At 41.1% G+C, this 57,671-nt stretch carries 59 protein-coding genes (2 of these 59 cut by a window edge); 30 read left to right on the top strand and 29 right to left on the bottom strand.

From position 1 onward, the window contains the following. The 4 genes from G7B18_RS16850 to G7B18_RS16865 form a co-directional block, all read right to left on the bottom strand. Positions 1-1,330 carry the beginning of a SusC/RagA family TonB-linked outer membrane protein gene (locus G7B18_RS16850; RefSeq protein ID WP_164123541.1) on the bottom strand. Its footprint begins 2,063 nt before the window's first position, so 1,330 of the gene's 3,393 nt are visible here — the first part of the coding sequence; its start codon is at positions 1,328-1,330; the stop codon falls past the left edge of the window. Positions 1,331-1,334: 4 nt separating this feature from the next. Beyond that, complete coding sequence (locus G7B18_RS16855) at positions 1,335-2,297, bottom strand: FecR family protein (protein WP_164123543.1); 963 nt, start codon at positions 2,295-2,297, stop codon at positions 1,335-1,337. A gap of 59 nt (positions 2,298-2,356) precedes the next feature. Continuing rightward, on the bottom strand, positions 2,357-2,926 hold the full coding sequence (locus tag G7B18_RS16860; protein WP_164112826.1) for an RNA polymerase sigma-70 factor: 570 nt from the start codon (positions 2,924-2,926) through the stop codon (positions 2,357-2,359). A gap of 101 nt (positions 2,927-3,027) precedes the next feature. After that, positions 3,028-4,200 carry a hypothetical protein gene (locus tag G7B18_RS16865; RefSeq protein WP_164123544.1) on the bottom strand — a complete coding sequence of 391 codons (1,173 nt, stop codon included), beginning with the start codon at positions 4,198-4,200 and terminating at the stop codon, positions 3,028-3,030. Positions 4,201-4,329: 129 nt separating this feature from the next. Here G7B18_RS16865 and G7B18_RS16870 point away from each other — a divergent pair, with 129 nt between their 5' ends. Further along, the gene (locus tag G7B18_RS16870; protein ID WP_164123546.1) at positions 4,330-6,795 is read left to right on the top strand and encodes a phosphocholine-specific phospholipase C; all 2,466 of its coding nucleotides are present in this window, start codon (positions 4,330-4,332) and stop codon (positions 6,793-6,795) included. A gap of 7 nt (positions 6,796-6,802) precedes the next feature. Here G7B18_RS16870 and G7B18_RS16875 read toward each other — a convergent pair whose 3' ends face one another. Together G7B18_RS16875 and G7B18_RS16880 are read right to left on the bottom strand one after the other, a co-directional pair. Beyond that, positions 6,803-7,897 carry a hypothetical protein gene (locus G7B18_RS16875; protein ID WP_164123548.1) on the bottom strand — a complete coding sequence of 365 codons (1,095 nt, stop codon included), beginning with the start codon at positions 7,895-7,897 and terminating at the stop codon, positions 6,803-6,805. Between the two features lie 2 nt (positions 7,898-7,899). Next, positions 7,900-8,700 carry a sigma factor-like helix-turn-helix DNA-binding protein gene (locus G7B18_RS16880; RefSeq protein WP_164112822.1) on the bottom strand — a complete coding sequence of 267 codons (801 nt, stop codon included), beginning with the start codon at positions 8,698-8,700 and terminating at the stop codon, positions 7,900-7,902. A 680-nt stretch (positions 8,701-9,380) separates the two neighbouring features. On the opposite strand from G7B18_RS16880, the gene G7B18_RS16885 reads away from it, so the two are divergent. From G7B18_RS16885 to G7B18_RS16910, 6 genes are all read left to right on the top strand, one after another. Continuing rightward, positions 9,381-9,656 (top strand): GIY-YIG nuclease family protein, encoded by a 276-nt coding sequence (locus tag G7B18_RS16885; protein ID WP_240452891.1) that lies wholly within the window; start codon positions 9,381-9,383, stop codon positions 9,654-9,656. Positions 9,657-10,736: 1,080 nt separating this feature from the next. After that, positions 10,737-11,189: a helix-turn-helix transcriptional regulator gene (locus G7B18_RS16890; protein ID WP_164112821.1), complete on the top strand. Its 453-nt coding sequence runs from the start codon at positions 10,737-10,739 to the stop codon at positions 11,187-11,189. Between the two features lie 82 nt (positions 11,190-11,271). Further along, the gene (locus G7B18_RS16895; protein ID WP_164123552.1) at positions 11,272-12,507 is read left to right on the top strand and encodes a hypothetical protein; all 1,236 of its coding nucleotides are present in this window, start codon (positions 11,272-11,274) and stop codon (positions 12,505-12,507) included. 100 nt (positions 12,508-12,607) lie between these two features. Continuing rightward, positions 12,608-12,997, top strand: coding sequence for a VanZ family protein (locus tag G7B18_RS16900; protein ID WP_164112819.1), 390 nt, complete (start codon positions 12,608-12,610; stop codon positions 12,995-12,997). 192 nt (positions 12,998-13,189) lie between these two features. Next, entirely contained in the window at positions 13,190-13,675 is a 486-nt protein-coding gene (locus tag G7B18_RS16905) for a CPBP family intramembrane glutamic endopeptidase (protein ID WP_164123554.1), read from the top strand. 56 nt (positions 13,676-13,731) lie between these two features. After that, positions 13,732-14,217, top strand: coding sequence for a hypothetical protein (locus tag G7B18_RS16910; protein WP_164112817.1), 486 nt, complete (start codon positions 13,732-13,734; stop codon positions 14,215-14,217). Between the two features lie 301 nt (positions 14,218-14,518). Here the strand turns inward: G7B18_RS16910 and G7B18_RS16915 are convergent, their stop codons facing one another. The 12 genes from G7B18_RS16915 to G7B18_RS16970 form a co-directional block, all read right to left on the bottom strand. Further along, positions 14,519-15,016, bottom strand: a complete 498-nt coding sequence (locus G7B18_RS16915) for a CPBP family intramembrane glutamic endopeptidase (protein ID WP_164123556.1) — start codon at positions 15,014-15,016, stop codon at positions 14,519-14,521. Positions 15,017-15,025: 9 nt separating this feature from the next. Further along, positions 15,026-15,226 carry a hypothetical protein gene (locus tag G7B18_RS16920; RefSeq protein WP_164112815.1) on the bottom strand — a complete coding sequence of 67 codons (201 nt, stop codon included), beginning with the start codon at positions 15,224-15,226 and terminating at the stop codon, positions 15,026-15,028. Positions 15,227-15,423: 197 nt separating this feature from the next. Beyond that, entirely contained in the window at positions 15,424-16,518 is a 1,095-nt protein-coding gene (locus G7B18_RS16925) for a carboxypeptidase-like regulatory domain-containing protein (RefSeq protein ID WP_164123559.1), read from the bottom strand. A 165-nt stretch (positions 16,519-16,683) separates the two neighbouring features. Next, positions 16,684-16,899, bottom strand: coding sequence for a hypothetical protein (locus tag G7B18_RS16930; RefSeq protein ID WP_164123561.1), 216 nt, complete (start codon positions 16,897-16,899; stop codon positions 16,684-16,686). Positions 16,900-17,427: 528 nt separating this feature from the next. Beyond that, positions 17,428-17,622, bottom strand: coding sequence for a hypothetical protein (locus G7B18_RS16935; RefSeq protein ID WP_164123563.1), 195 nt, complete (start codon positions 17,620-17,622; stop codon positions 17,428-17,430). A gap of 117 nt (positions 17,623-17,739) precedes the next feature. Next, positions 17,740-17,877 carry a class IIb bacteriocin, lactobin A/cerein 7B family gene (locus G7B18_RS19450; RefSeq protein ID WP_164123565.1) on the bottom strand — a complete coding sequence of 46 codons (138 nt, stop codon included), beginning with the start codon at positions 17,875-17,877 and terminating at the stop codon, positions 17,740-17,742. Positions 17,878-18,603: 726 nt separating this feature from the next. After that, on the bottom strand, positions 18,604-18,777 hold the full coding sequence (locus tag G7B18_RS16945) for a hypothetical protein (protein WP_164123567.1): 174 nt from the start codon (positions 18,775-18,777) through the stop codon (positions 18,604-18,606). A 39-nt stretch (positions 18,778-18,816) separates the two neighbouring features. Next, on the bottom strand, positions 18,817-18,945 hold the full coding sequence (locus G7B18_RS19255) for a lactobin A/cerein 7B family class IIb bacteriocin (protein WP_164112809.1): 129 nt from the start codon (positions 18,943-18,945) through the stop codon (positions 18,817-18,819). A gap of 302 nt (positions 18,946-19,247) precedes the next feature. After that, the gene (locus G7B18_RS16955) at positions 19,248-19,415 is read right to left on the bottom strand and encodes a bacteriocin (RefSeq protein WP_164112808.1); all 168 of its coding nucleotides are present in this window, start codon (positions 19,413-19,415) and stop codon (positions 19,248-19,250) included. A 137-nt stretch (positions 19,416-19,552) separates the two neighbouring features. Continuing rightward, positions 19,553-19,735, bottom strand: coding sequence for a class IIb bacteriocin, lactobin A/cerein 7B family (locus G7B18_RS16960; RefSeq protein ID WP_164112807.1), 183 nt, complete (start codon positions 19,733-19,735; stop codon positions 19,553-19,555). A gap of 93 nt (positions 19,736-19,828) precedes the next feature. After that, positions 19,829-20,146 carry a DNA-binding protein gene (locus tag G7B18_RS16965; protein WP_164123569.1) on the bottom strand — a complete coding sequence of 106 codons (318 nt, stop codon included), beginning with the start codon at positions 20,144-20,146 and terminating at the stop codon, positions 19,829-19,831. Positions 20,147-20,160: 14 nt separating this feature from the next. Then, complete coding sequence (locus G7B18_RS16970; protein ID WP_164112805.1) at positions 20,161-21,258, bottom strand: HlyD family secretion protein; 1,098 nt, start codon at positions 21,256-21,258, stop codon at positions 20,161-20,163. Between the two features lie 66 nt (positions 21,259-21,324). On the opposite strand from G7B18_RS16970, the gene G7B18_RS16975 reads away from it, so the two are divergent. Then, positions 21,325-22,017 carry a rhomboid family intramembrane serine protease gene (locus G7B18_RS16975; protein ID WP_240452892.1) on the top strand — a complete coding sequence of 231 codons (693 nt, stop codon included), beginning with the start codon at positions 21,325-21,327 and terminating at the stop codon, positions 22,015-22,017. Here G7B18_RS16975 and G7B18_RS16980 read toward each other — a convergent pair. Then, on the bottom strand, positions 22,007-22,153 hold the full coding sequence (locus G7B18_RS16980; protein ID WP_164112804.1) for a hypothetical protein: 147 nt from the start codon (positions 22,151-22,153) through the stop codon (positions 22,007-22,009). The two genes, G7B18_RS16975 and G7B18_RS16980, sit on opposite strands and share 11 nt — an antisense overlap. A gap of 162 nt (positions 22,154-22,315) precedes the next feature. On the opposite strand from G7B18_RS16980, the gene G7B18_RS16985 reads away from it, so the two are divergent. The 6 genes from G7B18_RS16985 (at position 22,316) to G7B18_RS17010 (ending at position 27,231) form a co-directional block, all read left to right on the top strand. Continuing rightward, positions 22,316-22,606 carry a helix-turn-helix domain-containing protein gene (locus tag G7B18_RS16985; RefSeq protein ID WP_240452893.1) on the top strand — a complete coding sequence of 97 codons (291 nt, stop codon included), beginning with the start codon at positions 22,316-22,318 and terminating at the stop codon, positions 22,604-22,606. A 367-nt stretch (positions 22,607-22,973) separates the two neighbouring features. Then, positions 22,974-23,957 carry a helix-turn-helix domain-containing protein gene (locus G7B18_RS16990; RefSeq protein ID WP_164112803.1) on the top strand — a complete coding sequence of 328 codons (984 nt, stop codon included), beginning with the start codon at positions 22,974-22,976 and terminating at the stop codon, positions 23,955-23,957. Positions 23,958-24,556: 599 nt separating this feature from the next. After that, positions 24,557-25,165, top strand: coding sequence for a hypothetical protein (locus G7B18_RS16995; RefSeq protein WP_164112802.1), 609 nt, complete (start codon positions 24,557-24,559; stop codon positions 25,163-25,165). Positions 25,166-25,224: 59 nt separating this feature from the next. Further along, positions 25,225-25,905, top strand: a complete 681-nt coding sequence (locus G7B18_RS17000) for a hypothetical protein (RefSeq protein WP_164112801.1) — start codon at positions 25,225-25,227, stop codon at positions 25,903-25,905. A 155-nt stretch (positions 25,906-26,060) separates the two neighbouring features. Then, positions 26,061-26,477, top strand: coding sequence for a hypothetical protein (locus G7B18_RS17005; RefSeq protein WP_164112873.1), 417 nt, complete (start codon positions 26,061-26,063; stop codon positions 26,475-26,477). Positions 26,478-26,607: 130 nt separating this feature from the next. Beyond that, on the top strand, positions 26,608-27,231 hold the full coding sequence (locus G7B18_RS17010; protein ID WP_164112800.1) for an outer membrane beta-barrel protein: 624 nt from the start codon (positions 26,608-26,610) through the stop codon (positions 27,229-27,231). 35 nt (positions 27,232-27,266) lie between these two features. Here G7B18_RS17010 and G7B18_RS17015 read toward each other — a convergent pair whose 3' ends face one another. From G7B18_RS17015 to G7B18_RS17030, 4 genes are all read right to left on the bottom strand, one after another. After that, complete coding sequence (locus tag G7B18_RS17015) at positions 27,267-28,643, bottom strand: nucleoside permease (protein WP_164112799.1); 1,377 nt, start codon at positions 28,641-28,643, stop codon at positions 27,267-27,269. 9 nt (positions 28,644-28,652) lie between these two features. After that, a complete protein-coding gene (locus G7B18_RS17020) occupies positions 28,653-29,291 on the bottom strand; it encodes a bifunctional nuclease family protein (protein WP_164112798.1) in 639 nt (212 codons plus the stop codon). A 118-nt stretch (positions 29,292-29,409) separates the two neighbouring features. Beyond that, positions 29,410-30,384, bottom strand: a complete 975-nt coding sequence (locus G7B18_RS17025) for an electron transfer flavoprotein subunit alpha/FixB family protein (RefSeq protein WP_164112797.1) — start codon at positions 30,382-30,384, stop codon at positions 29,410-29,412. 35 nt (positions 30,385-30,419) lie between these two features. Beyond that, a complete protein-coding gene (locus G7B18_RS17030) occupies positions 30,420-31,157 on the bottom strand; it encodes an electron transfer flavoprotein subunit beta/FixA family protein (RefSeq protein WP_164112796.1) in 738 nt (245 codons plus the stop codon). Between the two features lie 578 nt (positions 31,158-31,735). Here G7B18_RS17030 and G7B18_RS17035 point away from each other — a divergent pair. Both G7B18_RS17035 and G7B18_RS17040 read left to right on the top strand, forming a co-directional pair. Continuing rightward, positions 31,736-32,068 carry a tetratricopeptide repeat protein gene (locus G7B18_RS17035; protein WP_164112795.1) on the top strand — a complete coding sequence of 111 codons (333 nt, stop codon included), beginning with the start codon at positions 31,736-31,738 and terminating at the stop codon, positions 32,066-32,068. A gap of 29 nt (positions 32,069-32,097) precedes the next feature. After that, the gene (locus G7B18_RS17040; protein ID WP_164123571.1) at positions 32,098-32,553 is read left to right on the top strand and encodes a copper resistance protein NlpE; all 456 of its coding nucleotides are present in this window, start codon (positions 32,098-32,100) and stop codon (positions 32,551-32,553) included. Positions 32,554-32,583: 30 nt separating this feature from the next. Here the strand turns inward: G7B18_RS17040 and G7B18_RS17045 are convergent, their stop codons facing one another. The 4 genes from G7B18_RS17045 to rsmI all read right to left on the bottom strand — a co-directional run bounded on the left by G7B18_RS17045 (position 32,584) and on the right by rsmI (position 37,073). Then, a complete protein-coding gene (locus G7B18_RS17045; RefSeq protein WP_164112793.1) occupies positions 32,584-33,717 on the bottom strand; it encodes a cysteine desulfurase family protein in 1,134 nt (377 codons plus the stop codon). Positions 33,718-33,940: 223 nt separating this feature from the next. After that, on the bottom strand, positions 33,941-35,563 hold the full coding sequence (gene lnt / locus G7B18_RS17050; RefSeq protein WP_164123573.1) for an apolipoprotein N-acyltransferase: 1,623 nt from the start codon (positions 35,561-35,563) through the stop codon (positions 33,941-33,943). A gap of 8 nt (positions 35,564-35,571) precedes the next feature. Next, positions 35,572-36,291, bottom strand: a complete 720-nt coding sequence (locus G7B18_RS17055; RefSeq protein ID WP_164123575.1) for a PH domain-containing protein — start codon at positions 36,289-36,291, stop codon at positions 35,572-35,574. A gap of 116 nt (positions 36,292-36,407) precedes the next feature. Continuing rightward, the gene (rsmI, locus tag G7B18_RS17060) at positions 36,408-37,073 is read right to left on the bottom strand and encodes a 16S rRNA (cytidine(1402)-2'-O)-methyltransferase (protein WP_164112790.1); all 666 of its coding nucleotides are present in this window, start codon (positions 37,071-37,073) and stop codon (positions 36,408-36,410) included. A 102-nt stretch (positions 37,074-37,175) separates the two neighbouring features. Between rsmI and serS the strand changes: the two genes are divergently transcribed. After that, positions 37,176-38,447 (top strand): serine--tRNA ligase, encoded by a 1,272-nt coding sequence (serS, locus tag G7B18_RS17065; RefSeq protein WP_164112789.1) that lies wholly within the window; start codon positions 37,176-37,178, stop codon positions 38,445-38,447. Positions 38,448-38,481: 34 nt separating this feature from the next. On the opposite strand, the gene G7B18_RS17070 is transcribed toward serS, so the two are convergent. Both G7B18_RS17070 and aspS read right to left on the bottom strand, forming a co-directional pair. Beyond that, positions 38,482-39,867: a LutB/LldF family L-lactate oxidation iron-sulfur protein gene (locus G7B18_RS17070; protein ID WP_164123577.1), complete on the bottom strand. Its 1,386-nt coding sequence runs from the start codon at positions 39,865-39,867 to the stop codon at positions 38,482-38,484. Between the two features lie 159 nt (positions 39,868-40,026). Beyond that, the gene (gene aspS, locus G7B18_RS17075; protein ID WP_164123580.1) at positions 40,027-41,781 is read right to left on the bottom strand and encodes an aspartate--tRNA ligase; all 1,755 of its coding nucleotides are present in this window, start codon (positions 41,779-41,781) and stop codon (positions 40,027-40,029) included. A 410-nt stretch (positions 41,782-42,191) separates the two neighbouring features. Between aspS and mraZ the strand changes: the two genes are divergently transcribed. The 13 genes from mraZ to ftsZ form a co-directional block, all read left to right on the top strand. Continuing rightward, positions 42,192-42,662, top strand: coding sequence for a division/cell wall cluster transcriptional repressor MraZ (mraZ, locus tag G7B18_RS17080; protein WP_164112786.1), 471 nt, complete (start codon positions 42,192-42,194; stop codon positions 42,660-42,662). Next, positions 42,655-43,584, top strand: coding sequence for a 16S rRNA (cytosine(1402)-N(4))-methyltransferase RsmH (gene rsmH, locus G7B18_RS17085; protein ID WP_164112785.1), 930 nt, complete (start codon positions 42,655-42,657; stop codon positions 43,582-43,584). The genes mraZ and rsmH overlap by 8 nt, the downstream gene beginning before the upstream one ends. A gap of 67 nt (positions 43,585-43,651) precedes the next feature. Next, a complete protein-coding gene (locus tag G7B18_RS17090) occupies positions 43,652-44,062 on the top strand; it encodes an FtsL-like putative cell division protein (RefSeq protein ID WP_164112784.1) in 411 nt (136 codons plus the stop codon). Positions 44,063-44,080: 18 nt separating this feature from the next. Then, the gene (locus G7B18_RS17095) at positions 44,081-46,198 is read left to right on the top strand and encodes a penicillin-binding protein (protein WP_164123582.1); all 2,118 of its coding nucleotides are present in this window, start codon (positions 44,081-44,083) and stop codon (positions 46,196-46,198) included. A 2-nt stretch (positions 46,199-46,200) separates the two neighbouring features. Beyond that, positions 46,201-47,655, top strand: a complete 1,455-nt coding sequence (locus G7B18_RS17100; RefSeq protein WP_164123584.1) for a UDP-N-acetylmuramoyl-L-alanyl-D-glutamate--2,6-diaminopimelate ligase — start codon at positions 46,201-46,203, stop codon at positions 47,653-47,655. A gap of 9 nt (positions 47,656-47,664) precedes the next feature. Further along, positions 47,665-48,909, top strand: a complete 1,245-nt coding sequence (gene mraY, locus G7B18_RS17105) for a phospho-N-acetylmuramoyl-pentapeptide-transferase (RefSeq protein WP_164112781.1) — start codon at positions 47,665-47,667, stop codon at positions 48,907-48,909. Between the two features lies 1 nt (position 48,910). Beyond that, positions 48,911-50,284 (top strand): UDP-N-acetylmuramoyl-L-alanine--D-glutamate ligase, encoded by a 1,374-nt coding sequence (gene murD, locus G7B18_RS17110; RefSeq protein WP_164112780.1) that lies wholly within the window; start codon positions 48,911-48,913, stop codon positions 50,282-50,284. A 100-nt stretch (positions 50,285-50,384) separates the two neighbouring features. Continuing rightward, positions 50,385-51,578 (top strand): FtsW/RodA/SpoVE family cell cycle protein, encoded by a 1,194-nt coding sequence (locus G7B18_RS17115; RefSeq protein ID WP_164112779.1) that lies wholly within the window; start codon positions 50,385-50,387, stop codon positions 51,576-51,578. A gap of 102 nt (positions 51,579-51,680) precedes the next feature. After that, positions 51,681-52,778 carry an undecaprenyldiphospho-muramoylpentapeptide beta-N-acetylglucosaminyltransferase gene (gene murG / locus G7B18_RS17120; protein WP_164112778.1) on the top strand — a complete coding sequence of 366 codons (1,098 nt, stop codon included), beginning with the start codon at positions 51,681-51,683 and terminating at the stop codon, positions 52,776-52,778. Between the two features lie 4 nt (positions 52,779-52,782). Next, positions 52,783-54,135: a UDP-N-acetylmuramate--L-alanine ligase gene (gene murC / locus G7B18_RS17125; RefSeq protein ID WP_164112777.1), complete on the top strand. Its 1,353-nt coding sequence runs from the start codon at positions 52,783-52,785 to the stop codon at positions 54,133-54,135. A gap of 1 nt (position 54,136) precedes the next feature. Further along, positions 54,137-54,955 (top strand): cell division protein FtsQ/DivIB, encoded by an 819-nt coding sequence (locus G7B18_RS17130; RefSeq protein ID WP_164112776.1) that lies wholly within the window; start codon positions 54,137-54,139, stop codon positions 54,953-54,955. Between the two features lie 22 nt (positions 54,956-54,977). Further along, the gene (gene ftsA, locus G7B18_RS17135) at positions 54,978-56,342 is read left to right on the top strand and encodes a cell division protein FtsA (protein ID WP_079644398.1); all 1,365 of its coding nucleotides are present in this window, start codon (positions 54,978-54,980) and stop codon (positions 56,340-56,342) included. A gap of 134 nt (positions 56,343-56,476) precedes the next feature. After that, positions 56,477-57,671, top strand: partial view of a cell division protein FtsZ gene (ftsZ, locus tag G7B18_RS17140; protein ID WP_164112775.1) — the 5' portion only. 512 nt of this gene lie beyond the right edge of the window; only the first 1,195 of its 1,707 coding nucleotides appear in the window; its start codon is at positions 56,477-56,479; the stop codon falls past the right edge of the window.

Below are 57,671 nucleotides of genomic sequence, written 5' to 3' on the forward strand. Positions count from 1 at the left end.
TATAGTTCAGGTTATTGAAAGCACCGTCTTGGTAGTAATATCCGATGGAGGAGAAGTAGTTTATTTTTTCACTTCCTCCATTGATACTGAGATCATGTTTGGTATATACCGGGTCATGCCAAGCGCCCTCAAACCAATCGTAGTTCGTGTTATTGTCTTTAAAGTATTTTATTTCGTCGTCCGTGTAATAGCTAGGATCTGTGGTCGGTAGGTTATTAAATGTCGCCACGCGATTCCGATAGATGGCATGCTCATAGGCATTCATTCTTTTTGGTACTCTGGTATAGGTGTCTTTTCCGACAAAGGATGAGTACACTATTACTGGATCTTGGTTGCTTCCTCTTTTGGTGGTTACCAATACCACTCCATTAGCCGCCCTAGCTCCGTATACAGCAGCGGAGCTAGCGTCTTTGAGTATCGAAATGGTCTCGATTTCTTCGCTATTGAGTGCCTGGAAATCATTGAATGTCCTCGGAATACCATCAATGACATATAATGGAGAAGTTCCGTTTGTTGTGCTTTTACCCCGGATTACGATGTCGGATCCTGAACCAGGGGCGCCGCTCCGTTGACTGGCAAATACGCCATTCACACGACCGGCTAAGGCATTGGTAATATTCGATGTTGGAAATGTTGCAATATCTTTGCCCGATATCGAAGAGATAGAGCCGGTGACATTTCTTTTTTTCTGATTACCGTATCCCACGACAACGACTTCATCCAATCCGACATTGGATGATTGCAATTCAATCTGTATATCGTCAAAACTTGTTACCGTGAGTTCCTTTCTTTCGTATCCTAAAGAAGTAAATGTCAGTTTGTCTTGTAATACGACCCCTTCTAACAAAAATCGACCATTTGCGGAGGTTAATGTGCTATGATTCTTGCCTAGTATGGTAACACTCACTCCTTCTATCGGTGTCCCCACTTGATTGGTTACGGTACCGCTGATCTGTTGTTGCTGTTGTCTGATTTGTGAAGGTGTGTTATCCTTAGGCGCTATAGTATACAGATGTTCATTCAGTTTACTGATAGATACCGGCTGCGCGATAGCCTTTTCGAGAAAGGGGATCAGTTCGTTTTTGGATAATTTTTCAATGTCAGTATCTTTTAGAGCTATTGATTTCAACAAATCTGGACTGTAGCTGAACTTAATGTTGAATTTTTTCTCCATCTTGTTTAGTAGTTGACCTATGGAGGAGGTGGAGACACGTGATTGGAGAACGACTGTCTCGTTGATACCGATAGCCCAGCTATGAGTGGGTGTCGCTATGCCGAGTGTCACCCAGAGAAAGGCTGGCTTGGCAAGGTGGTTTAAAATTTTGATCATAATTTTATAGTGGTTTTATAATATATTGTTCATTGTTCTTTTCAATACGGCAATTGAGCGATTGTTCTAACGTTTGCAGCGAAAGATTAAGACTGTCTTTAGGTATGGATCCAGTGAATCGTATGGCAGCGAAATTAGTGTCCATGATCTGTATCTGACAGTTATAAAGATATTGTATACTTTGTATGACTTCTGATAGAGGCCTGTTTTCAAAAGATAAAACATTGTTTGTCCAAGACGTATAAGACTGTTTGTCTACTTTTGATTTTAATAAATTATTTTCATTTGGATTGAATGCGATTTTCTCGCCTGGTTGTAGCTTTATTTTCTGGTTCGCGGTCTGTATCTCAACACTCCCCTTGTCCAGGATAACCATAGATTTATTATTGAAAGATTGTACGTTAAAGGAAGTTCCTAAAACTTTGATATTCATGTCGGTCAGCGTATGTACTACAAAAGGTTTAGCTTTGTTATGAGCCACATCAAAATAGACTTCTCCTTCCACCCATACTTCGCGTAGCGAATCTTTGTTGAAGTCAGTTGCTAATCGTAGACGAGAGCCCGTGTTTAGTGTTACAGACGATCCATCAGGGAGGTAAAAGCTTTCTTTCTTTTTTGAGGTCTCAAAAGCGGTTACCTCCTCGTTAGCAGATGCTTTGAATTTTAAATATAATAGCGATACCGTACCAATGGCGATCAATGCTGCTGCGATAGATAACCATTTTCTCCAGGCTAGGATCTTTCTATTTGTAGCCATGTGAGGAATGATCGTATGATACAGCTGTTCCGCTCGGTCTTTATCCAGAGCGAGATTATCGGGCAATGTCTTATCGATCTGTTGGATCTCTGGAAAGGCATCACGGTAGGTGTCGGATTTCAGAATCTCGATCAGATGATCTATATCTTCTTTGGTACATTTGCCCGCGACAAATTTTAAATATAATTCGTTTACTTCTTGGTTGGTCATATAGTTGTATTGTATAAGAGTTAATACAACTAAGTTGGGTAGAGGGACGACGCTCTAAATTATTTTTTTTGCAGATAATGGTAGAAGACCGCAATGACCGTAGTCAGTTCGGCATTGCTTTCTAAATATTGCTTAATGAATTTCAGCGATTTGACGATTTGATCCTTTACTGTATTCTTTGATATATTGAGTTGTTGGGCTATTTCTTCGTGCGACATGTGCTCTTCGCGGCTCAGTCTAAAGATACGTTGGCGTTGTGTAGGCAGTGCCGAAATGGCCTGATCATACACCTGTTTTAGCTCGCGGTAGTGTACTAATTCTTCTACCGTATTAGAAGACGCTACATGTCGGTAGAATATATCATTCAGATAGGTTTGCTGTATAGCAAAAGATTTTAATTTGTTGTAAGTTGTATTACGGGCTATGGTGAAGATGTATGATTTTACATTGTTTTCGAGGTCTATAGTGTCAATATTTTGCCAGATCTTCACGAAGACATCTTGTACAATTTCTTCGGATTGCTCGCGTGATCGAAAAAAACGATATGCATAAGCGAAGATATCGTTCTTATACTGATCGAATAATGTTCTGAAAATACGTTCTGCATTTCGTTCTACGCTATTATTCATGGCCGTATCACATTTTAGGAGATGAACAAGATAGGAAGAAATAGTCATTCCTAAATATTCCCGACAAAGACAATCGATTGCGTATCTTGAATGTAACAGATTTAAAAATCCCGAACCTCATCAAACCACTGAGCAGCGAGCTCCTGTGTTAGGTTGAGCTTGGAGGAGGCGACTAGCTGTTCTACTGCGGTACCTGTATCTTCACGCTCGACAGTTTCGATATTGGGCAAGGTGTTGATCAATTGGACTAGTTTTACGATGGCTAGCTTGACATCTTTTTCGGTTTTAGCTTTGTTAATCTCTTTCAATGCCACTTTGTAGGCCTTTGTCGCTGTTTTTGCATTATTTCCATCCCAGTTGGTAAAGGGAATCCCATATTCCGTTGTAAACCATGTTTTTTTTCGCAGTTTGGATACTGATGAATACTCCATTTCTTTTTCTTTCAAAAGGGCTTTCAGTTCCTGCTGGAGGATTTTGCCCTTGGTTTCTTCGATATTCCAACCGATGAAACTTTTGAGTTTGTTCCACGTTGCGAGAGAAGGTAGTCCTGTTAGATCAGGTATTGTCCTAAGGCCTAAGTCCTCCAAATTTGGTAATTGTGCTAAGGCTTGCGGATTTGTTATATTGCCACGTAGATTCAGACTGCTCATTTTTTTAAACTGTACTAGGCTAGCGCAGTCGAAAGCCGCCCCTATGATGGCATTGTCTAGGTGGATTGAGGTAGCAATATTGCTTAAAGAGGGAAAATTTGGTAAGCCATATATAGTGTTGGCGTCAGCATCTGGAGAGAAGTGGACAAGTGTAGTGCCTGGACTTGCTCCTATAGTGATGTTATTTATGTTTCCGTTAAGATGTAGTTTTAGAATATTCTCCCCAAGTATTAATTCGATCGGATTATCTCCTACATGTATGGTGAGCGTATCGATATTGGCTTTTGTAAAATCGGCTTTCAACGAGCTTATCGGGCTCCAGTTTAGACTCTCTATTCTCCGTTTTTCAGACCATTGGATAAAACCGCTGTCATCTCCAGAATAGTAAAAGAAACGTGGCCAGTCACCGCAAGGGTAGCGGTCTGTATTTTGCTTGCCATGTGGTGTGTACATCTCATTGAATACATCCCAATTGATTGTACTATCTGCCGTCACTAATACATCATATTTCCCTTTGGAGATATTTTTTGTGCCTATAGAGAAACTACCCTGTCCAGGAGGGATTACTATTTTGTGGCTATTTTCTCCTGTTAGAGAGATGTGAGTAGGGGTATTTCTTTCCATACGTGTACAAATTCTACGTCGCCCAAATTTAGGGATTTCAATCAACTGATGTGGATTTTGAAATAAAATCTATTAAAACTATATTAGAAGGTGCTCTCCATGGGCACCTTCATACTTTAAACAATCTAAATGGAAAGCAGAAGAGATTTTATAAAAAAGGCAGGAATGTTGGCGGGTTCTTTGGGATTATTCAATAGTCTTCCATCCTCGATTCAGGCCGCATTGCGCATTGATCCCGAGTATGGTAGCACTTATTTGGATGCGGAGCATATCGTTATGGTCATGCAGGAAAATCGGTCGTTCGATCATAGTTTTGGCAGTCTCCGTGGTGTTCGCGGTTTCAATGACCCTAGAGCGTTACGCCTGACCAACGGAAATCCGGTATGGTTGCAGTCCAATAAGAATGGTGACACCTATGCACCGTTTCGTCTTGATATCAAAAATTCCAATGCAGCTTGGACACGTGATCTGCCTCATTCCTGGGAAAATCAGATAGGAGCGTGGAATAATGGGAAGTTTGATAACTGGTTAGAATCCAAGCGGTCCGGTAATAAGCAATATCGGGATCTACCTTTGACATTGGGATACTACACCCGTGAAGATATCCCATTCTATTACGCTTTTGCAGATGCATTTACGATCTGTGATCAACACTTCTGTTCATCTATTACAGGTACTACGACCAATAGGCACTTTTTTTGGACAGGCAAATGTGTTCCTGAAAAGGGCGCAAAACCTCTGGTTAGAAATTCGGATGTATACTTCAATAAGGAAGCACATTGGCGTACATTCCCTGAGTTACTGGAGAAAAATAACATCAGTTGGAAAGTGTATCAAAATGAAGTCAGCGTACAGAATGATCTGAGCGGTGCAGATGAAAGCTGGCTTGGCAATTTTACCGACAATAATCTGGAATGGTTTAGCCAGTATAAGGTGCGGTTCAAAAAAAGCCATATTGATTTTTATCAGCGACGAATCCAGGAGTTGCCTTCCGAAATCCAAAAGATGAAGGATGAACTGGGCAATCGCAATGATCAAAAGCTAAAGCAGAAAATTGAGCAAAAGGAACAGCAGCTTAATAGTTTTAAACAAGAGTATCAAAATTATAATGCGGCCAAGTTTGACCAGCTGGACGATTATACCAAGTCCCTGCACCAGCGTGCTTTTCAAACCAATGAATGCGATCCAGACTATCATAACACACAGACCGTAGAGATTGACGGGCAAGAGATTGTCGTGCCCAAAGGGGATGTCCTGTATCAGTTCAGAGAAGATGTACGTCAGGGCCAGCTACCTACTGTATCCTGGTTGGTCGCGCCGCAGTATTTTTCTGATCATCCTAGTGCTCCCATGTATGGCGCTTGGTATGTATCCGAGCTTTTGCAGATTTTGACCGAAAATCCGGAGGTATGGAAGAAGACCATCTTTATCCTTAACTATGATGAGAATGATGGTTACTTCGATCATGTACCGCCATTCGTGGCGCCAAAACCGGGCGATCTTAGTACAGGAGCGACCAGTGCCGATCTGGATTACAGTACAGAGTATGTGACAAAGGAACAAGAGATTGCTTACGGCATAGATCCAAGCTACGCTACCGAAGGACCTGTGGGGCTAGGGTATCGGGTACCACTTATCATCGCTTCACCTTGGTCTCGAGGAGGATGGGTCAATTCCGAAGTTTTTGATATTACATCGACCATCCAGTTTGTAGAACACTTTGTCCAACATAAATTTAAAGTCAATCTTGTCGAGGATAATATTAGTTCTTGGCGACGGGCGATCACGGGCGATCTAACATCTGCGTTCAGACCTTTTCAAAAAGGGAACTTCAAACTTCCCGAATTTCTGGATCGCGGCAGGCAGATCTTAGCGATTAACAATGCCCGGGAGAAACCTCTTCCCAACAATTTTCACCAATTTGATGAGCAAGAGCGTGCGCTCATAAAGCAAGGAGAAAGCCGACATTTCCTTCCTGTGCAGGAGCAAGGCACGAAACCGTCCAATGCCCTTAACTACGAGTTATATGTCCAAGAGCATGTGGAAGACGGGCAGTTGGTATTGCGTATGGAAGCTTCCGCATCGTATTTCAAGAAAAAGTCTTTGGGAGCAGCCTTCAACGTCTATGCGCATGGATACAAAAAAGAGAAGGCCAACTGGGCCTTTGCTACTTCAGCCGGAAAGTCTGTTTCTTACGCTTGGTCTCTGGACGATTTTGAACAGCAGGCCTATCACTTGGTATTACACGGGCCAAACGGTTATTACAGATCGTACCGAGGAAACCGAAAATCCGATAATATCCTGATCGAGCAGTCCTATAGGGCTTCTGATGAAGAAATTGTCTTAACTATTCACAATAGAAATAGTCATGCGATCACACTTCAGATTACAGATCATTACAAAAAAGCAGATGCTGCTCCTATCGTGATTGCTTCATCTAAGACAAAGGAAATCAAAGTCAAGACAAAAAGTACATACCGTTGGTACGATCTTGAAATTAAGAACCTCGACCCGAAATCTCCGTATAGCAGAAGGTATGCCGGTCGAGTAGAAAATGGTAAAGATAGTCTGACAGATCCTTTAATGGGGGCGTGAAAGTCTTTTATTCAATAATAACCTGTATCCCGGCCATATTCGCTTTGTACTTTATCTTCTCAATAAGGCCATAGTATGACCAGTTGCGCAGTAAGAACTCGTCTTCTTTAGCAACTTCTTCTTTTAGACTTTGGTTGACGAGTAGTAATGTACCTGCTTGGGCTTTGATACAGACATCAATCAGTCTTCGGCTGTAGAGGTGTAGTTTGTTGTCGACGTAGTTTTTCTCTTTTTCGTTATAATGTTCGAGACTTTTTAGCTTTTTCTTGCGCCCATGCCCACCTCTGGAGAATGCAGCCCCTCGTTGTAAACGATGACGAGCAGATTGAATGGCAATTCTGCGGTAAAGAAATTCTTCCTTGCTGCCTATTTGAAAGTTGTCTTTTTCAATCTGTACGGTTATAGGATGTTCTACAGCTAATGAAGCCTCGGCAATAATATGATCTTTTAGCTCGTGTTGTTTCTTGGGCATTTCTAATACCAGTAGCAGGAAGATTTTACCTTTTACGATCTTGATGGAACTACCGCAGATCTTGATTTGACCTACAAGTGCCCGCTGCAACAATACCCGCTTGTCCGAACGGTCTTTACCTAGATAGGTTCGGAAGGGAATTTTAAAAAGTGTGAATTTAAAATCTCTATTATTTTCATCCTTACTGAGCTTGATTTGGCTTCCCGAGAAGGGGATGGGCATATCTTTCTTGTAGTTCCGCAGCGACTTTATGCCTTTCCAATAATCCAATCGTTCACTATTAAAAGTCTTGATGAGTGTCATATTGATACTAGATAGGATATCGGAATGAATCTTTCCCTTAAAATAACGGGACAATATTTTATAGGTCGTATTCATTCGTGATGTGTTCAGTATGCCTTCTTCATCCTTGTTGCGGTCGGCTAGTTTGATTTTCACATCATCCTGTAGGTAGATCAGGTCTTTCATCTGCTCCTGTATGTACTGGTGAGACATCACCATATTCGCGCCGCGGAATACGACATCCTGCCACTCGAATAATGTCTTGTAATATTCGGATCGTTTTTCCTTGTCGTCCGAGTCAATGTGTAACTGTATTTTTCTAGTGAGTACGATAGTGTCTTTTTCCATGATTATGCGGTCTTTTTAGTAGGTTTAACTTTTGTTCGTGCTTCTATGAATATTTTTTTAACGATGGAGGAATTTAGTTGGAGCGATTCGGAAATCTCGTCGAAAGACATCTGCATCTCGTAGCGCATACGGAGCACTTCGGCTTGTTCATCAGAAAATTCGCCTTCCAATGTCAGCTTTGTCGGTTTATTCAAGAGGTTTAATTTGTCTTGACTATTGAAAATGGCCTTTAGTGCATCAATGGTTTTCTCTACCTGAATACTTACTTCATAGTCCGATATACCGCCCAAATAATAGGCTATGCGTTCGTAGTTAAAACTGTATTTAAGGCAAAGCCTGATGAATTGCTGCTGTTGCTCGGATAGGTGAGGGATTAGGTTGTTAAGTTTATCAAGCTGAGCCTGTTTTTCCTCTTCTAGGCGTTCGATGTATATTGTGTCTATTTCTTTTTCTTCTTCCATGTCATAGCCTAGCATAAATTCCTGATAGTCGTCAATACCATCCAATCGAAGTAAGCTCCTTTGAAATCTATTCCTTGTTTTGGTGAAGTATATACCAATCGCCGCTCGGATTTGTTTTTTTAGAAAGTTAAATACGGCTTCACTGTCTTCGATCTGTTCTCGGAAGAGCCACAGACGAAAGAAGGCCTCCTGAACAATACTCTCTGCTGCGCACAAGTCTTCGGTGGCACGTTCGGCCCGATAGCAGAATGTGTCGAAGTATTTTTTGTAAAAATAATCCAAACCTTTCTCCTTCCCCTCCTTGAGTAAGGAGAGGTGGAGCTGTGTGTTGCATAGCTTCATGTCTTGATTGTTTAGTCTGTTGTCAAATAGCTGCGAATAACCTTGGCGTTTTGCTGGTTTTATCTTTTGTTGCCAAGGCTATCGCAGTTGTGTGTTATTTTGCTGGACTTATCGGTATGGGGGTAAAAGTTTCTCACGCCTGTTGTAAGTATCCTAATAGTTGTAGTGGCTTAGTGAATTTCCTGGGTCTGTGTCGTTGTTTTCCAATGAATTGCGAACGCTTCGTACACCCCGTCATCTCGACCTTGTGGAGAGGTCTATGAACTATATAGGGGTGACTATTGTCGTTAAATCCCCCCGCTACGGTCGATGACGGATAGAGATTAACTGTAATAGTCTACAGGCGTAAATCTTTTTATTATAAAGTCGAACTAGTTATTACTACCCTACAAACTATGATCATCTACAGGTTCCAAATCACATGAAAGCAAAGGAAACTAGTTGTTACTACCCTACAAATTGTGAGCATCTACAGGCGTTACAAAGGATATGTTACAGACGGCGTAGTTGGGAATACCCTACAAATTGTGAGCATCTACAGGGTACCCTGTATGTTTTCAATATAAGGGTACTTAGTGAGTGGCAATACACCCTCACCCTACGGCTGAACAAGCAGCCTCGTGTGTGTTGTTTAATTTTTTTAGTATCTTAATCCTATGTAAAGAGGTGGTGTAATCTATATGTTAACCAATGCAAACCGAACGGTGCTTTATATTGGAGTTACTTCTGATTTATACTCCAAGTTGGTTGAGCATCGCCAGAAGCGCTATCCCAATTTGTTTACGAGTAAGTATAATTCTTGTCTCTGTGTTTATTATAAATCCTTTCCTACTATTGAAGAAGCCATAGACAGAGAAAAACAACTCAAGAAATGGAATCGCTCCAAGAAAGAAAATCTCATCAACAAACTTAATCCGCAGTGGAATGACCTCTGGGAGGATATTAAGGAGTGGTAAAGAGCTGTTATTATTCGGCGTATCTCTAGTATTAAGGAGGAACTTGTTGTTACTATACCCTACGAAATCTGATAGGCATATCGTTAGATCTCTCCGCTGCGGTCGAGATGACGGTATAGTTCGAGGATTGTGAAGACCTACAGGTAGTCCTTTCGTATTTTGCTTGGTGGTTTTGTTGTTATTACCCTACAAATTGTGATAATATATTGTTAGATCTTGCTTCGCAGAGCCCTTCGGGGTTCTCCGCTACGGTCGAGATGACGGCTAGGAGGATAAGTTGTGATTACTTTATATAGGACCTTATTCAAACTCCGAGTCTCGATTGTTAATACCCTAAAATTGTGGTTGTCGGCAGGCATTATTGATTAGGCCACACAGTTATTGTCAATACCCTACAAATTGTTTTTGCTTACTTCCTTACGTCATCTCGATTGGAGCAACGCGGAATAGAGAACCCCGAAGGGCTCAACGTAGTTAAATCTATGAACTGTCAAGGAGTAACTATTATGTCGTTAGACCCATTCGACTGCACTGCGTTCCGCTAGGGTGACGGCTAGCGGACAAACTGTATTCATCTACAGGGGACCATATACAGGACTCTATCTTTAATGTGGTTGTTCCTACCCTACAAACTGTGAGCATCTAAAGGAATAATATTAAGGGTACTTAGTGAGTGGCAATATGCCCTCACCCTACGGCTGAACAAGCAGCCTCAAAATGTTTTTTACCCATACCAATATGTCAAAGAGCAATATTGTTCCTGTTTCATGCTAAAAACATAAATGACGTGAACTAAAAATAATGGAGGATTTTAAGCAATAATTGGTTTTTGTATAAAATTGGGCGCTAATGCTGTTGCTTTTTAATACCTCTGTCTGTAATTCGCCTGCTTTGATTAAACAGGGGATTTAACGATGTTCTTATATAGTTTGTCTTTCATGTTTATATATAAGTATTGGTTATCTCTAATCAAAGATAGAAATAAAATTCAGCAAAACAAATAATTTATTTAAATATAAATATATTGTTTGCGCAAATGTTCGTTCTATTTGTTTTGTGAGTGCAACAAATAAAGATGTTTTGATTAAAATAGGAGATGTTTTCCGTCAAAGGAGGGAAGCTCTTTCTTATTCGCAAAATGATGTAGCGGATATGACCGGTTTGACTATCAATACTATTCTTTTTCTCGAAAAAGGAAGAGGCACTACGCTTAATAACTTTTTGCTTATTTGTCGCGCATTACAAATCCAGCCTCGTGATGTATTCGAGAGTGACATCGAATTGGCCCCACTCTTTGGCCTTTCGCCCGAATCCAAAAAGCGTATTGAAAAGAATCAAAAGTTGGACTATCTCGTTTATGAGTCTGATTTTTTTGAAACGCCTAGACGTGTCTCCGATGTGATCAAGGAACTTGATGCCGATAAAGCGGATAGCAATAAGTACTCCGTTTACCTGACAGGCTACTGCAAAGAAGGGGGCTTAGACTATATCAAAGAAGGTAACTATAAAAAGTATTTAAAACCTAAATCTTAAACCAATAAATATTAGTTCAATAAATTAGGAAACATTTGTTTATATTTATAGCAACCTCTTACGAGAAGCTATATTATAAACTATGATCAATCAGCCTTGGACCGTCTCGACTAAAATCGGCTTTCGCTTTGCGTTTATCTTTATTCTGTCTTTTATTCTTTTTAAGAATAATGGTGCCTTTCCCTTTATGCAGTACATCATGCAGCCTCTTATGCCTCCACTGCGTAAGCTGGTTCATTGGTTCTCGTCGCATATCCTAGATTATCCGTACGACTACGCTATATATACCAATGGGAGTGGGGACACTTCTTATGACTGGGTTTCTTTAGTATTCTTTTTAGTGTTAGCGGTGCTGGGTACAGTAATCTGGTCTGTGCTGGATAGAGACAGAAAGAGCTATAATACCTGTTACTATTGGTTGACAGCGATCACTAGGTATTACATCGCATTTATGCTGATTAACTATGGAGTGATCAAATTGACACATTCGCAGATGCCTCCTCCCGGGCTGGGTAGACTGATGCAGCCTTTGGGTGAGTTTTCTCCCATGGGGTTAGCGTGGACCTATTTCGGCTATTCGGCAGGGTATAATATTTTCGTAGGTATGGTAGAGATATTCGCGGGCTTCCTGTTGTTCCGAAGGACTATGGTGCTAGGAGCATTGATCACCATGACCGTGAGTATCAATATCATGACGACCAACTATTTCTTTGATGTTCCGGTCAAGATCGTCGCAACAGCATTGTTTGCTTTATCGTTATTTCTGCTATTGCCTCACATCCGGCCTTTACTTGCCCTTTTGATACAGGGCAAGCCCGCTCAGCTACATGTTGTCGCCAAACCTGTATATGCTAAGCCTTGGAAAAATAAACTAATGATCGGGGTTAAGGTTTTCGTACTCCTGATATTCTTGATACAGCAAGTCTCCGGCCTGTTGAATAGGCACAAGCTGATGGATCATTATTTCAAAAAATCGGCATTGTATGGAATTTATCGTGTTGAAGATAATGCTGCCGAGCGTACCATTATCCCCAAAGATTGGATGTCCATCGTTTTCGAATACGAAGGGCATGCCTCAGTACGGGATAAATACTACCAAAAGACCGCTCTGGAGGCCAAGATTAACCCCGGGGACAAGACGATCTCACTGAATAACTATACGCTAGATTATACCGTGCTGGAAAATGGAGATATCATGCTGATGAAGTCCTTTGAGGATCGTACCGAAGTGGTCAAGCTGGTCAAGCAGAAGCCCGAAGAGTTTGAATTGAGAAAGCGTGAGTTTAACTGGATACAAGAATACCCGTACAATAGGTAGCCGCTGTACGGGTATTTCCAAATACAACTACAGGTTGTAGGTATCGTGCTTGTGGAAGACTATTTTTGTGAAAATGCTTAGGTAATAAATAAACGGTCAAATGAGGAAGTATTACATTCTGCTTAGTCTTACCTTCCTTTGGGGAGGTTACTGGCTGAGTTCTATCTACAGACCATATGCGTACGAGTGCGATTTGCAGGATTTTGGCTTAGCCGATGCTGGAAATAATCTGGTCTTTGTACCTGGGGTATACTTTTTAATTCTATCGGTGCGAAATAGGCCGTTAGTATCTTACTTCAAGGACATTGTGTTGGTGTGGGGGCTATATGTGTTTATTGAGGTATTACAATACTCCTGTTTTGTGTCTGGCACGTTCGACTGGCTAGATATAACAGCCCTTACAATAGGTGCCGTACTTACTTTTTATAGCACTAGAATACTACATGGAGCTGATTTAACAATCTCAAATAAGCTGACTAGTTATAAATAAATGAAAAAAAATCAAAAATACATCATCGGAGCAGCAGCAGGAGTCATAATCTATCTGTTACTAGTCTATCTCTTTAAAATATTTGGTTAGGTTATGGGGATTTTTATACTTAGTCTCATACGTATGATATGCGGTTTTATCGCATGGATTATTCATCTATTGGATAAAATATTGTTTTAGCATTGTTATGCTATGAATGAAATGGCCGAACAAAATAGGAATATTCAGCGGCTGTACAGTTTGCCTGTACCTTATTTGTATGTACTGGCGATAGTTACGTATTATTTGCTGTCATTTCTGCATTATTTTACGCTGATAGAGCTACTTGGCGTAGATATCGAAGAGAATGATATCGAGCAATTGGGGACTGGCAAAATAATATCGGCACTGCTTGTCGCACCTCTGCTAGAAACATTGATTTTTCAGTTTGGAATCGTTGGTCTGCTATTCAAGTGGACGTTTTTTGATGAGTGGAAGGGACTAACGATTTTTATCTCTGCATCGTTATTTGCTTTATCTCATAATTATCAACTGCACAGTATTATATACTTTTTTTTCGGAGGTGTGATTTTCGCCCAGTTTTATTTAATAATGCGTGAACGAAAACATGCAGTATGGCATACTGCAGCTCTACATATATTGATCAATTTATGCGTTTTGATCAAGAAGAGTTTGTAAAAAAATGGGGCCATGTATGAAAGATAGCTTTTTTGGTTAAAAACAAGAATTAGAAAATGAAATCAATATTAATCCTAACCCTTGTTAGTTTGTGCTCGTTGCAAACAATGGCTCAACGTCGACAAAATGTAATGATAAGTGCATTGGGTACCACTCCATTGATCGGAGTGAAGTACGATACAAGGATCTTCAAAAACGTGAATGATGGATTTGGAGCCAGTGTAGGGCTTGGATCTATCGAGGTCATTGACGATGCGGAACACAAGGCATCTTTGGCGATTGGGCCTAATTGGTTATTTGGTAAAGGGCAACATCAACTGCTAATAGGTGCCAATGCTGTATTTGTGTTGTCACGTGAATATCCCTTAGAATCCGAACCTGAAAATAAGGTAAGGACAATGTTCATTCCTGATATAGGATACCGTTTTTCATCAAAAGGGAAGGGATTTACAGGTCAAGTCACCTGGAATCCTCTCCGTTCCAATTTGGATAGTGAATCAGCATATTACTACTTTGGAGTAGGTGTTGGTTACTGTTGGTAGTAAATATTAGCAACCAATGTAAAAACTCCATATATAAGAATTATAAGGTGATTCATATAAAGTTTTTAAAGCATAAAAAATGGTCGGAATTTTTTCCGACCATGACTGCCTTATGGGACTTTCTTATTTTTGATCTTTCAATCTTCTATGTACCCTCGTACATGCTCACTCTATAAAAACTGTAGCGGGAGAAAATGATTTAAAATATTTTTTGGATGTGGCGAACTTAATGTTTATTGATTGTTATAATCAAGAAGGAGGAATGCAACCTAGGGTTGTATTTTGAAATAGATTGTTAGCACTATGGTGCTAGCTGATGTGCAGCTAGGTGTAAGACGACAGCAATTAAGTTTAGAAGCGCATGTACAATGAAAACTGTTACAACGGCTTTTCCTTTGGTTCGATAATAAACCAAGATATATAATGCCATAAATATAAATCCAACGATCGTTACAACGAAAAAATTACTAGTACCAGTGCTTAGGTGAGCTAACCCAAAAATTAAACCAGACAAAACTATTATGATTGTGGGATGCAGTTTGTTTTTTAGAATTTTATATGGGATATCTTGAAAAATGTAAGTTTCTACCAATGGAGCTATAAAAACCATCAATAATAACTGTTCACCAATAGAGAGCGAGCTATTTATATTCTCTGCTACAGGTGAAAAAAATGAAACGAAGATATTGATTAAAAGACAAAGACCTGTTGCGACAAGAATCAGTGCATAAAGGGGCACCTTAAGAAGTCGTTGATATATTTTGTTGATAACTAATTTAGGTTTTTTCTTTATGCACATGATTTTAGATTATCTGTTGGCAGCGGTATTATCTTGTGGAACAAGTGGTGTCTCCCAATTTCCCATATGAGGACCAGGTTTAGAAAGATCTATTAATTGTTCGAAAAATGTAATCACAGCACGTCCCCAAAAATTTCCTCCTTCAACTTCTACCACTTCTGTAGAACTCAATTCTTGAAGTCCCATTTTGTTTAAATCTAATGTACTCATTTTTATTAAGTTTAAAATTAACCCCTACTCTATTACTAAGCCAGTTTTCGCTGAAGAATTCTGTTTTAATAGAAGCGAAGCTACTCTACCTTTCGGCCGAATCCTGTAGTTTTTTGTTGATCAACACTACTAAGTTATCTGACTTCAATGCACAAAAAAGCATTCTTTCTAAAATCATCGATTTACTAGAATTTTTTTTACAACTCTTTTAAATCTTTACCAAGCTGTTTGTCAATACCGATTGCCAATGGAGGGATACCATGGCGATCTAAGTCAAGCCAATATTTTTCTGAATAGCTACTCTTCTCTTCTAAATAGATGCTTTTCTGGAAAGAATTTTCCAAAGCCTTTACTTCGTCTGCCATGAGATAAGCTCGCTCTGTAACGTAGAATTCAGAAAATGTTGCGATATGCGTAAATCCATCTTTCTTCTTACGCTGCACAGCACCGACCTTGGTCACTATTTTGCTCAACAGATTTTGTGTCGGTAGATTGTCCAAGTCCGTAGGTCCATAATTTGCCATTGTAATACCTCTATACTGCTCTCCCTTGATCCTAAAAAAACTACGTGCAACTTTACTATTAGGAGGGACTTCATCCAGATAAATTTGCACATTGCCCGAACTTGTCTTTTGAATAAAACCTAGGCTTTGACCATTCTGCACGATCTTCTTTTTACTTCCATTATTTACCAATACACTGCCTTTGGGCAAATTTTCTAACATTGATTCCTTCTCTATTCTTAGCAATTTAGGTGGATCAGTAAAAGATTTTCCAAACAGTTCCGTATATTCCGCTAAGCTACTCCGGTTAGCGTAGAGCCGATATCCCAACAGCTGCCTTCTTACCTTCTCCTTTGTATTTTTTAGGGGGATATAATAAGCGATCAAACCGTCATAAAAATATCTTGATTTACTGTTGAAGGTATCATGGGTTCGAAAATATCCTTTTAACACCACATAGTCCGAATTTCCTATATTATTGACTCCTATCTCTTCGATCTCAACCTGTCGAGGTTTTAATAAAACACGATCAGATTGTTTGAAGCTCCCGTAGGAAATCCCTTTATTTTCATAACCAATATGCTGTAGGGATAGGTTTCTAGTCTCGTTCTGAATATTATTAATATTGACCTGACCTTCGCTACTTGATATAGCCAATAACTCACCGTCGTCGAAATAGATGTTTACTCCTGATATAGGCTCTAATGTCAAGCTATCTAATACTCTTATCTGTCCATTAGTCAGATTGGATAGGCAAATAAATGTTATAAAGATTATGAGTGTTTTCATTTGTATATAATATGGTTTTCATTCCCCTTTCTGATCCGGAAGCAGGCGAATCACGATGATTTTATCTTGCTTTAACGAACTGAAATAATTATATTTGATAAGGTCGTTAGAACCCTCTCAGAAAACTAACGGCCAGTCCCATACGATGGGAACTACTTTTTCAAGTTACTTAATTTCCCGGCCTAAAACCTCTATTTCAACATCACTCCAAGAATTAGCGCCAAACACCCAGCTTAATAATCCTTTCGCTTTAAAAAGGGCACCACCCTCAACTTCTACCATTTCCTCAGTGTTCAATTCATGAAGTCCCATTTTGTTTAAATCTAAACTCTCTCTATATGGCCTTGAGTTTGGGGCCGTGTGACGTATAAAATTACTCATTTTTTATTGATTTATAAATTAGTTCCTACTCTTTACAGGTTGTTTTCGCTGAGCTATATATTTTAATGGGATCGAAGCTATTCTTTCCTTCTATCGAATGGTCGGAAACATCTTGCCTGTAAAATGAAGAGTTTGGTCATTCAATGATGGAGAATATTACTGCTATGACAATAATAAGAAGGAATTCTATTATCGTTCTCACTATATTCTTGCTCCTCCGCAATGACAATCATTCAGTACATCAACAAAAACTTATTCCAACGAAATATCAATAATTTAAAAATCAACATTATTTAAAATGCACAACGGGTGAAATATACTCTTTGGTGTGTTTTCCGGAGAATTGTCTTGCTTCGTGTACCTTTTGGAAGTGAAATCGTGTTGTAATTCATCTTTAAGTTGTCAGCAAAAGGGATATATTAGGGCCTAATATATTACAATAAACAAGATAAGAAGAGTCAAATCATTGTTTTTTGTCTTCAACCCTTCTTATTTTAACACTTTTGTATACGGTACTAATAAATATTATTAGACTCTAGTAGCACTTTCGTAAGCTTGGAATCCGGAATATTGATAGTCTCCCGTTGGGGCCTTATCTAACTTGCCATGGATATCGCCAATGCCCATGGCGACATACTCGAGCAAATTCCAGCCACCTTCGATATTGATCATTTCTTGATTATTCAGCTCTTCTAACTGATGTGTTTTATTAATGTTTTTCATTTAAATATATTTTTTAACCAGTTGATAGCATTGTCTATATCAAGTTGTAATAAGACAACTAAACAAGCTACAATTAGTATTATAATTAGTGAATTTATAATTTTGTGTTTTTTTGTTTTATAATGCTGCGTCATATCCTTTTTGGTAAGCCTCTTTCATTTTATCGAGGTCTTGGGTGAAAGCTGCGCCAATTAAGGCTCCAATTATATATGGCCAAATTCCTCCCTCAACTTCTAGAATTTCCTTAGCATTCAATTCCTGAACACCAATGTTGTTTAAATCTAAACTCTCTCTATACGGCCTTGAGTTTGGGGCACCGGATATGTCGATACTCTTGCCTTTCTTTAGCTACTCGTTTTACTAGAGGCTGATACCTTGGTTTGCCTAGGCTAAGGGCGTAATGTCAGTCCGATTAAGAACCCCACAAACTCTGATAATTCCCCTAGTAAGATTATCATTACGCTTAGGATGAATATAAGCCTAGTTAAGCGCTTTGACCTTTCTTTTTCTAAGCTACAATAGATGTTTCTTTTCATTATGTATTCCAAAAATAACAAGCATATTATCCCTCAATTCTAAAACTCAAAGATCGTATAGGGTTGGTTATCTAAAGGATTGACCTACAAGTGTACTATTCCTTCGCGTGCTCGGTCTGAGCCAGCGTCGCAGCTGTTATGCTATTTGATCTGTACCCGTCTTTTCATGTTCAGTAAATAAGTACAAATCTCGGCAGCTTAATGCTCATCTACGAACTCAAGGATGTGTTTTTAAATAAATTGTACAGCATTTTCATAGTGCTAAATTCAAAGTGTTTTAAGCATAAAAGTTATACAAATAAATTATCAATGATAATACGAACCATATTTTTAGTATGATATTCTCTCGTCGAAGTTTTTTGTTTTGATTCTCGATATTTTGCATAATAGATTGAAATTTACTATTCAAAATGGGATAGTAAATGTCTATCCTATTTTTCTTTTATTAATGATGTCTAGCACTAGGTCCACTTATACCATCCAATTCTCTTTCTTGAGCTTCTGAGAATGACTTTAATCCTAGCCAAAGAGCTCCCACTCCCTTGCCGAATAATTGTCCTAAATCACGTAAAAAATCGTCTCCACCATTAACTTGTTGCTGTTCGTCTACTGTCATCATAATGACATCTATATCTTCAATTCTCATAGTGTGAAAAAATTAATTAACAATGCTATCGAAGCCTTCTTTTACTCCTTTAATAAAATCATCCCCTTCATTATATAGGTAGATCAATGCACCAGCAATGGTTATTGCAGGAATAATCCACCCTCCCTCAACTTCTACCATTTCCTTAGTATTCAATTCCTGAACACCAAGATTGTTTAAATTCTCTTCTCTTCTGAAAAAATTAAAGAACTATTTTTAGCTTTTGGAAAGAAGCTAAAAATAGTTCGAGATATTGTTCAGGCAATGGCCTGAACAATATTACATTCTTTGAATTAAAGAAAAATTAACTTCAGAATTGAGCCAACGTATTTTCCCAATTCAAATAAAACAATCCCAGCCAACGCTAGTAAGCCAATTTTTACGAACTGAAAAGTAAATCCATTCGAATCAATAAATATGTTTAATTTATCTATCATAATCTTCTAATTGATAACATGGTTTTTAATAAATGATCCAGTGTATCTTCCTGCTTCATAGATAGCGACTCCTGCGGCAGCTATAGCGCCGATTGCAATAAATTCAACAATAAATCCACCTTCAATTGAGTTCATTTCTTTTTCGGAAAGTTCCTGCAAATTTAATATATTCATATGTAAATGTTTGATTATTAGTTTTTATTATTTGTCTCTAAAGTTCCGAGATGGAATATTCAGAATGTTTTAACTGGCTTTTTTATCGTATGTTGTATAGCAACTTAAATAAAGCTAAGGTTTTCGTTTGAAATGTTTTACTCCGTTAGCCCGGCATAAACTCCAGCAGCAAATATGCTTCCAGCAGCAATCCAAGCAGCAGTTTTTCCAGATATTACCACACCCGCTATAACAATAGGAAATATCCCTCCTTCAACTTCTACCACTTCTGTAGAACTCAATTCTTGAAGTCCCATTTTGTTTAAATCTAATGTACTCATTTTTTATTGATTTATAAATTAGTTCCTACTCTATTCCTAAGCCTTTTCGGATCCTGCTTGTTTCGTTGATCAACAGGACTAAGTTATGTCCGCTCACTCTATAAAAACAGTAGTGGGCAAAAAGATTGAAAATAAATTATGGCCGCCGGAGATATGACGGTGATCATCAAGGCTGAGATTCTGCATTTGCACCGTAATAGATATCGAAAAGTCGTACGCATAATAATAGCTCAAAAGCTTACGACAATAGCCAACAGGGGCTCCTTTACCTTTTAGCTCATCAATGATGACGTACAGGCGAGATACTGAAATCCCCAACCGCCTCGCTAAGTCGGCAGGTGTACCGGTGCGGCGCTGGCTGATGAGCTTGTCCAGCAGATTGATGCGGTCGATGTATTTAAAAACAGTCATATCTTATTCCTCCTTTAGCTATATTGATTTTTAAGATTAGGATTGAACCAGTCGTCTACCTTGTCAAAGAGCAGTTGCCACAGTGTGCGGTCTGTCAGATAGAATCGGGCGGTATAGGTATTGCCCTTACCTACCTGACCCCGATATCCATTCTTGAGCGACAGGTGGTGCTGTGCCAATTTGCAACGTACGACAAAGTAAGATTCTCCGGTCTGTTCGTTCGTCATTAGATTATTATTGATGTCGAGTACCTCGCCGTCCAGCATGCCCCATTGGTTATAGTGGTAGGTGTCTATCTGAAATTTTACGGCTTGGCCTGTCTGTATGTATCCGATGGCAGAGGTGGGGACAAGGCACTCGGCGACGAGTGCGTCTTCGACCGAGATATCAGCAAGGTGCTGGCCCTGCATTAGGTGATTTCCGCTTTGAAATCCTTGAAGGTTAGTGATCCGGCCTGTCACAGGTGCTTTGACAATATAATTGTCTGCTTCGATATCTAGGGTAGCCACATCGGAGGACAGGGAGATCAGCTGTTGTTCCAATTCCCGCTTCTTGCTCTGCCATGTGGCAAACTGCTGTTCGCGGAGTGCGTTCCGCTGTCCTTGCAATTGCTCGTGCTGGTATAAGGTCTTTTCGTACTCGGCAAGCGAAATCACACCATCCTGATACAAGGTGCTGTTGCGATCCAGTTCTTTTTTGGCTAGCGTAATCTGTGTCTGTATCTCCGATAGCCTCTGCTGCAATGCGGACCATTCTAGTTGATACAGCCCAGTCTGTACTGCCTGTGGGGTATGGTTGACCAGGCTCTTAAGATCACGTAACTGTGATTCGTAATCCTGGCGCATCTGCTGCTGATAGTCTTTTTTGCTATGAAGTGTCTCGGAGGTGATGATCAAGAGGGTGTCGCCTTGATGCACCAATTGGTTATTGGTATATAGTGCCGACTTTATAATACGGCCACTGACCAAAGAGATAATCTTGGTGTTTTCCTGATTGGGACGTACCGTGCCCCGTGCCGATACCGAGATGGGGACCTTGATCAAGGGTAAGGCTACAACGGCTAGTGCAATGCCAAGAAGAAGGATCTGATATATGATTATAGTCTTTCGCATATTTATCTCAAATCTCTGCAAGAGAAAACACTTTCACCACAACCTAGGGTTGTATTTTAAAATTGTTTGCCCTATCTTTCTCCTGTAAATGGTATTCTAGACATGTCCTTGTTTGATATCTTCCCGACCTTTGCTGAGGCTCCCTATTCGTACATAGTGGTGCCGATCATGCTCGTGAGCAGTGTCATTGGATTTTATCATAAACCTTATTTTCACGCTTTGCTGCTGCATCCCTACGAAGTATACCGAGGCAAGCGCCTGCATACGCTACTCACCTCGGCATTTGTACACCGCAATTGGTTACATTTGATAAACAATCTATTGATCATTTATGGATTGGGTTACGACATGTTCGGGAATATCGATCAAGAGTATGGTCTGTTTGCAGCTTATGTATGGAGCCCGATACTCTGGTTTGCTTTGATCGTATTACCTAATGTAGTACAAACCTTGTCCAAAAAAGATGACTTTATCTTTACTGCTGTAGGTGCTTCCGGTTTATCTTTTGGACTGTATGGTTTTTCAGCCTTGTTTTTTCCATTGCAAAAGATGGGTAATTTTATACTTCCATTTGTGACAAATATGTTTCATAATTGGTTATTTGGCCTTGTCATTGTTTTTCTTTTGTCTGTTTTGAATCGCAATAGAATAGTAAACTCTCGATTACATTTGTCCGCTTATTTTATTGGTGGTATTCTAGGTTTCTTTGTAAGACCAAGTGCTGTGGTCGAAATAATTGATTTTATTTTTAGTCAGTAGCTCCTGTAAGTTTAGCCCATAATAACTCTAATATATTGGTCTGTTTCTCGTCCTTACGTTCACTACCGCCATCGATTTCGATCTGCTCTGTAGTTGTTAAATCAACTAGCTTTAATTGTTTAATTGTCGTTTTCATAATTATTCCTTAATTTTAACTACGACAAAATTGTGGCAAAGCCGAAAGGTAGACCACAACCCTAGGTTATATCGTACAACCTCACGTTGTAATCAGACTATTTTTCATAACGCTAGGTTATAATTAAATTATTGAGAGTAAATCCATTTTATAGTATTAGGTATGGCATCGTTGCATTTAGGCGATTATATCCGAAGGAAACGCGAAGAGTTGAAGATATCACAGGAAGCCGTGGCGTATGAGTTGAATATGTCGCAGGCAGCCTATTCCAAGATCGAACGTAATGAGACCAAGCTCAAAGTAGAGCAGGTATACACCATAGCCAGCTACTTCGGACTCAGCGTTTACGAATTGTTACCCCCGTCCCTCGCCTCCGATATTACCAATGAGAATATATTTGGCTTGACTTGGCAGTACGGGAAGTTGGTTTTTAGAAAAATATTTAGTAAGTAAGCAGTCCGCTTAGTTTAAAAATTATACTTTTTTTTCTGAAAGTGTGTGTTTTCAGAGGCCATCAAGAACTTTTTTCATGCTATTATTCTTTCGCATTGGCATTCAAGAGCTCTCCCGATAACATCGGGATCGGTTCATGCCTACTGGTGATTCAAAGGAATCATGAAAGTTTTTTCTGAAAGTGTGCGTTTTATTGATTTGACATTATATTTCGAGGCATCAATGAGCTCTCTTCGTTCGGTTCAATGGACATCAAGAACTCTCCCGATAACATCGGGATCGGTTCATACCAGTTGTTGATTCAAAGGAATCATGAAAGTTTTTTCTTATCTTAGGGTTACCATCAATTGTAAACTTAGGAAGAATCATGTCACAAAAGGAGCTCTCCCAATTATGGAAGGAGACTGTAGCGGCCAGACCAAGCCCTCGGGATATCACAAAGACGATGTATCTGTCGACGCTATCGCAAGCTGTAAAACATAGTCCTAAAGAAGGGATGCATCAGATCCAGTTCACTATTCAAGATTTTATTTTACTGGAGGTCAAAGGGACATTAAACGCACTACATATGATTTGCCCGCACGTCGCCGAGCAAGAGGTGCTATGGCTGTGTCTACAATTTCATGGTAAGGCCGTATTTCCGAATGGCGAAAGCCGAGATGCTGATAAATTGTTCTCTTTCGTCACTAAACATGCAAGCTATTCTATAACATTGGCTGCCGAGAAGCAATGGTCTCTTTTTTTTGGCGTGACGGGTGCTTCGAGGTTACAGCTTTTGGCAGAGCTGCCTCAGATTAAGGAGGCTTACGATCAGTTCCCTACTAATAATATGCTTATGCCGGTGATTATTTCGACGTCCGATCGGCAGAACATAGAATCTTTGTTTAAGAAAAAGCTTGGCCCGTTTAGTAAGATACACCAGCTCGGGATGGCTTTTTTTCAGTTTTTTGGAAATTATGCCACAGAACTGGAAAAGCCAAAGGTCCTATCGCAGGGTGAATCGCTGATTCAAATCTATCACAATGCGCTGGATTATGTGCATAAGCATTGTTTGACGGAGGAACTGACCCGCGAGAAGATAGCCGATGCGTTGTGTTGTTCTACACGAATATTGAATAGGGCATTTGAAGGGCGCTCCTTGGGGTTGACGGCAACCATATTGGCAGTTAAAATGTACAAAGCCAGGGAGCTGTTGCGTACTAAACCTGAATTGTCGGTTGAGAAGATTGCTGGGATGTTGCATTTTTTTGATGCCAAGCATTTTGCTAATCATTATAAAAAGCATTTTCATCGATCGCCGCGTGAGGAACGTAAAGAATGGGTAGAAGATGCAATGAAAAATGTAACCTGATCGCTGCGGTTTGGGTTACAGCCTCTAGCGTTTTGGGGCTGGTCGCTTGCACTATTATGTCAGGTGCTAGCGTTCCGTGCTTAATCGCTAATACACAGCGTCAGATGGCAGTTGCTTGGACTTAAATGGCATACGTTTGCATTTGCCGCGATAGCGATTGGCTGTTTCGCCTTAGCGTTTACACGGCGAGTGCAAGTGAGTGCGGGGTATGTGCTTGCGTTTTAAGGCTGGACGTAAGCGTTTTTTGTTGCGGTGCAAGCGTATGAAGGGTAAGGGCAAGCATTTAATTTTCGATTGCTAGCGATTGTGGGGTGCACGCTAGCGATCAGCCTAGACACGCTAGCGTGTCTGTTCAAAGTTGTAGTTCTCGCAAATTGTGTTTTTGGAGTGCTGGAGTTATCTTTTTTCGATGTTTAAATAGGTTTAAAGTTGGTTTTTAAGGGTTCTTAAGGGGGGTAGATGAATGGGGGAAGGTGTAAATTTGTGCCACAAGAAGTTTTGCAAAGTCCGAATGTTGGCACAAATTTACACCTTTTTGCTTTTTTTCAGATGCATCTTTGTAGTGTTCATTATTAATTATTTATTTAAAATTTAACAGAATGATTAAACCAAATTACAAGAGCAAAGATGCAACAGAATTGTTGAACTATGCCGAGCACATCTTTAAGAAGATGACTGAAAATGCAAGTATGTTTGTGGATCCAGTACCGAGTCTATCGGTCTTGGAGACTAGCCTCTCCAACTACCGTGCTGCCTATGTGGAGGCTACGCATAGGGATATGCGTGCGGTCGTCCTGAAAGGACAGAAGGGTAAAGATCTGCATCAAGTCGTGTACCGCTTGTCGCATTATGTAGATGCACAGGCGCAAGGTGATCCCAGTATTATTCTGGCTGCTGGTTATCGACCGTCCAAGTCTACGCAGAACAGGTCGGGGCGCACGCCAAAAGCAACAGGCGTGACTGTTTTGAACCAAGAAGTGGGGAGTGGCATAATCCGTATACGGGTGGTTCCTTGGAAGCACGCTAGGTTGTACCAGTACGACTACCGCTTAAAGGGTACTGATGAGTGGTCCAGTGTCTTGAATAGCAATTCGGTGTTGGAAATGGATGGCTTGATGAAGTTGCAGGAGTATGAGTTTAGAGTGTCCTATTTGGGACGGGATACGACACCAAATTTTAGCGATATCGTTACAGGTTTAGTTGTTTAGTGTTTTTTATCGTCAGGGATGGTATCAAGGTGCTTTCCCTGACTTTTATAAATTGAGATATGAACCAAATTATTACAGCACATCCGCTACGTACAATCATCCTTCAATATCATGAAGGGAGGGTCGCTCCAGAATGGGAGACTGCGGCATTAACAATTTATAGGGAGATGCACGACCGCGTTGGTCAAATGGAAGAACGCCTGAGGGTAGCGCGTGAAAAGATTCCTGCACTCCAATTTCAGAAAGAAGCTGTAGAAGAGGTGATACAGGACGTAAAGCGGAAGTTTGAACACCTGCAGGTGATGATTCCCGAAAATCCCGAACGTGCCCGCGTCACCATGCAGTTGCAAATGTATCTAGAACGATTGGATATCCTGATGGGGGATTTTCTACCCGATCTGATCGATCATACGATGGATTTTTTCGAATACGACGAGTATACGATCAAAGAAGATGAATGGTTAAATGAAGTCGCGTTTTCAGCATTCAGGACCATCTTTGCACAGTATGAAAGTTGTGCGGTTGACATGGTTTCATTTGACAGAGACTTGGACGATTTTAAAGGTGCATTGGGGCATATCCGCAATCGGGAGGAGAAATATTATGAGTTGATGAACGAATTGACTGATAGTTATACAGATATTAATGAAGCGGTAGGGGCGCTTCATGATCAAATTGATGATTTTGATGAGCGCATTTTAGCGTTTATACGTGATGAGTCTACAGATAATGGAGAATAGTATAACGCTAATTGCTATTCTCTGACACAGGATCATTGTAAATTGTGTATTTTTGCCGATATTTTTTAGTTATGAGCGATAAGACAAGAAAAATCTTTTTAGGAATCTGTATCATTGTTCCATTTGTGGTCTACTGTGCAATTTATTATTCATCAATGATCAAAAATGCACCGTATCGGTTTTCGGATTTTGAATCTATTGAAATCACGTACGGAACACCGGGCGAGATGTTGAATACGTACAATTCTAAAACGCAGATCTATCATTACGTGACTAAAGACAACGAAGTGCTGACAGATACACTCAAGATGCGGGATAATGACCTGTTGTATCTTCATCGCAAAGCAATGGAACTGGGATTTTGGAATGTGGACAATGATATGACTACAGTACGCAAGGATTCTACAGAAGGAAAAAATGTACCGCGCTACATTCTCAAGTATACCTATAAGGAGAAAACGAAAGAAGTGACATTGGACGCGGACTATCCTGGTACACAGAAGATGAAGGATGCGGCCAAGTCGACAATAGACGCGGTGCTGACTATGTTGGCCGAGGTTAAGGCAAGATAATAGTTTTTATTTAAAAAATTAAAGGCAAGGTAGTTATATCTTGCCTTTTTTAGTTAATAATAGTTAAATAGTTTTTTTGTGGAAATTAATTTGAATATTATTGTTTTCAATAAACTTTAAAAATAAAACTATGAGAAAAACTCTACTAACTATTGCCGTGACTGCCGGCTTAACATCGATGCTTCAGGCCCAGGAGTTTGGGCTGAATAAAGGTAACATACTACTGGAAGGACAAATCAATATCCACAGTAGTAAAGATAAAAGTACTGATCTGAAAAATAGTTATTTTAGGTTTTCGCCTAAGGTTGGCTATTTTTTAAGCGATAAGTTTGCTGTCGGGGTTGATTTAGGATTTTCTAAAACTAATCAAGAGGAGCTAGGTGCAAATAATAGTATATTTAAGAGCAAATACAACGAATTTAAGGTTGGTGCTTTTGGAAGATATTATTTCCTGAACATTGGGGAGCGCTTTAAAGCTTATTCAGAATTGAATGCAGCTTATTACACTTTTAGAACGAAGACTGAAGGTTATGATTTTAATCCAAAAATGAATCACTATTCTCTTAATGGAGGAATAGGCGCGAATTTTTTCTTAACAAAGAATGTAGCTCTCGGGTATTCTTTTGGTAATATTATAGGATTTAATACTTCGAAAAAAGATGAGGAAAAATCTAGCAACGGATTTTATCTGAATGTGAATTCATTTAATAACTTTTTTGAGACGGGACAGTTTTCATTGACATTTAAATTGTAAAACAAAAGAGCTCTTCCGAAAGGAAGAGCTCTTTTTTAATGACCTGTATTTTCTAAATCCTTCGGATCGTGCTTGTGCTTGAACAAAATAGAGAAAGCAATAACAATCACCAAGGTATATGCAGCGAAGGCGAGCCAGATATGTTGCCAGTCTTTGAGGTATATTGCTGCGTCAAATGTACCATTTGTAATCTGAACCCCTTTCTGAGCGATAAGGTCCAAAAGTTTGGGATTATCTGCTGAAGTGTCCAGTCGGCTTGCCAATGCATTGATATCGTTGTAGGGTTGGGTATAATACTTGTCAATCAACCATCCGGAAACCTGTGAGCCCAATATAGCCCCAAATCCATTAGTCATCATCATAAATAGTCCCTGTGCGGAAGAGCGTATCTTAGAGTCTGTGGATGTTTCGACAAAAAGAGACCCGGAGATATTGAAAAAGTCAAAAGCCATTCCGTATACGATACAGGATAAGATGATCATCCATAAACCAGAGGAAGGATCTCCATAAGCAAATAGACCGAAGCGTAATACCCAGGCTACCATCGCGAAAAGCATAACATTACGGATGCCAAATCGCTTTAGGAAGAAAGGTATCGCTAAGATGAATAGGGTCTCGGAGATCTGTGATATCGACATGATGATCGTTGATCGTTCGACCACTAAGGAATCTACATATTTTGGATAGAAGGCAAATTCACTTAAGAACACATCGCCGTAGGCATTGGTCAACTGAAGAGCGGCCCCTAAAAACATCGAAAAAATGAAAAATAAGGCCATCTTATAGTTGCCAAATAACTTAAACGCCTCTAATCCCAAGAGTTCGGTAAGTTTTGCGTTTTCTTTGGTGAGGTGTTGGGGAGGGCATTTTGGTATCATGAATAGCGCGTATATGCCGAGGAATATAGAGCCACCTGCTGCGATATAAAATTGATACTCGGTCGCTTTATTGCCTGTAAGGTTGGTGAGCCACATGGCCGCTATAAATCCTACTGTGCCCCACACTCGAATTAAGGGAAATGCTTTGATCAGATCGTGATTGCCTTTGGTCAAGGAGCTGTAGGCAATAGAGTTGGATAGCGCGAGGGTAGGCATGTAACAGCACATGGCCAATAACATCACCGTGAAAAAGCTGTCTGGACTCGTGACCCGTGCTAGATAAATCAAGCAGGCCGCATAGAGCAGGTGGAGGCCGATATAAAGACGCTCCGCATTGACCCATCTATCGGCGATAATCCCCATCAGGGTGGGCATAAATAAGGAGGCAATCCCCATCGTCGAAAAAATGGCGCCAAACTGTGTGCCATCCCATTGCTTGGTGCCAAACCAATAATTGGCTATGGTGATCAACCATGCTCCCCACACAAAAAACTGCAGGAAGTTCATGATGGTCAGTCTTAGTTTAATAGACATATATGTGTATTATGATTTTCTTCTTTCGATCTCATCCCGAATGCGGGCTGCGGCCTCGTACTGTTCATTGTCGATAGCTTTTTGTAACGTCTTGTTCAGTTGCTCATCGCTCAATGAAGCGTAAGGAGAGGGAGGCTCAATAGGTTTTTTCTTTTTTTCTTCGGGAGTGGAAGTCGGATTGTCTGTTTCTGCTGCTGAGGCAGAGGATATGTTTTCTAAAAAGGCAAAATCATTATTTTCAATAATGATCCCTGCCGAAGACATGATAAAGTCGTAGGTGAAGATCGGGCAACCGAAACGTACCGCCAGCGCTACGGCATCTGATGTGCGGGCATCGAGCTCTACCTTGAGGTTATTGGAGGTTTTGCAAATGATCTTCGCAAAGAAAATCCCATCGACTAGGTTATAGATCAGTACTTCTTCTAATTCGATATGGAAGGCTTCTGCGAAGGATTTGAAAAGATCGTGGGTCAGTGGTCTACTGGGCGTCATTTTCTCAATTTCAACCGCGATAGCTTGCGCTTCAAAACCACCAATGATGATGGGAAGACGTCTGTTCCCATTAACTTCGCCCAAGACCAATGCATACGCTCCAGACTGGGTCTGGCTATACGATAAGCCTACAATGTCTAACTTTAGTTTCTTCATCCTAATTCACGCTGTGATATGGATTAGGCGACTTCCTCTTCCAATGGTACAAACTTAGATAAAATGAGGGAAATAAGCAACGGCACCAAGTACTTGGTGCCGTTGCTTCTCTAATTTTTTAATTTCCTTTATGTTTTTTTAAAGCTTCAATCAATTTTGGAACGACGACGAAAGCATCTCCTACGATGCCATAATCGGCCACCTTGAAGAAAGGGGCCTCCGGGTCTTTGTTGATGACGACTATAGTCTTGGATGAAGAAACCCCGGCTAAGTGCTGTATCGCGCCAGATATACCGATAGCGATGTACAAATTAGGGCTTACCACAATTCCCGTCTGACCGACGTGTTCTGAATGCGGTCTCCATCCTGCATCTGAAACTGGTTTTGAGCAGGCTGTAGCAGCTCCCAATACTTGAGCAAGTTCTTCGATCATAGCCCAGTTTTCTGGACCTTTGAGACCTCTTCCTGCCGATACAACGATCTCCGCTTCTGGCAACGAAATAGTATCGGTAGCACGCACGATTTCTTTAACTAAGGTATTAAGATCTGACGATGCAAAATCAGGCGTGTAACTTTCAATGGTTGCAGTGCCGCCGGTTTCTTTTGCTGCAAATGCGTTAGGATTTACCGTCAATACTTTTATGGCAGACTGAAGTGATACCGTAGCAATTGCTTTGTTTGAAAAAGCCGACGTCTGTACTTCAAACGAATTGCCTGCTATATGCGGTACAGCGGAGGCTCCTGATACCATACCAGCGCTTAATTTTGCTGCTACACGTGGCGCAAGTCCTTTGCCGCTAAAAGTATTGGAAAGGATGACTACAGACGCATTCTCTTTTTGTACGGCAGAAGCTATAATCGCGGCATAGGCTTGGTTGACAAACGACTTGAGGCTATCCGTGGAGACTTTAAGGACTTTTGAAATTCCATAATTGCCTAATTTTTGCAGTTCGGTATCTTGCACATCACCGATGGATATAGCGACGGCTTCGGTTTGAAGTAGGTCGGCTATCGCCTTACCGTAAGATGCTGCTTCAAAAGCAGATTTCTTGAATTGACCTTCTGTATTCTCTATATATATTAATACTGACATAAGAATTCTTGTTTATAGTTTGGAAGTAATCCTTATTAGATCACTTTCGCTTCATTGTGTAATAGGTTGACAAGCTCCTCCACCTGATCTTCCTTCACTAGGGTTACGCTACCTCTTGGTGCTGGAGTCGCATAGGAGGTGATTTTTGTAAGGGCATCGATAGCAATGGGCTCGATTACATCCAAAGGTTTTGTGCGTGCACCCATGATGCCACGCATATTAGGGATTTTAGGCTCAGCTACTCCTTCGGCTGCACCGATGACGATAGGTAATGATGCGGATAAGACTTCTTTGCCGCCTTCTATTTCACGTTCGACACTAGCTTGACCATTTTCGATATGCAAGCCTTTGGCAATGGATACGGAGGGAATGCCCAATAACTCGCCCAGCATGGCCGCTACCTGTGTCCCGTTGTAATCGATGGATTCACGACCCGTCAAGATTAAATCGAAACTGTTGTTTTTGGCATATGCGGCAATTTGGTTGGCTACAAACCACGCATCGGAAGGTGATGCGTTGATACGCACTGCATTGTCTGCACCTATCGCCAATGCCTTACGGATGGTAGGTTCTGTACCCGCATCTCCTACGGTGATTGCCGTAACTGTTCCACTAGCTGCTGTAGCTAGGTCAACAGCCTTGGATAAAGCAATCTCGTCGTAAGGGTTGATGATGTACTGGACGCCGGTCGAATTGAAGGTTGTGTTTTCGTTGGAAAATGTTATTTTCGATGTAGTGTCAGGGACATTACTTATGCATACTAATATCTTCATATACTAATCTTTTATTTCAAATCTACTGATTTACACTTAAGTTTACTTATCAAATATAGTCAAAATTTTGTAAAATCCTATGCACGCATAATATCAATTCTCGCTTCTGCCGCGAGTGGCTCTTACTTTTATTCAATGACTTTGAGCTTTCAAAGGAATGAATGAGGACTTAGTCGTTTTCCGCAAAAAGTAAGCAAAACCGAAACGAAGTGTAACTCAGCGAAGCTAAACTCCTCGCTTAAAATTTTTGATACAATGTCCATGCTTCCCTCTGCTATTATCAAAAATTTGTAGGCGATAAAAGGAGCGAATGTAGGGAGCTTTGCTTTATTTAGCATTCACTTACAAGGAAGACCAGTGTCGCCTGTGAAGATTCTGACAACAGTAAGGGGAGGTACTGCCGTACGGTCAGAATATTCGAGCGACAAGGCTTGGACACTTGGCCGATACCAAGTGTCACGCCTGTCTGGCATGGAGGACAGAGTGAGCACTATCGTTTTACAATATTAGAAAAGTAGTATTTTGTTTTTTGATGGTCTTTGGTTTTCTTTGTAGATTATCACTAAATTTTAATACCGATGGATAGGATTGCGCAGCTTAACGACTTTATAAAAGAAACCCCCAATGATCCTTTCTTACACTATGCGCTCACCATGGAATATGTTAAATTGGATGACCGCGATCGGAGTAGGGCAGGGTTTGAGAATCTAGTATCGGTCTATCCTGACTATGTAGGTACCTACTATCATTATGCTAAATTTTTGGAGAAGCAAAACGAAAAGGAGGCAGCAGAACTGATTTACGAAAAGGGGATATTAGTTGCAAACAAGATGCGGAATAGGCATGCTATGGGTGAATTGCAGGCGGCGTTGAATCTTTTGCGTGGGCTAGAGGATGAAGACGACTATTAAGTAGGGCAAAATCTGTTAAAGACTAATTTTTGGTACTGTTTTTGAACTTCTTTTGGAAAGAAGTTCAAATGCGGATTTTCGCCTACATATCGACTGCTTTAATAACGATTGCTCTTTTTGTTGGTTGTATAAACAATAAAAAGAGAACTACAGCAAAAGATAAGCTGGAGAATATAGAGCTATTGGCCGCAAACGTCGTGGGTGTTTATGGCGGAAGCCTCCCTTGTGTAGACTGTGATGCGATCAGTACCGTGCTGGAATTGCATCGCAATCATTCCTACACCTTAATCTATATGTACGATGGTAAATCGGATGATCGGTTTGTGAAAGAAGGAAAATGGCAAATCGAAAAAAATAAATTGATATTGGACGGAGTGGACTATAAGTATAAGATCGAAAGTGAGATTCTTGTACAGTTAGATCTGTCCGGAAATGAAATAACAGGCGACTTGGCCGAGCGGTATCAATTGGCCCGGTTGGAGTAAAATAAAAAAGGAACTTTCTAGTTCCTTTTTTTATTTATGTTCGCAGATTTCCTTTAATTTTTCTACAACAAAGTCTATCTCCTCTTTGGTATTCCATTTGCAGAAGGAAAAGCGGACAGATGGTCTTGCGCTATCGGCTTTGATACCTGTAAGGACGTGTGAGCCGATGTCGGATCCGGAACTGCATGCGCTACCACCGGATGCGGAGATTCCCATGATATCGAGATTGAACAATAGTACATCGGCCATTTCTGTACAAGGTAGTGAAACATTCAATACAGTGTAGAGGGAGCGCTTAGGATCTATACAACCATTGAATTGGATCTCAGGTATAGCCTTTGACAATTCGTCAATCATATAGTCTTTTAGTCCTTGAATGTAGGCCTGATGTTCCTCCATATCACGATAAGCGATCTCGAGTGCCCGAGCGATGCCCGCTATACCATAAACATTCTCTGTCCCACCACGCATGTTGCGCTCTTGGGCCCCACCATAGATTAAAGGCTTTATTTTGTTCTTACCGTTGATATATAAAAACCCGACACCTTTCGGACCATGAAACTTATGACCAGCTCCAGTAATGAAGTCTATTTTAAGTTCCGATAGATTGTGCGTATAATGCCCCATCGTCTGTACGGTATCCGAATGCAATACTGCATTATATCGTTCGCATATTTCGGATACTTGCTGCAGATCTGTAAGATTGCCTATCTCATTGTTGGCTTGCATAATGGATACAAAGCTGCGCGGATTGGATGCTAAGAGTTGTTCCAGATGTTGTAAGTCTATATGTCCTTCACTATCCAGATTTAATATGTCAAGATGGATTTTGCCCGATTTTTCGAGCTCTTCTAAAGTATGGAGTACAGCATGGTGCTCAATGGGAGAGGTAATGGCATGTGTAATGCCAAAATCTTCAATAGAACGGAAAATAGCCATATTGTCCGCTTCGGTACCGCCCGAAGTGAAGAAGATTTCGGAAGGAGAGGCGTGCAGCAAGTTGGCAATGGTTTTTCTTGCTTTTTCGATAATAGTTTTTACCTGCCTGCCATGCGTGTGTATGGATGATGGATTCCCAAAATCATTTTGCATAGTAGCCGTCATGACTTCAATGACCTCAGGATCAAGTGCTGTAGTAGCTGCGTTGTCTAGATATACTTGCATGTAGCAAAATTAATTATTGTGCGTGTATTTCTTTGTATTTTTTTTCTGAACGTGTCCGTATTATTGATTCGACATTATATTTTAAGGCATCAATGAGCTCTCTTCGTTCGGTTTAATGGCCAACAAGAACTTTTTTCATAACATTTTACTTTATTGTTAGCATTCACAAGAGCTCACGCGATACAATCGGGTTCGGTTCATATCTGTTGGCGATTCAATGGGATTATGAAAGTTTTTTTCGACTAGGTATTGGAATGAATAAGAGCAAAACACTTGCAGAGCAGCCCAATAAACCTAAATAGGCAATAAGATCGCCATATTGTGTGTAAAATGTGATATCCTCATTCAGGTTGATCTCTTGGCTTAGCGCTGCTGGAACCCACCATTCTGTCTGTTGCACGATATCACCACGTTGATTGATAAAACCGGATATTCCGGTATTGGCGGAACGAGCTACCCATCGTCTATTCTCGATTGCTCTTAGCTTGGCATAGGCCAAATGCTGGTCTTTGCCCGAGGTATCTTTCCACCAGCCGTCATTGGTGACGATAGCGATAAACTGTGCTCCCTTTTTGATGTATTCGGCGACGTATTCGCCCCAAATGGATTCGTAGCAGATCACCGGAGCTGCACCAATACCACTCTGACTATAGAACACAGAAGGTTCTTTGTCGTAGCCGTAGCCTCCAGTAGTACCTCCAAAATGTTCAAAGAGGGGCTTCATAAAAGATAACGATTTGCCAAAGGGCATTTGTTCTACCCCGGGTACTAACTTCGATTTGTGGTAAAATTGTACTTTGCTCGATCCATCAATCAGTACGGCGGCATTAAAACTATCTACAAATCTGTTGCGGTAAGGACGTGCGGTTAAGGTTTTCTGATCCGAGTACATGCGATAGCTTTCGATCCCAGAGAGAATATTACCATTGTGGTACTTCTCTAAAAAAGAAACACTGTTTTCGTAAGCTGGATATGCTCTAAACTCTTCCTCATCGATGCCGTTACGGTCGGAAATGGCTGTTTCTGGCCATAAGAAGAATTCGGTATTGGGTTTGGCCACGCTTTCGGAAAGCTTGAATAGTCTGTCCAACTGTTCTTCAGGAGTGATCGAACCAAATTTCTGGTAAGGATCAATATTGGGTTGCACGACGACAACTTCCGAAGGGTTGATGTGCTCCTCGTAATTAAAATATTGAATCAGTGAAACGGTTATCGGTAATAAGATCGTTGATAGTAGCCCTATAATTAATCTTTTTTGCGAAAAAGCCGTAACTTTTTCTTTGTATTGCCAATACAAAAGGAACGCAAAGATATTGGTCAACCAAATCCAAAGTGTACCTCCGTACACGCCTGTAATACTATACCATTGTATCAATTGATGGACATTAGCGAGTCCATTGCCTAGATTCATCCAAGGAAATGCTAGACCCCAAGTCTGGTGCAAGTATTCGTAACCGATCCATAAAGACACGAGCCCAATAAAGCTTACTGCAATGTGTCGTTGTTTACGAAGCTGGTAGTACAGCCTAAACGCTGATGCCATAAGTAGCGGGGCTAATGCATACGGAATCAGTGCGATAAGCAAAGATACCGCTGTGGGTAAGAATGCATTCATGGCGTTGAATACCCAATAGATAGATGCTGTATTCCAGACAAACCCCGTTAAGAAAGCGACTTGAAATATCTTCGCACCTTTTTTGCGATAGTCTCCCCGGATAATACGCTCAACAGCTACTAGAAGAGGAACGAAGCCTACGAGCAATAAGAATCCGGTGTAAGGAATCGGTGGCCATGCAAACCATAGCAGAATGGCACTGAGTAATGCCAGTAAATAGTTTTGTTTCACGTGCTATGTTATAACTGAGATAGAATTTCGGCTTTCTTACTTTCGTATTCTGCTTGAGAGATCAGTTGTTTGTCAAACAGTCCTTTCAACTTTTTCAACTTTAATGTGATTTCATCTTCTTCGACCTCTGTAGCAGCAGGTGTAGCTTCTGTTCTTTCGAAGATTGGAGTGGGTTCAACACGTATATTGTCTTGGACGACAATAGGCTGTTCGATCAGGGATTGTTGTGGTGCCTCGAAAACCGGCTGGATGGGGGTTGGGGTTTCTCTCTTTGGGCCTTCGTAAAGATCACGGATAGGGACTATCGGCTTTGTAGCAGGTGCAGGTTCCTCACCTTCGATTTTGACATTTTCTAATGCTTCTTTGATGAGTTGATACAGCTTGCGCGCCTGTGTCTTAGGAATGTAGTCGATGCTCAGGTTTTCTTCGGTAAATGGAATTACAGTCACCTTTGAGCCAAATATTTCTTCTTTGAAAGCGATGTCTTTAATATCCTTCCAAGAGAATATTTCAAAATTGGTCGCTAGTCCTAATTTGGTGAATTCGCAAAGAAAGATACGTTTGTTGCTGATAGCGATACTATCAGGAAGTAGGGTTACAGCTGGTTTTTTTTGTAAAGCGATGTAACTCAGTGATTCGCCGTGTGTCAACATGTCGACGATTTTGCTGTATATTTTTTCTACAACTTTAAGGTCTTGTCCGTCTTGTATAAACTTATCTAAACTCATTTTTTTCTATCCAATGATAATGATCAATATATAAACTTTATCTGTTAAGTAAACTTAATTAAAAAGCTTTGTATTCAAGCATATGTAATAAAACTTTTATCAAGCGACGAAGCTTGCTATTCTAATCCAGCGACACAAAAGACAAATTCTCCTTTGATCGGGTTATTCTCGTAGTATTCCTTTAATTCGACGAGTGTTCCGCGTTGGGTCTCCTCATAGAGTTTACTCAGTTCGCGAGAGATGGAGGCTTGTCGCTCTTCACCGAAATAGGTGATAAACTCTTCTATGGTTTTGAGTAGACGGTGGGGCGATTCATAAAATATCATTGTTCTTTTTTCTTCCGCGAGTTGCTTCATTCGGGTCTGACGACCTTTTTTAACGGGTAAAAAGCCTTCAAAGCAAAATTTGTCATTCGGTAATCCTGAATTGACAAGAGCAGGTACAAATGCAGTTGCCCCTGGTAAACACTGCACGGTGATGCCTTCTTTTATAGCCTCTCTTACCAATAAAAAGCCCGGGTCAGAGATCGCGGGCGTGCCTGCATCAGAAATCAAAGCAATCTGTTGTCCTTCTTTTAGGAAACGGATGATCTCATTAACGGCCTTGTGTTCGTTATGCTGATGATGTGCAAAAACCTTCTTGTCAATACCAAAATGCTTTAATAGCGGTGCACTGGTACGTGTATCTTCAGCAAGTATAAGGTCGGACTCTTTGAGGATACGTATCGCTCTAAAGGTCATATCCTCCAAGTTGCCAATGGGTGTAGGGACTAAGTATAGCATACTCAAAGGTAAAGAAATTAAGTAAAAGGCGGAAAAAAGTGTAAGCTAGTCAGGACTTGAGCGACATAAATGGTTATCTTTGCGACATAAAACTCAAAATATATGTTGCAGTTAAATTTTATCCGGGAAAACAGGGATACAGTCATTGAAAGATTGGCTGTGAAAAACTTTAAAGATGTGGCTTTGGTTGATGAAATCATTAGCTTGGATGAACAACGTCGTCAGATTCAGAACGAATCCGACGCTATTGCTGCTGAAGCAAATTCGTCCGCTAAGCAAATTGGTGATTTGATGCGTCAGGGAAAGAAAGAAGAAGCCGAATCCATTAAAGCAAAATCCTCGGGATATAAAGAGCAACTGAAGGAGTTTATTGAAAAATTATCTCAGGTGGAGCAGGAGTTGAACCATAAAATCGTGCAATTACCTAATTTGCCGCACAGTTCGGTGCCGCTAGGGATCACTCCGGAAGAGAATGAGGTGGTGTTGACACATGGTGCTATACCGGAATTGGGGGAGGGAAAGTTGCCGCATTGGGAGTTGTTGACAAAATATGATATCGTTGATCTGGAGCTTGGTGTAAAAGTAACAGGGGCTGGATTCCCGGTTTATAAAGGTAAAGGTGCGCGATTGCAACGTGCCTTGATTAATTATTTTCTAGATCAGGCTGCTGAAGCGGGGTATACGGAAGTGGAAGTACCTATAATGGTGAATGAGGCGTCTGCTTTTGCAACCGGACAATTGCCGGATAAGGAAGGTCAGATGTACCATGTTACGAATGATGATCTTTATCTTATACCTACCGCAGAAGTACCGGTAACAAACTTGTACCGTGATGTGATCGTTAAGGAAGAGCAGTTTCCAATCAGACACTGTGCGTATACGCCTTGTTTTCGTAGAGAGGCTGGGTCGTATGGTGCGCATGTGCGCGGTCTGAACCGTTTGCATCAGTTTGACAAAGTAGAGGCTGTGCAGATTGTGCATCCTGCTAAATCGTACGAAGTGATCGAAGAGATGAGTGCTTATATACAAGGTCTATTGCAGAAATTAGAGTTACCCTACCGCGTGCTTCGTCTTTGTGGCGGCGACATGAGCTTTACAGCAGCTTTGACCTATGACATGGAAGTGTTCAGTGCTGCGCAGGAACGTTGGTTGGAGGTGTCTTCTGTATCTAATTTTGAAACATATCAATCCAATCGATTGAAAGTGCGCTTCAAAAATGAAGACGGTAAGATGCAGTTGGCGCATACATTGAATGGATCGGCTTTGGCATTGCCTCGTATTGTTGCTTCTATTTTAGAGAATAATCAGACTGAAAAAGGGATTAAAATGCCTGCGGTCTTGGTGCCCTATACAGGCTTTGAATATATCGATTAAACAACATTAAAAAAGCGAGCCTAGGCTCGCTTTTTTAATGTTGTTTCTCTTTTTCCTTCCATTGCTGTGCAAAGGATTTTTTGGGAAATTCGGGCAACTCCCTATTGGAGCCCCAAGCTTTCTTGAAGAAATTTCGGACAAAGAAATTCTTAAGTTTACCGCCAAAAAAATCTATGAGTTTACGTCTCTGAATAGCATAGGTAAAACCTTTCCACATCCGCTTTTCCATCGCTGGTGTTAGGTCTTCTTGTACAGCATCCCGACGATTTAATAAAAGCATCTTCTGTATATCTATCCCTACTGGACATACCTCGGTACATTTGCCGCAAAGACTGGAAGCATAGGATAGGTGCTTAAACTCTTTCATGCCACTCAGGTGAGGCGAAATGAGCGATCCAATCGGTCCTTGGTACGTGGTCTCGTAAGTGTGTCCGCCTATGTTTTGATAGATGGGGCATACATTGAGGCAGGATCCGCAACGGATACAGTACAATCCTTGACGCTGCTCTTTCTTTTCTAGAAGACGCGAACGCCCGTTGTCCAAGAGGATAACATACATTTCGTCTGGCCCGTCAGTGTCGGTGTCTAGTCGTGGCCCGCTCAAAATACTGTTGTACACGGTGAGGTTTTGGCCTGTTCCATGTGAAGCAAGTAAGGGCCAGAATAGGTCTAGGTCAGCCAGACTGGGTAATATTTTTTCGATACCTACGACAGCTATATGTACCTTCGGAAAGGTGGTGGTCAGTCGGGCGTTGCCTTCATTTTCGGTGATAGCAATACTTCCCGAGTCGGCGATCAAAAAATTAGCACCTGATATGCCTATGTCAGCGCTGGTATAATGTGACCGTAAAAGTTCACGGGCTTTCATGGTGAGCTGTTCGGCAGTTGCATCTAGCGGAGTGTCGAATTTTTCGTGAAATAGCTTAGCAATGTCTTCTAGACTGAGGTGCATCGCTGGTGTCACAAAATGATACGGTTTGTGATCCAATAATTGAATGATGTACTCACCCAGATCACTTTCGATGGTGTCAATTCCTTTGTCGTTGAGAAAGTGGTTGAGTTCAATCTCTTCGGTAGCCATGGATTTGGATTTTACGACGGATTTTGCTTGATGCTTTTCCATGATCTTCCAGATCTCTTGTCTCGCCTCCTCAGCGTCGTTGGCCCAGATTACTTTACCGCCATTGCGCGTAAAGTTTGCTTCGAAATCCAAAAGGTATCGATCCAGATTTTCAATTACCTTCCATTTTACCAGATTGGCTTTCTTCTTGGAGTTGGCTAAATCTAGAAACTTGCTTTTTCCTTTTTCAAAAGCCAGATTGTATTTGTCAATATTATTATTGATGATTTCCCGATGACGGAGGTCAAAGGATTTCGTGGTGCTGTCTTTTAAAAATTTCTCTGCAACGTTCTGTGCCATGTGGTAAAACTACTCTTTTTTTCTGAAAGTGTCCGTATTTAATGGACATCAAGAACTTTCATGTTTGTTTGTGATCTAAAGGAATCATGAAAGTTTTTTCTGAAAGTGTATATTTTAATGAAAAACTCCCGCTGTTTTTGCAGCGGGAGTTTTGTTGATCTATGCTTTAACATTTAATGCTAGACTAAGCTCTTCGAGCTGCGCTTGGTCGATTGTTGCTGGAGCATCGATCATGACGTCGCGGCCAGAGTTGTTTTTCGGGAAGGCGATGAAATCGCGGATAGTTTCTTGCCCGCCCAATATTGCTGTAAGCCGGTCTAATCCGAATGCTAAGCCGCCGTGTGGTGGAGCACCGTATTGAAACGCATTCATCAAGAATCCAAATTGATCTTGAGCCTGCTCAGTTGTAAAGCCAAGGTGCTTAAACATTAATGCCTGTGTTTCTTTGTTGTGGATACGAATCGATCCACCGCCGATCTCATTTCCGTTAAGAACAAGGTCATAAGCGTTTGCTCTGACTTTGCCAGGATCGGTATCTAATAAGTGCATGTCCTCTTTCTTCGGAGAAGTGAATGGGTGATGCATCGCGTGGAAACGGTTTGTGTCTTCATCCCATTCTAATAGCGGGAAGTCGATAACCCATAATGGTGCAAATTCGTCCGGTTTACGTAAGCCCATGCGATTGCCTAGTTCCATGCGTAGCGCACTTAGTTGAGCACGTGTTTTGTTGGCAGGGCCAGATAATACTAAAATTAAATCTCCAGCTTTGGCTCCTGTAGCTTCAGCCCACTTCGCTAAGTCCGCTTGATCATAGAATTTGTCAACAGAAGACTTGAAAGATCCATCTGCTTCGCACTTGACATACACCATGCCTAGCGCTCCAACCTGAGGACGTTTCACCCAATCGATAAGACCATCGATCTCCTTGCGGGTGTAGCTTGCCGCTCCTGGTACCGCTATGCCGACAACAAGTTCTGCATTATTGAATACTGCAAAGTCCTTGTGTTGAGCTACGGTATTTAATTCTCCAAACTCCATTCCGAAACGGATGTCTGGTTTATCATTTCCGTATTTACGCATCGCTTCGTCAAAAGTCATACGAGGAAAAGCGTCAATATCTATATTATGGATTGATTTTAATAAATGCCTTGTCAGTCCTTCAAAAACATTTAAGATGTCTTCTTGCTCAATAAAAGCCATCTCACAGTCGATCTGTGTGAATTCCGGTTGGCGGTCTGCGCGAAGGTCTTCATCTCTGAAGCATTTTACGATCTGAAAGTATTTGTCCATGCCACCTACCATCAATAATTGTTTGAAGGTCTGTGGAGATTGAGGTAGCGCATAGAACTGACCTGGATTCATGCGAGATGGTACCACAAAGTCACGAGCACCCTCAGGCGTGGATTTAATAAGGTAAGGTGTTTCTATTTCGCAGAAGTCGAGGTTAGAGAGATAATTTCTAACCTCTTGGGTTACTTTGTGTCTAAATAATAAACTGTTTTTTACAGGGTTGCGACGAATATCTAGGTAACGATATTTCATACGGATATCCTCTCCTCCGTCGGTCTCATCTTCAATCGTGAAAGGAGGTAATTGTGCTTCGTTTAGAATCGTTAACTCGTTGACAAGAACTTCAATGTCTCCAGTAGCGAGGTTGCTGTTTTTTGACTCACGCTCGATCACTGTTCCTTTTACTTGGATAACATATTCGCGGCTTAAAGATTTGGCCAACTTCATTACATCGTCGGAGGTGCGTACTTCATCAAAAATAAGCTGCGTGATCCCGTATCTATCCCGAAGATCTACCCAGATCATAAATCCCTTATCCCGGCTCTTTTGAACCCATCCCGAAAGTGTAATTTCTTTGTTGACATCTGCTGCACGCAGCTCGCCACAATTATGACTTCTATACATTATATATAAAGTGAAAAGTTAAAAACATTACCATTATCAACGCTTGTGTGCCAATAATCGCTATGCTGCAAAATTATCGGATTTGGAGGACAATAACGAATGATGACACATTAATAATTTTAAGTTTTAGAGGTTACCACTTTGCCCCACTGATAAGGTAAAACTGAGGTGGTTGTAGCTTTTTTTGATGAAAATGGTAGCGTGCTAGCGGCGGAAATTACAATTTGATAAATTTTTAGATTTTATTGATACTCAGTAAGTAGGTTCATTTTTGGTTGTTTATAGGGCTTTTTTGAGGGGCTTTGTAGCTCAAATTCGATGTGGAAAACTTTTTTGTGGGGGAAAGTGGGGGATTGTGGGGGAAAGTGTATACTTTTACAATTGAAATTTAATTTAGCATAACTAGCTCAATGATTCAGCTCATCGGAGAATTCGAATGTAAGTTGGACGCCAAGGGAAGATTGGTGGTTCCTGCTGCGCTCAAACGGCAATTGCCGGATGTGGAGCAGGAGGGGCTTATTGTGAATAGGGGCTTTGATAAGAATCTTGTGATCTATACACGGGAGGAGTGGGATAAGCAGGCTGCTAAGATTTCAAAGTTGAATACGTTTAATGCGAAGAACAGGGAGTTTGTTCGTCAGTTTATGCGTGGGGCGACTATTTTGTCGCTAGATTCGGCGGGTCGAGTATTGTTGCCGAAAGTGCTTTTGGATTATGCAAATATAGAAGGGGATGTGGTGTTGGCATGTCAGTTTGATAAGGTGGAGGTATGGCCGAAAGCAGTTTATGATGAGAAGATGGATTTGGGTGACGGAGAGGATTTCTCAGCATTGGCGGAAGAAGTTATGGGTGGTTTAGATTTTGGAGGTATTGATGGCTAATGATCAGGTATATCATGTTCCGGTTATGCTCCATGAGTGTATGGAGGCATTGGAAATTAAGCCGAACGGCGTTTATGTTGATGTCACCTTTGGTGGTGGTGGGCATTCGCGTGAGATTTTAAGACGGTTGGGGCCTGGTGGACGTTTAATTGCTTTTGATCAGGATCCGGATGCGCTGCGTAATAAAATTGATGATGATCGTTTTGTGTTGATCCATCAAAACTTTAGATTCTTGAAAAACTATCTCCGCTTAGAGGGGATTAAGCAGGTGGATGGTGTATTGGGGGATCTCGGTGTATCGTCGCATCAGTTTGATGACGCTGACCGTGGGTTTTCGATTCGTTTTGATGCGGATTTGGATATGCGGATGGATCAGGTGTCAGATTTAGATGCTCGAAAAGTATTGAATACCTATCCAGAGGATGAGTTGCATCGGATTTTTGGAATGTATGGAGAGGTGCAGAATGCAAAGTCTTTGGCAAAAACGATTGTGACTGCAAGACTGACAAAAGGTATTGAAACGGTTGCGGAGTTGAAGGAGGTGATAAAGAGAATGGTGCCTCGGGGGAAGGAACATAAATATCATGCGCAGGTTTTTCAGGCTTTGCGTATCGAAGTAAATAAGGAGCTGGAGGCATTGCAGGAATTTCTGTTGCAGACAATTTCTGTTTTGAAGCCAGGGGGACGATTGGTAATAATGTCTTACCATTCCTTGGAAGATCGCTTGGTTAAGAATTTTATGTTGAAAGGTAAGTTTAAAGGTGAGGTAGAGAAGGATTTTTTTGGAAATGAGATTAAGCCTTTTAAAGTGGTGACGCGTAAAGCGATTACAGCCTCTGAGGTGGAGCTTGCTGAAAATAATAGATCAAGAAGTGCTAAGTTGAGAGTTGCTGAAAAGTTGGCTGAAATGAAAGCGGATTAGAAAGTGATTTCTAGTTGAATATAACAACGTTTGATGGATATGGTCGGACGTGTAAAATAAAAAAGGGATGTCTAGAAAAAACACGATACGTAACAAAGAGTTGAGTGAGGATGTTCAAGAGGAAATGTTTGAGGAGGTTGAGGAAAAGGTAGAGGAGACGCAGGATTTTATCCGAACGATCTTTTCGCCTAAAAAGATTTCAACTTATTTAGTGACTAAGAATTTGCCCTTTGTCGCCTTTCTGGTGTTTTTGACATTGATATATATATCAAACCGGCATTTGGCAGAGCGTACCGTGCGTCAGATAGATCGCTTGGGGAAGGAGGTGAAGGAGCTCAGTTGGGATTATAAGTCGCTGTCGGCTGAATTGATGAAGTTGACTACGCAGACCGAGATCGCAAAAAGGGCGGATACGCTAGGGTTGAAAGAACGGACGGAACCGCCTATAAAATTGGAGGTTTTAAAAGATAAAAAGTAAGGATAACGGTTAGGTGCAATGAATATAAGGAAGTCCATATTAGTAAGAGTGTACCTGGCTTTCGGGCTTATGGTATTTGGGGCCTTGGTGGTTTTTGCCAAGCTGCTTCACTTGCAATATGTGGATGGAAAAGAATGGAAGGCTATTGCTGATAGTCTGACCATTCAAGAGCGTGTGGTGGAAGCTGCTAGAGGAAATATCTATTCGAATGATGGTAGTCTGGTGGCGACTTCTGTGCCGGAGTATGAAATTCGTTTTGACGCAATGGCTATTCCGTCGGAGCATAACGACGTTTTTAATCTCAAAGTGGACTCCCTCGCTGTCCGGCTGTCTGGTTTTTTTAAAGATAAGTCGTCGCGGCAATACCTAAATATGTTGAAGGAGGCGCGTAGTAAAAAGCAACGCTACGTACTAATAAAAAGAGCGGTGTCTCATCAGGATTTGAAAGTGTTAAAGACCTTTCCATTGATGAAAACATTTAAAGAGGGCAAAACCCGTTTTTCAAGTAGTCTGGTGTCTGTTCGTCAAAACAAACGGATTCTGCCGTTTACGAATTTGGCAGCGCGGACGATAGGTTATAAAAATGATGAATATCGTGTGGGGTTAGAAGGTGCTTATGGGGACTATATAGAAGGTAAAAGTGGGGCGCAAATGATGCAGCGTATCGCTGGTGGTGTTTGGGTGCCGTTGAATAGAGAGGTTGAAGTAGCGCCCGTAGATGGTTCGGATATCATCGCGACGATCGATGTCAACATGCAGGATATGGCACAACGTGCGCTGGGTAAGCAGATGAAAATCTCTAATGCGGATGAGGGTTGTGTGGTATTGATGGAGGTTGCAACGGGAGAAGTTCGTGCAATTGCAAACTTTACCAGAGATACAGATGGTGAATATCGGGAAAAATTTAATTATGCGATAGCGCAGCGTGCCGATCCAGGATCAACATTCAAGTTGGCCTCTTATCTGGCGGCGCTAGACGATGGGCTAATCGATACGAATACCGTGGTGGATGTGGGGAATGGTACTTACAAAGTTCCTTCGCATACGATCCGCGATTCACACGCTCCTAAAAAGTCTTTGATGACAGCAAAGGAAGGTTTTGAGGCTTCATCCAATGTGGCTATCACGAAGTTGATCAATATGAAGTATGGCGAGAACCCTTCCAAATTTACTTCAAAACTGCACAGTTGGGGGTTAAATGATCCTTTAGGATTGCAGATTCCAGGGGAAGCTACACCAGTGGTGAAGACACCAAAGAATAAAAGCTGGAGTAAGTTGTCTTTGATTCAGATGGCTTATGGTTACGAGTTATTGCTTACGCCATTGCAGACATTGGTCCTATTTAACGGGGTGGCTAATGATGGTAAAATGGTGGCGCCTCTTTTTGTAAAGGAGATTCGGCATTTGGGCAATACGGTTGAAAAGTTTGAAGCGCGTGTTATTAACAAGCAAATGGCTTCTAGTGATGCGATAGCCAAAATGCAGCGTATGTTGGAAGGTGTGATGACGCAGGGAACGGGTAAAAAATTAACAAGCCCGTTATATACTTCTGCAGGAAAGACAGGTACAGCGCAGATGGCTGACAATTCGCGAGGGTATGGACAGCGAAGGTACCAATCTTCCTTTGCGGGATATTTTCCAGCGAAGAACCCGAAGTATTCGATGATCGTGGTGATTCGTAATCCGCGGAATGGATACTATGGTGGTTCGGTAGCGGGACCGGTGTTTAAAGAATTGGCTGATATGGTGTATGCAAATGATTTATCGTTGCATGGTACATTCGCTACGCGTGATGTGAATGTTGCTGGAACCAAAACACCGTTGACCTTGGCTGGATCTAAAGAAGCTTCCACTAAAGTGTACGAAGCCTTAGGGTTTACATCTTATAATTGGAATAGTATCGCGCAGGGCGCAGGTGCGGATACTTCAAAGAAAGGAGTTCCTTTTGTAGAGGTGTCTATCCGTGAAGGAGTGGTTCCTAATGTCGTAGGAATGGGATTAGTGGATGCACTATATACAATGGAGAATGCAGGGTTCAAAAGCCGGGTGAATGGTAAGGGGAAAGTTGTTTCCCAATCGTTGTTGCCAGGTGAGAAATTGAAAATAGGGACAAATATTGCACTTGAATTGAACTAGATATGATATTAAAAGAGTTATTGCATGCAGTGCCTGTGATTCAGGTTGAAGGCTCGCTCGAAGTGGAGATCACTTCGGTGTGCTTTGACTCGAGAAAGGTTGATGCGGGATCGCTATTCGTTGCGGTTCGAGGTGTACATACGGATGGACATTTGTTCGTAGACAAAGTTGTAGCAGCTGGAGCTGTAGCACTGGTTGTTGAAGAGCTGCCTACCGATATGCTGGATACAGTGACTTATTTATTAGTCAATGATAGTGCGTATGTGCTGGGGCTTATCGCAGGGAATTTTTACGGTAATCCGTCCAAAGACCTGAAGTTGGTCGGTGTGACGGGAACCAACGGAAAGACGACGGTGGCCACTTTGTTGTTTAATCTTTTTGATCATCTCGGCTATCAGGTGGGATTGTTGTCTACAGTAGAAAATCGGATAGGTGACCGTGTTGTAACGGCTACTCATACGACTCCGGATCCGGTGGCTTTAAATCAATTGCTACGGGAGATGGTAGATGAAGGTTGTGATTACTGCTTTATGGAAGTGAGTTCGCACGCTGTGGTACAGCAGCGTATTGCGGGATTGCGTTTTGCTGGTGGTATATTTACGAATATTACCCACGATCATTTGGACTTTCATAAGACCTTTAGTAATTATATTAAGGCTAAAAAGAGCTTTTTTGATGAGTTGGATCGCTATGCGTTTGCGTTAACCAATATTGATGATAAGAATGGTCCAGTGATGTTGCAGAATACCTTTTCGCATCGAAAGACTTATGGTCTGCAGAGTATGGCAGATTTTAAGGCTAAGGTGGTGGAGAGCCATTTTGATGGAATGTTGTTGCAAATCGATGGGCATGATGTGTGGGTCAAATTGGTAGGCGGATTTAATGCATATAATATTTTGGCAGTATATGGTGCGGCCATTTTGTTGGAGCAGGAAACGCTAAAAGTGTTGACTGCATTGAGCGAAATATCGGGTGCTGAAGGGCGTTTTGAAACAGTTCGGTCGGCCAAAGGAATTGTTGGGGTGGTTGATTATGCGCATACACCGGATGCGGTTGAAAATGTTTTGGAGACGATTCAGCAATTGCGTACAGGTGGACAACAGATTATTACAGTGTTGGGGTGTGGCGGAGATCGAGACAGGACTAAGCGTCCTGAAATGGCTAAAGTAGCGCTGAAGTACAGTGATAAGTTAATTATCACTTCGGATAATCCACGTACAGAGGATCCATTAGCGATTATCAAGGAAATGGAAGCGGGTATTCCTGCTGATAAAAAGAAAAATACATTCAGTATCTCGGATAGAAGGGAAGCGATCCGGGCGGCCTGTCATCTGGCTTCGCCAGGAGACATCGTGCTTATTGCCGGAAAAGGACATGAAAAATATCAAGAGATCAACGGTGTGCGTCATTATTTTGACGATCGGGAAGAATTAGAAAATACATTTAACGAACAATAACGAGAGCCGATGTTATATTATTTATTTACTTGGTTGCAAGAGCATTTACATATTCCAGGGTCGGGACTGTTTCAGTACATTTCGTTCAGGACGGCCATGGCGGTTATCGTTTCTCTGATTATTACAACAGTATTTGGTAGCCGTCTGATCCGATTGTTGCATAAAAAGCAAGTCGGGGAGACTATTCGTGACTTAGGTCTGGAAGGTGAGAAGAAAAAGCAAGGTACACCGACTATGGGAGGATTGATTATCATTGCAGGTATTCTGATCCCGACATTGTTATTTGCTAAGCTTGACAACATATACGTGATCATCATGATCATTACTACCCTTTGGATGGGGGCGATCGGATTTTTGGATGATTACATTAAAGTATTCCGTAAGAATAAAGAGGGGCTCGCGGGTCGATTTAAAGTTATTGGTCAAGTGGGATTGGGAACTTTGATTGCTATAACCATGTATTTTCATCCGGATATAGTTGTACGGGAACAGGTTTCTAATCCTAGTTCGTCTAGACCAGTGGAAGTTGTTATCAATCCACAGACTGGTGAAAAAACATATGCAGAAAATGTAAAATCAACTAAAACGAACATTCCTTTTTACAAGAATAATGAGTTTGATTACTCCAAGGTTTTGGATGTGATTGGCTTAGAAGGTAAGTGGGCTACGTTTTTTTTGTTTTTGTTCGTTGTTGTTTTTATCGTGACTGCGGTGTCCAACGGTGCGAATATTACGGATGGAATTGATGGATTAGCGACGGGAACTTCGGCTATTATAGGGATTACTTTGGCGATATTGGCTTATGTATCTGGTAATATTATTTTTTCAGAATACTTGAATATCATGTATATCCCGAACTCGGGCGAGTTGGTGATTTTTGCTGGAGCATTTATCGGTGCGTGTACAGGGTTTTTATGGTACAATGCTTATCCGGCCCAGGTGTTTATGGGCGATACGGGATCTCTCGCAATCGGTGGGATTATCGCAGCTTTCGCAATCTTGATTCGGAAGGAGCTGTTGATCCCTGTTTTGTGTGGTGTGTTCTTGATAGAAAATATATCGGTCATTATGCAGGTCTCCTATTTTAAATATACGAAAAAGAGGTTTGGTGAGGGGAAACGGATTTTTCTGATGTCCCCATTGCATCACCATTATCAGAAAAAGGGGTATCATGAAGCTAAGATTGTTACCCGCTTTGTAATCGTAGGAGTTATCTTGGCGATTTTGACAATAGTCACATTGAAAATTAGATAAGATGGCGAATATTGCTGATACATATTATCCCCAAAAAGGTCGCTTAGTAATCCTCGGCGCTGGAGAGAGTGGTGTGGGAGCTGCTATCCTAGGTAAGGATAAAGGCTTTGATGTGTTCGTGTCGGATCTTGGTGTTATTGCAGATACATACCAGAAGCAATTGCAGGAAGAAGGGATAGCTTTTGAGAGTGGTCAACATACCGAAGCTGCCATTGTTAATGCGGATTTGATCGTTAAAAGTCCCGGAATTCCAGAAAAGGCTCCTTTGATAAAAAAGCTGAGAGATGGTGGTATTCCACTGATCTCTGAAATTGAGTTTGCTGCTCAGTATACGGATGCTCGTTTAATCTGTATAACAGGATCGAACGGGAAATCCACGACGACTATGCTGACGTATTACATGTTGCAAAAGGCGGGTCTAAACGTTGGGCTTGCGGGAAATATAGGGAAGAGTTTTGCCTTTCAGGTAGCACGTTCTCATTTCGATATCTATGTTTTAGAGATATCCAGTTTCATGCTTGATGACATGTATCATTTCAGGGCAGATGTGGCGGTATTATTGAATATTACACCAGATCATTTAGATCGGTATGATTACAAGATGGTCAACTATGTGAATTCAAAATTTAGATTGATCCAGAATCAAACGGCAGAAGATTTCTTTATCTACTGTAGTGATGATGAAGAGACGGTGAAGGCGTTGCCGAGATTTGAAATAAATGCTGTTATGCTGCCGATGACACAGGAAAATGAGGTGTCTCAGGGAGCGTACTTGAACGATAAAAAAGATATAATAATTAACACACCTAATAGAGAAATATTTGCGATGAATATTGAAGAGTTATCATTACAGGGAAGACACAACGTGTACAATAATATGGCGTCAGGTTTGGTCGCTAAGGTACAAGAGTTGCGCAATCAGACGATGAAGGAGAGTATGGGCTCTTACGTGAATATCCCACATCGATTGGAGCATGTGGCTTTTATTGGTGGGGTTAATTATATCAACGATTCCAAAGCGACGAACGTGAATTCGGTATGGTATGCGTTAGAGAGTTTTTCGCCAGACATTGTTCTGCTTTTAGGTGGAGTGGATAAGGGGAACGATTATAACATGTTGCTGGATCTGGTAAAGCAGAAAGTGAAGGCGATTATATGTATCGGTAAAGATACTTCACGTATTCATGATGCGTTTGAAGATGAGGTCGATGTGATCGTGAATAGTGCCTCTATGGAAGATGCTGTTCAGATTGCTTCGCACTTGGCAAAAAAAGGTGATACCGTATTGTTGTCACCTGCTTGCGCCAGTTTTGATTGGTTTAAAAATTACGAAGAAAGAGGTGATAAGTTTAAGGAAGCTGTGATGGCGTTGTAAGGTCTTTAGTTAACAAGTGATCAAGTTAACAAGATAACAAATTGTCAAGCCAACTCGATAACAGGATCACTTCATAACTCGATAACAGAGGAAAAAAAGAATGGAACAAATATTTGCGAAACTAAAGGGAGATAAATGGATCTGGATTATCGTGATAATTCTATCAGGATGGTCTTTGCTTGCTGTTTATAGCTCTGTAGGTACACTTGCCTATAAAGAAGGTAAGGGGACCGAAATGTATTTGTTTAAGCATTTTTCGATCGTTGCAATTGGTTTGGTGTTGATGTATCTGTCTCACAAGTTGGATTATAAGTGGTACGCAGGGATTTCAAAGATTTTGATGGTAATAACAATTCCATTATTGTTGTATACGCTGGTTTTTGGTAGTTCGGTCAATGATGCTTCCCGTTGGGTTACCATACCTGTTATCAACCAAACATTCCAAACTTCTGATTTGGCAAAGTTGGCTTTGATTACATTTTTGGCTAGAATGCTTTCTAGAAAACAAGAAGAAATTAAGGATGTCAAGAAATCATTTGTTCCTATAATGGGAGCTGTATGTGCGGTGTTTGTATTGATCGCATGGGCCAACCTTTCAACGGCATTGATGCTGTTTGGTACAAGTGTGTTGCTGCTATTAATTGGTCGTATCTCTTTTAAGCAGATAGCATTGGTTACTGCGGGAGTGGGTGTGTTAGGATTAATCGTGATTTCGATAGGGCCTCGTAGGGCCACTTATTTTAGTCGTATCGAAGGCTTTTTTAAAACGGAAGAGGTGCATGAGAGTGGTGTTCCATTTCAGGAGGATAAAAACTATCAGGCAAATAATGCCAAGATTGCTATTGCTACAGGCGGGGTATTTGGTAAAGGCCCAGGAAATAGTGTGCAGCGTAATGTGTTGCCACATCCTTATTCGGATTTTATTTTTGCTATTATCATTGAAGAATATGGGACTATGGGAGGGGGGATCCTTCTGTTTCTGTATCTCGCGCTGATGTACCGATGTATCCGTATCGTGACGATGAGTCCCCGGGCATTTGGCGCTTTTTTGGCTGCCGGATTGGGGTTTAGCCTCACGATTCAGGCCTTAGCAAATATGGCTGTCGCGGTTGGTTTAGGTCCTGTGACAGGGGTTCCGCTTCCCTTGGTGAGTATGGGCGGTACTTCCATTTTATTCACATCGGTGGCATTAGGGATAATATTGTCCGTAAGTAGGAATATTGAAGAACTAAAAGGTAAAGAAGAATTGGACGAGGTGATAAAGCCCAAAAGGGTTGTTGTTGGGACGATTTGATTTTAAGTTAATAAGGTTAAAGAGTTAAGAGGTTAAAGAGTTAAGAGGTTATAAAGTTATAGGTATCTCAATACTCACATCTCAATACTAAATACTAACAAAATGGCAAATAAAGTAATTATCAGTGGTGGCGGTACAGGAGGACATATTTTTCCTGCGATAGCAATTGCTAATGCTTTGCGCCGTACACAACCCGATATTGAGATTCTATTTGTTGGGGCTGAGGGGAAAATGGAAATGGAGAAAGTGCCCGCAGCAGGTTATACGATAGTAGGTTTGAATATTCAAGGGTTTAACCGCTCGTCTTTATGGAAGAATTTGTCTTTACCATTTAAGATGGTGGATAGCATGTTGAAGGCAAGGAGGATTATCAAGGACTTTAAAGCAGATGTTGCTGTAGGTGTCGGCGGATATGCTTCAGGACCGTTGTTGATGATGGCAAATATGATGGGGGTGCCAACGTTGATCCAGGAACAGAATTCTTTTGCTGGAAAAACGAATAAGAGTCTAGGCAGGAAAGCTAAAAAAGTCTGTGTTGCATATGAAGGGATGGAGCAGTTTTTTGCAAAGGAAAAAGTGTTATTGACCGGAAATCCGATACGCCGCACTTCGGTGGATATTGAAGGAAAGAAAGGTGAGGCAATGGTTAGTTTCGGTCTTGAGGCTGGAAAGAAGACTATTTTAGTGACAGGAGGGAGTTTGGGGGCAGGTACGCTCAACGACTGTGTGAAAAATAATATCGACAAACTGAATGCCGCAGGTATTCAGGTGATCTGGCAATGTGGAGGGTATTATATCGATAAGCTGACTGCTGAGCTTGGCGGAAAACTGCCCAATAGTATCAAAATGTCTGCCTTTCTACAGAAGATGGATTACGCTTATGCCGCTGCTGATCTCATTATTGCGAGGGCAGGTGCGGGTACCATATCGGAGCTATGTGTTGTAGGTAAGCCTGTTATTCTGGTGCCGTCGCCTAATGTCGCAGAAGATCATCAGACTAAAAATGCCATGGCATTGGTCAACAAAGAAGCAGCATTGATGGTGAAAGACGCAGATGCCAAAACTGTTCTTATGGATAGAGCTATGGCATTATTGCAGGATGATGAGACTTGTCAAAGGTTGGCAACTCATATTAAAGCGTTGGCATTATTAGATGCAGATGAAGTAATAGCAAGAGAGGTGTTGAAATTAATTAAGTAGGAGTATGAATATTGATCAAATAAAAAGAGTTTACTTAATCGGTATAGGGGGAATCGGGATGAGTGGTTTGGCCCGTTATTTTCATAAGTTGGGGTGTGCGGTGAGTGGTTATGACAAGACGGAAACCGAATTGACAATAGCTCTGGTACAGGAGGGTATTCCTGTGATTTATACGGACGATGTGGAGTTGATTGATGCCGATCTTGTTGCTCCTTCAGAAGAGTCTTTGATTATATACACTCCGGCGGTACCTGCTGATTTGAAAATAAAGAATTATTTTCTGGACAAGGGGTTCGAACTTTTTAAGCGCTCGCAGGTGTTGGGTTTGATCAGTGCTAGTCGTTTTACGATCGGTGTTGCAGGGACACATGGAAAAACGACAACATCGACTATGATTGCTCATATTTTGAAAGATTCTGGGTATGACTGCTCTGCATTCTTAGGTGGTATAAGTTCAAACTATAATACAAATGTACTTTTTGGAGCTAATAATGTGGTGGTGGTTGAAGCTGATGAATACGATCGTTCCTTTTTGACATTACATCCTGATATTGCTATAGTGACTTCTGCAGATGCAGATCATTTAGATATTTACGGTGATGAATCGCATTTGATTACTTCGTTTGAGATGTACTTGAATAGAGTTGTTGAAGGAGGGAAGCGGGTTGTTAAGACAGGATTACCGTTTGTCGGTGATATCAGTTATTCAAAGGATGGTCCCGCGGATGTATATGCAAAAAATATACATGTTAAGGACGGACAGTTTTACTTTGACTATGTCGGTGCTGATGTGACGATTGAAAGTGTACTGTTGGGGATACCGGGACTTCATAATGTGGAAAATGCGGTCGCTGCGATAACAGTAGCGAGGTTGTTAAAGATAGATGATCAAAAGATTGTAGAAGCGTTGGCTAATTTTAAAGGGGCAAAGCGTCGTTTTGAATTTATTGTTAGAAATGAAAAGCACATATACATCGATGATTATGCACATCATCCCGAAGAATTGAGAGCTTTTTTGAGCTCGATGCGCAAGCTATATCCCGAAAAGAAATTGACCGTAGTTTTTCAACCTCATTTATTCACCCGCACCCGTGATTTTATAGACGGTTTCGCAGAAGTTTTAGGGATGGCAGATGAGTTGTTGCTGATGGAAATATACCCAGCGAGGGAGTTGCCAATTGAAGGAGTAACTTCTTCGTGGCTCCTCGATAAAGTTGATTTAGTAAATAAACGTGTAGTGAGCCCTCAAGAAGTGTTAACTATAGCACAAGAAGAACAACCGGAGTTACTGGTTACCGTTGGAGCAGGAGATATAGATAGATTGGTTAGGCCATTGAAAGATTTATTAGATAAGTAGTATGAGGAATATCAGATGGAGTGTAGTTTTTTATATTTTTTTAGGTCTAGTGACCTTTATTGGATTAGCTATGCTTATGAGTCTGGTAGTGGAAAAGGATCGGGTACAAGCTTGCAAAACATTGAAAGTTGTTGTTGAAGGTAAGGAAACATTTATTGATCAACACGATATTTCAAAGATGATCGATCAAAAATTTGGTGCTATTGTAGGAAAAGATCTAGGGATGATTAAGGTTGAACAGATCGAAAAGGAAATCGAAAAGCTTCCCTATGTGTCCAATGCAGAAGTGTACTCGGATATGGATGGTACTGTGCAGGTAAAGGTTCAGCAACGAGAGGTCGTGCTCCGTGTTATTAACAAGGCGGGACGAGAGTACTATATAGATCGGTCTGGGAGGAAAGTACCTGTCACCTTGAAATATGTACCGCATGTGATGGTAGCGAACGGTAATATCACGGAGGGATACAAACAACCTTTGGAGGGGATCGAGTCCAAATTGGTGCAGGACTTGGTGACGGTTGTTGATCATGTACGGGGAGACGAACTTTGGGAAAATCAAATCGTTCAAATATTTGTCAATGAGCAGCGGGATATCGAGTTGATACCCCGGGTCGGTAAAGAGGTTTTGGTGATCGGATCAGCAGACTCGTTGGGCTACAAATTGAGGCGGCTAGAAGCGTACTATAAAAATATCCTTCCCAAAGTAGGTAGTGATGCCTATGAGAAGGTGAACGTCAAATATGGCGGACAGATCATTTGCGAACGTAGGGGGGACTGGTTTATCGACAGTTTGCAAATGAAAATTAATATGAAGAATTAAAATACAGCATAATATACAGCATATGAAACCAAGAATTACAGAAATTGAAAGAGAGAATCCAATCGTCGTAGGATTGGATATCGGTACAACAAAGATTTGTGTTACTGTTGGAAGACGCAGTGGTTCGAATAAGATTGAGTTGTTGGGAGTTGGTAAAGCCGAATCAGCAGGTGTCAACCGTGGGGTAGTCGCTAATATTCAAAAGACGGTTTTCAGCATTAGAGAGGCGGTATCCTCTGCAGAAGGACAGTCTAATGTGGATATTAAAGTGGTGAATATTGGGATAGCAGGACAGCATATCAAGAGTATTCAACATCGTGGCATCTTGACCAAAAGCGATGATGATGAAATTGGAAGAATCGATGTGGAGCGTTTGATCTCGGATATGTACAAATTGGTACTTCCTCCGGGAGAAGAAATAATCCACGTATTACCTCAGGAGTTTACGATCGATAATGAACCAGGTATCAAAGAACCTATCGGTATGGCAGGACGTCGTATGGAAGCTAACTTTCATATCATCTCAGGCCGGGTGACAGATATCAAAAATATTAAGAAATGTGTTGATAACGCTGATTTAGAAGTTTCTTCGTTAGTGTTGGAGCCATTAGCATCTTCCGAGGCTGTATTGGATGATGAAGAAAAAATGGCCGGTGTTGTACTTGTTGATATCGGTGGGGGTACTACGGATGTGGCTATTTTCCACGAAGGTATTATCCGCCATACTGCTGTAATTCCATTAGGGGGTAATATTGTAACTGAAGATATCCGTCAAGGTTGTGCTGTACTTAGAAACCAGGCGGAACAGTTGAAAGTGAGATATGGATCAGCATTGGCTGATGAAAATAAAGAAAATGAAGTAATATGTGTACCTGGTATTCGTGGACGTGATTCAAAAGAGATTTCGGTCAAAAATCTAGCGTATATAATTCAGGCTCGTATGGAAGAAATCATCGAGCACGTGTATTACGAGATAAAATCTTCAGGTTACGAAGACAAATTAATTGCTGGTATTGTTATTACTGGTGGTGGAGCGCAATTGAAACATTTGGTTCAGTTGGTCGAGTATATCACCGGAATAGACTGTCGTATCGGTTACCCGAATGAATATCTTGCTAAAACAGATATGTTGAACAAGCAGACATTTGAGGAAATGAAAAGTCCAATGTATGCAACAAGTATCGGTCTTTTGATTAAAGGTATTCAGGTTATAGAGGACGAGGAGGCTGCACATCAAGAAATCGCAAGCAAGAAAACAGAAAGAACACCTGTGAAGGAGATCGCAGAAAAACAAAGTAAAAAGGAGAGTTGGTTTACTAAAATTATTTCTGAATTCATTAAGGATAATCAAGAGATTGATGACGATACTTTTATAGGTAAGAAATAATTTTCAACACAGGGTGGTTTTTTCCACAATTTAACAAATGTGGAAAACTGTTGTGGATATTTTGGTATTATTACATTCGAATTGTTGAGTTTGGTATTGATCGGTAGCTTGGCAGTTCATAAATATAGGATATTATGTCGATACAATTTGAAATGTTAAAGGAGCAATCATCTATAATCAAGGTTATAGGTGTTGGTGGTGGCGGTGGAAATGCCGTAAATCACATGTACAAGCAAGGGATTAGTGGTGTAGATTTTATTGTGTGCAACACAGATGCGCAAGCGTTGGAGTTGAGCCCAATTCCTAACAAAGTACAATTGGGAGCTAGTCTTACAGAAGGTATGGGTGCTGGTGCTGATCCTGATGTTGGGGAGAATTCTGCTATCGAAAGTATCGACGATATCAAAAGAATGCTTGGTGCCAACACTAAAATGTTGTTTATTACTGCCGGAATGGGTGGTGGCACAGGAACTGGGGCTAGTCCAGTACTTGCTAAAGCAGCAAAGGAAATGGGGATTCTGACGGTGGCGATTATTACAACTCCTTTTACATTTGAAGGTAAGAAACGTCGTTCCCAAGCGGAAGAAGGCTTGAATGAATTGCGCAAGTATGTAGATTCTTATCTTGTAATCTCAAATGACCGCCTTCGCGAGATTTTTGGTAATCTTACGATGACTGCGGCTTTTGCGAAAGCAGATGATATATTGACTACAGCAGCGAAAGGTATTGCTGAGATTATTACTATTCCTGGTTATGTCAACGTCGACTTTAAAGATGTGCGTACCGTTATGAATGATAGCGGGGTAGCAATCATGGGTAATCACGTTGCATCAGGCGAAGATAGAGCTATTAAAGCTGTAACGGGTGCATTAGCATCTCCACTGCTTAAGGATAATGAAATCGAAGGAGCGCGTTACATCTTGTTGAATATTACTTCTGGTAAGACCGAGGTGACCATGGATGAGGTTGCGATCGTTACTGATTTTATTCAAGAGAAAGCAGGATTGACTGCAGATTTAATTTGGGGTAATTGTATCGATGAGGCTCTAGAGGAAAATCTATCTGTAACTATTATTGCTACGGGATTTCAGACTTCAGAAGAGCGTATAAAAGAGAAAGAAAAAGAAAAGGTAGCGTTGCCTTTGACTCCTGAGTCATCAAGTTCTTTTGTTAAGCCTGTTTCTCAGAACCAGTTTGCGGAGAGAACGATCGAGTCAAGAGTGGATAATTATATAAAGCCAATGACTCCTACCAATGTGGTGGAGGAGAAGGTTACTGTTCCTCAAGCCGATTTATTTACGGCTCCGGTAAAGCCTACAGGTTTCACAA

Source organism: Sphingobacterium sp. xlx-130, assembly GCF_011007405.1.
Lineage (GTDB): Bacteria > Bacteroidota > Bacteroidia > Sphingobacteriales > Sphingobacteriaceae > Sphingobacterium > Sphingobacterium luzhongxinii.

Excerpts from the sequence above, each read along its gene's own strand:
- G7B18_RS17070 (WP_164123577.1), bottom strand. The coding sequence starts at position 39,867 with ATGGCACAGAACGTTGCAGAGAAATTTTTAAAAGACAGCACCACGAAA.
- serS (WP_164112789.1), top strand. The coding sequence starts at position 37,176 with ATGTTGCAGTTAAATTTTATCCGGGAAAACAGGGATACAGTCATTGAA.
- G7B18_RS16900 (WP_164112819.1), top strand. The coding sequence starts at position 12,608 with ATGAGGAAGTATTACATTCTGCTTAGTCTTACCTTCCTTTGGGGAGGT.
- G7B18_RS16875 (WP_164123548.1), bottom strand. The coding sequence starts at position 7,897 with ATGGAAAAAGACACTATCGTACTCACTAGAAAAATACAGTTACACATT.
- G7B18_RS19255 (WP_164112809.1), bottom strand. The coding sequence starts at position 18,945 with ATGGTAGAAGTTGAGGGAGGGTGGATTATTCCTGCAATAACCATTGCT.
- G7B18_RS16860 (WP_164112826.1), bottom strand. The coding sequence starts at position 2,926 with ATGAATAATAGCGTAGAACGAAATGCAGAACGTATTTTCAGAACATTA.
- G7B18_RS17055 (WP_164123575.1), bottom strand. The coding sequence starts at position 36,291 with ATGAGTTTAGATAAGTTTATACAAGACGGACAAGACCTTAAAGTTGTA.
- G7B18_RS17030 (WP_164112796.1), bottom strand. The coding sequence starts at position 31,157 with ATGAAGATATTAGTATGCATAAGTAATGTCCCTGACACTACATCGAAA.
- murG (WP_164112778.1), top strand. The coding sequence starts at position 51,681 with ATGGCAAATAAAGTAATTATCAGTGGTGGCGGTACAGGAGGACATATT.
- G7B18_RS17010 (WP_164112800.1), top strand. The coding sequence starts at position 26,608 with ATGAGAAAAACTCTACTAACTATTGCCGTGACTGCCGGCTTAACATCG.
- G7B18_RS16855 (WP_164123543.1), bottom strand. The coding sequence starts at position 2,297 with ATGACCAACCAAGAAGTAAACGAATTATATTTAAAATTTGTCGCGGGC.
- ftsA (WP_079644398.1), top strand. The coding sequence starts at position 54,978 with ATGAAACCAAGAATTACAGAAATTGAAAGAGAGAATCCAATCGTCGTA.
- rsmH (WP_164112785.1), top strand. The coding sequence starts at position 42,655 with ATGGCTAATGATCAGGTATATCATGTTCCGGTTATGCTCCATGAGTGT.
- G7B18_RS16925 (WP_164123559.1), bottom strand. The coding sequence starts at position 16,518 with ATGAAAACACTCATAATCTTTATAACATTTATTTGCCTATCCAATCTG.
- G7B18_RS17090 (WP_164112784.1), top strand. The coding sequence starts at position 43,652 with ATGTCTAGAAAAAACACGATACGTAACAAAGAGTTGAGTGAGGATGTT.
- G7B18_RS16995 (WP_164112802.1), top strand. The coding sequence starts at position 24,557 with ATGATTAAACCAAATTACAAGAGCAAAGATGCAACAGAATTGTTGAAC.
- G7B18_RS16880 (WP_164112822.1), bottom strand. The coding sequence starts at position 8,700 with ATGAAGCTATGCAACACACAGCTCCACCTCTCCTTACTCAAGGAGGGG.
- G7B18_RS16920 (WP_164112815.1), bottom strand. The coding sequence starts at position 15,226 with ATGAGTACATTAGATTTAAACAAAATGGGACTTCAAGAATTGAGTTCT.
- G7B18_RS16905 (WP_164123554.1), top strand. The coding sequence starts at position 13,190 with ATGAATGAAATGGCCGAACAAAATAGGAATATTCAGCGGCTGTACAGT.
- rsmI (WP_164112790.1), bottom strand. The coding sequence starts at position 37,073 with ATGCTATACTTAGTCCCTACACCCATTGGCAACTTGGAGGATATGACC.
- G7B18_RS17005 (WP_164112873.1), top strand. The coding sequence starts at position 26,061 with ATGATCAAAAATGCACCGTATCGGTTTTCGGATTTTGAATCTATTGAA.
- G7B18_RS17115 (WP_164112779.1), top strand. The coding sequence starts at position 50,385 with ATGGAACAAATATTTGCGAAACTAAAGGGAGATAAATGGATCTGGATT.
- G7B18_RS16895 (WP_164123552.1), top strand. The coding sequence starts at position 11,272 with ATGATCAATCAGCCTTGGACCGTCTCGACTAAAATCGGCTTTCGCTTT.
- G7B18_RS17020 (WP_164112798.1), bottom strand. The coding sequence starts at position 29,291 with ATGAAGAAACTAAAGTTAGACATTGTAGGCTTATCGTATAGCCAGACC.
- G7B18_RS17035 (WP_164112795.1), top strand. The coding sequence starts at position 31,736 with ATGGATAGGATTGCGCAGCTTAACGACTTTATAAAAGAAACCCCCAAT.
- G7B18_RS16990 (WP_164112803.1), top strand. The coding sequence starts at position 22,974 with ATGTCACAAAAGGAGCTCTCCCAATTATGGAAGGAGACTGTAGCGGCC.
- G7B18_RS17045 (WP_164112793.1), bottom strand. The coding sequence starts at position 33,717 with ATGCAAGTATATCTAGACAACGCAGCTACTACAGCACTTGATCCTGAG.
- murC (WP_164112777.1), top strand. The coding sequence starts at position 52,783 with ATGAATATTGATCAAATAAAAAGAGTTTACTTAATCGGTATAGGGGGA.
- G7B18_RS17095 (WP_164123582.1), top strand. The coding sequence starts at position 44,081 with ATGAATATAAGGAAGTCCATATTAGTAAGAGTGTACCTGGCTTTCGGG.
- G7B18_RS16965 (WP_164123569.1), bottom strand. The coding sequence starts at position 20,146 with ATGACTGTTTTTAAATACATCGACCGCATCAATCTGCTGGACAAGCTC.
- aspS (WP_164123580.1), bottom strand. The coding sequence starts at position 41,781 with ATGTATAGAAGTCATAATTGTGGCGAGCTGCGTGCAGCAGATGTCAAC.
- G7B18_RS17015 (WP_164112799.1), bottom strand. The coding sequence starts at position 28,643 with ATGTCTATTAAACTAAGACTGACCATCATGAACTTCCTGCAGTTTTTT.
- murD (WP_164112780.1), top strand. The coding sequence starts at position 48,911 with ATGGCGAATATTGCTGATACATATTATCCCCAAAAAGGTCGCTTAGTA.
- G7B18_RS17025 (WP_164112797.1), bottom strand. The coding sequence starts at position 30,384 with ATGTCAGTATTAATATATATAGAGAATACAGAAGGTCAATTCAAGAAA.
- G7B18_RS17000 (WP_164112801.1), top strand. The coding sequence starts at position 25,225 with ATGAACCAAATTATTACAGCACATCCGCTACGTACAATCATCCTTCAA.
- mraZ (WP_164112786.1), top strand. The coding sequence starts at position 42,192 with ATGATTCAGCTCATCGGAGAATTCGAATGTAAGTTGGACGCCAAGGGA.
- G7B18_RS16915 (WP_164123556.1), bottom strand. The coding sequence starts at position 15,016 with ATGTGCATAAAGAAAAAACCTAAATTAGTTATCAACAAAATATATCAA.
- G7B18_RS16980 (WP_164112804.1), bottom strand. The coding sequence starts at position 22,153 with ATGAAAACGACAATTAAACAATTAAAGCTAGTTGATTTAACAACTACA.
- mraY (WP_164112781.1), top strand. The coding sequence starts at position 47,665 with ATGTTATATTATTTATTTACTTGGTTGCAAGAGCATTTACATATTCCA.
- G7B18_RS16970 (WP_164112805.1), bottom strand. The coding sequence starts at position 21,258 with ATGCGAAAGACTATAATCATATATCAGATCCTTCTTCTTGGCATTGCA.
- G7B18_RS16955 (WP_164112808.1), bottom strand. The coding sequence starts at position 19,415 with ATGAATATATTAAATTTGCAGGAACTTTCCGAAAAAGAAATGAACTCA.
- G7B18_RS17130 (WP_164112776.1), top strand. The coding sequence starts at position 54,137 with ATGAGGAATATCAGATGGAGTGTAGTTTTTTATATTTTTTTAGGTCTA.
- G7B18_RS16930 (WP_164123561.1), bottom strand. The coding sequence starts at position 16,899 with ATGAGTAATTTTATACGTCACACGGCCCCAAACTCAAGGCCATATAGA.
- G7B18_RS16870 (WP_164123546.1), top strand. The coding sequence starts at position 4,330 with ATGGAAAGCAGAAGAGATTTTATAAAAAAGGCAGGAATGTTGGCGGGT.
- G7B18_RS16910 (WP_164112817.1), top strand. The coding sequence starts at position 13,732 with ATGAAATCAATATTAATCCTAACCCTTGTTAGTTTGTGCTCGTTGCAA.
- G7B18_RS17100 (WP_164123584.1), top strand. The coding sequence starts at position 46,201 with ATGATATTAAAAGAGTTATTGCATGCAGTGCCTGTGATTCAGGTTGAA.
- G7B18_RS16865 (WP_164123544.1), bottom strand. The coding sequence starts at position 4,200 with ATGGAAAGAAATACCCCTACTCACATCTCTCTAACAGGAGAAAATAGC.
- G7B18_RS16985 (WP_240452893.1), top strand. The coding sequence starts at position 22,316 with ATGGCATCGTTGCATTTAGGCGATTATATCCGAAGGAAACGCGAAGAG.
- G7B18_RS16885 (WP_240452891.1), top strand. The coding sequence starts at position 9,381 with ATGTTAACCAATGCAAACCGAACGGTGCTTTATATTGGAGTTACTTCT.
- G7B18_RS16960 (WP_164112807.1), bottom strand. The coding sequence starts at position 19,735 with ATGAGTACATTAGATTTAAACAAAATGGGACTTCAAGAATTGAGTTCT.
- G7B18_RS16935 (WP_164123563.1), bottom strand. The coding sequence starts at position 17,622 with ATGAAAAACATTAATAAAACACATCAGTTAGAAGAGCTGAATAATCAA.
- G7B18_RS16945 (WP_164123567.1), bottom strand. The coding sequence starts at position 18,777 with ATGATGACAGTAGACGAACAGCAACAAGTTAATGGTGGAGACGATTTT.